This window comes from Pseudomonas sp. NFACC37-1 (genome assembly GCF_900101575.1).
In the GTDB taxonomy this organism is placed as follows: domain Bacteria; phylum Pseudomonadota; class Gammaproteobacteria; order Pseudomonadales; family Pseudomonadaceae; genus Aquipseudomonas; species Aquipseudomonas fluorescens_AA.
On sequence record NZ_FMUZ01000011.1, the window covers coordinates 1 to 57,519 of the forward strand.

The 57,519-nt window shown below is 60.5% G+C and carries 49 protein-coding genes and 2 pseudogenes (1 of these 51 only partly in view); 23 read left to right on the plus strand and 28 right to left on the minus strand.

Translation table 11 applies throughout. The annotated features are described in order from the left end of the window. The coding region (locus tag BLP82_RS14045; RefSeq protein WP_139197836.1) for an integrase core domain-containing protein at positions 1-320 on the plus strand (320 nt) is incomplete at its 5' end. Between the two features lie 145 nt (positions 321-465). On the opposite strand, the gene BLP82_RS14050 is transcribed toward BLP82_RS14045, so the two are convergent. From BLP82_RS14050 to BLP82_RS14060, 3 genes are read right to left on the minus strand one after another with little or no spacing between them, the layout of a single operon-like run. Then, complete coding sequence (locus BLP82_RS14050; RefSeq protein ID WP_092169077.1) at positions 466-1,407, minus strand: FecR family protein; 942 nt, start codon at positions 1,405-1,407, stop codon at positions 466-468. A 37-nt stretch (positions 1,408-1,444) separates the two neighbouring features. Beyond that, positions 1,445-1,990, minus strand: a complete 546-nt coding sequence (locus BLP82_RS14055) for a sigma-70 family RNA polymerase sigma factor (protein ID WP_092168759.1) — start codon at positions 1,988-1,990, stop codon at positions 1,445-1,447. Beyond that, positions 1,987-2,619, minus strand: a complete 633-nt coding sequence (locus BLP82_RS14060) for a secretin and TonB N-terminal domain-containing protein (RefSeq protein WP_092168762.1) — start codon at positions 2,617-2,619, stop codon at positions 1,987-1,989. The genes BLP82_RS14055 and BLP82_RS14060 overlap by 4 nt, the downstream gene beginning before the upstream one ends. 205 nt (positions 2,620-2,824) lie before the next feature. Here BLP82_RS14060 and BLP82_RS14065 point away from each other — a divergent pair, with 205 nt between their 5' ends. Next, positions 2,825-3,166 carry a hypothetical protein gene (locus BLP82_RS14065; protein ID WP_092168764.1) on the plus strand — a complete coding sequence of 114 codons (342 nt, stop codon included), beginning with the start codon at positions 2,825-2,827 and terminating at the stop codon, positions 3,164-3,166. A gap of 180 nt (positions 3,167-3,346) precedes the next feature. On the opposite strand, the gene BLP82_RS14070 is transcribed toward BLP82_RS14065, so the two are convergent. Then, positions 3,347-3,787 carry a carboxymuconolactone decarboxylase family protein gene (locus BLP82_RS14070; protein WP_092168767.1) on the minus strand — a complete coding sequence of 147 codons (441 nt, stop codon included), beginning with the start codon at positions 3,785-3,787 and terminating at the stop codon, positions 3,347-3,349. Positions 3,788-3,982: 195 nt separating this feature from the next. On the opposite strand from BLP82_RS14070, the gene BLP82_RS14075 reads away from it, so the two are divergent. The 3 genes from BLP82_RS14075 to BLP82_RS14085 all read left to right on the plus strand — a co-directional run bounded on the left by BLP82_RS14075 (position 3,983) and on the right by BLP82_RS14085 (position 6,583). Then, positions 3,983-5,416: a MocR-like pyridoxine biosynthesis transcription factor PdxR gene (locus tag BLP82_RS14075; RefSeq protein ID WP_092168770.1), complete on the plus strand. Its 1,434-nt coding sequence runs from the start codon at positions 3,983-3,985 to the stop codon at positions 5,414-5,416. 121 nt (positions 5,417-5,537) lie between these two features. Beyond that, entirely contained in the window at positions 5,538-5,831 is a 294-nt protein-coding gene (locus BLP82_RS14080) for a putative quinol monooxygenase (RefSeq protein ID WP_092168773.1), read from the plus strand. Positions 5,832-6,178: 347 nt separating this feature from the next. Next, the gene (locus BLP82_RS14085) at positions 6,179-6,583 is read left to right on the plus strand and encodes a cupin domain-containing protein (RefSeq protein WP_092168776.1); all 405 of its coding nucleotides are present in this window, start codon (positions 6,179-6,181) and stop codon (positions 6,581-6,583) included. Between the two features lie 183 nt (positions 6,584-6,766). Here the strand turns inward: BLP82_RS14085 and BLP82_RS14090 are convergent, their stop codons facing one another. Further along, positions 6,767-11,635 carry an NAD-glutamate dehydrogenase gene (locus tag BLP82_RS14090; protein WP_092168779.1) on the minus strand — a complete coding sequence of 1,623 codons (4,869 nt, stop codon included), beginning with the start codon at positions 11,633-11,635 and terminating at the stop codon, positions 6,767-6,769. Positions 11,636-12,065: 430 nt separating this feature from the next. Here BLP82_RS14090 and BLP82_RS14095 point away from each other — a divergent pair, with 430 nt between their 5' ends. Then, on the plus strand, positions 12,066-12,419 hold the full coding sequence (locus tag BLP82_RS14095; protein WP_092168782.1) for a hypothetical protein: 354 nt from the start codon (positions 12,066-12,068) through the stop codon (positions 12,417-12,419). Between the two features lie 49 nt (positions 12,420-12,468). Here BLP82_RS14095 and BLP82_RS14100 read toward each other — a convergent pair whose 3' ends face one another. Next, complete coding sequence (locus BLP82_RS14100) at positions 12,469-14,622, minus strand: WG repeat-containing protein (RefSeq protein WP_092168785.1); 2,154 nt, start codon at positions 14,620-14,622, stop codon at positions 12,469-12,471. A 243-nt stretch (positions 14,623-14,865) separates the two neighbouring features. On the opposite strand from BLP82_RS14100, the gene BLP82_RS14105 reads away from it, so the two are divergent. The 5 genes from BLP82_RS14105 to BLP82_RS14125 all read left to right on the plus strand — a co-directional run bounded on the left by BLP82_RS14105 (position 14,866) and on the right by BLP82_RS14125 (position 20,205). Next, on the plus strand, positions 14,866-15,891 hold the full coding sequence (locus BLP82_RS14105) for a LacI family DNA-binding transcriptional regulator (protein WP_092168787.1): 1,026 nt from the start codon (positions 14,866-14,868) through the stop codon (positions 15,889-15,891). Between the two features lie 180 nt (positions 15,892-16,071). Further along, positions 16,072-16,854 carry an apurinic/apyrimidinic endonuclease family protein gene (locus tag BLP82_RS14110; protein ID WP_092168790.1) on the plus strand — a complete coding sequence of 261 codons (783 nt, stop codon included), beginning with the start codon at positions 16,072-16,074 and terminating at the stop codon, positions 16,852-16,854. Then, positions 16,847-17,821 carry a sugar kinase gene (locus tag BLP82_RS14115; protein ID WP_092168793.1) on the plus strand — a complete coding sequence of 325 codons (975 nt, stop codon included), beginning with the start codon at positions 16,847-16,849 and terminating at the stop codon, positions 17,819-17,821. Before BLP82_RS14110 ends, BLP82_RS14115 begins: the two co-directional genes overlap by 8 nt. Before the next feature lie 92 nt (positions 17,822-17,913). After that, positions 17,914-19,212 (plus strand): MFS transporter, encoded by a 1,299-nt coding sequence (locus BLP82_RS14120; RefSeq protein WP_092168796.1) that lies wholly within the window; start codon positions 17,914-17,916, stop codon positions 19,210-19,212. A gap of 15 nt (positions 19,213-19,227) precedes the next feature. Next, positions 19,228-20,205 carry a 2-hydroxyacid dehydrogenase gene (locus BLP82_RS14125; RefSeq protein ID WP_092168799.1) on the plus strand — a complete coding sequence of 326 codons (978 nt, stop codon included), beginning with the start codon at positions 19,228-19,230 and terminating at the stop codon, positions 20,203-20,205. Between the two features lie 107 nt (positions 20,206-20,312). Here BLP82_RS14125 and mdeB read toward each other — a convergent pair whose 3' ends face one another. The 4 genes from mdeB to BLP82_RS14145 form a co-directional block, all read right to left on the minus strand. Further along, positions 20,313-23,009, minus strand: a complete 2,697-nt coding sequence (mdeB, locus tag BLP82_RS14130; protein ID WP_092168802.1) for an alpha-ketoglutarate dehydrogenase — start codon at positions 23,007-23,009, stop codon at positions 20,313-20,315. Further along, complete coding sequence (locus BLP82_RS14135; protein ID WP_256576599.1) at positions 23,006-23,386, minus strand: hypothetical protein; 381 nt, start codon at positions 23,384-23,386, stop codon at positions 23,006-23,008. The genes mdeB and BLP82_RS14135 overlap by 4 nt, the downstream gene beginning before the upstream one ends. 88 nt (positions 23,387-23,474) lie before the next feature. Further along, complete coding sequence (locus BLP82_RS14140; RefSeq protein ID WP_092168808.1) at positions 23,475-23,933, minus strand: transketolase; 459 nt, start codon at positions 23,931-23,933, stop codon at positions 23,475-23,477. 137 nt (positions 23,934-24,070) lie between these two features. Continuing rightward, a complete protein-coding gene (locus tag BLP82_RS14145; protein WP_072405082.1) occupies positions 24,071-25,087 on the minus strand; it encodes a 1-aminocyclopropane-1-carboxylate deaminase in 1,017 nt (338 codons plus the stop codon). Positions 25,088-25,286: 199 nt separating this feature from the next. Between BLP82_RS14145 and BLP82_RS14150 the strand changes: the two genes are divergently transcribed. After that, complete coding sequence (locus tag BLP82_RS14150) at positions 25,287-25,796, plus strand: Lrp/AsnC family transcriptional regulator (protein WP_092168811.1); 510 nt, start codon at positions 25,287-25,289, stop codon at positions 25,794-25,796. Between the two features lie 36 nt (positions 25,797-25,832). Here the strand turns inward: BLP82_RS14150 and BLP82_RS31995 are convergent, their stop codons facing one another. The 5 genes and pseudogenes from BLP82_RS31995 to BLP82_RS14165 all read right to left on the minus strand — a co-directional run bounded on the left by BLP82_RS31995 (position 25,833) and on the right by BLP82_RS14165 (position 31,671). Next, the gene (locus BLP82_RS31995) at positions 25,833-26,693 is read right to left on the minus strand and encodes a sensor histidine kinase (protein WP_371914135.1); all 861 of its coding nucleotides are present in this window, start codon (positions 26,691-26,693) and stop codon (positions 25,833-25,835) included. Continuing rightward, a pseudogene (locus BLP82_RS32000) lies at positions 26,693-27,191 on the minus strand (response regulator transcription factor); the annotation flags it as partial. The gene BLP82_RS31995 and the pseudogene BLP82_RS32000, both read right to left, overlap by 1 nt. Positions 27,192-27,239: 48 nt before the next feature. Then, a pseudogene (locus BLP82_RS32005) lies at positions 27,240-29,555 on the minus strand (sensor histidine kinase); the annotation flags it as partial. A 23-nt stretch (positions 29,556-29,578) separates the two neighbouring features. After that, positions 29,579-30,679 carry an ABC transporter substrate-binding protein gene (locus BLP82_RS14160; RefSeq protein WP_092168817.1) on the minus strand — a complete coding sequence of 367 codons (1,101 nt, stop codon included), beginning with the start codon at positions 30,677-30,679 and terminating at the stop codon, positions 29,579-29,581. A gap of 491 nt (positions 30,680-31,170) precedes the next feature. Further along, positions 31,171-31,671, minus strand: coding sequence for an Lrp/AsnC family transcriptional regulator (locus BLP82_RS14165; protein WP_092168820.1), 501 nt, complete (start codon positions 31,669-31,671; stop codon positions 31,171-31,173). A 119-nt stretch (positions 31,672-31,790) separates the two neighbouring features. On the opposite strand from BLP82_RS14165, the gene BLP82_RS14170 reads away from it, so the two are divergent. From BLP82_RS14170 to BLP82_RS14180, 3 genes are all read left to right on the plus strand, one after another. Continuing rightward, positions 31,791-32,825, plus strand: a complete 1,035-nt coding sequence (locus tag BLP82_RS14170) for a histone deacetylase family protein (protein WP_092168823.1) — start codon at positions 31,791-31,793, stop codon at positions 32,823-32,825. A gap of 50 nt (positions 32,826-32,875) precedes the next feature. Next, on the plus strand, positions 32,876-33,931 hold the full coding sequence (locus tag BLP82_RS14175; RefSeq protein WP_092168826.1) for an ornithine cyclodeaminase: 1,056 nt from the start codon (positions 32,876-32,878) through the stop codon (positions 33,929-33,931). Positions 33,932-34,107: 176 nt separating this feature from the next. After that, a complete protein-coding gene (locus tag BLP82_RS14180) occupies positions 34,108-35,562 on the plus strand; it encodes an amino acid permease (protein WP_092168829.1) in 1,455 nt (484 codons plus the stop codon). A 44-nt stretch (positions 35,563-35,606) separates the two neighbouring features. Here BLP82_RS14180 and BLP82_RS14185 read toward each other — a convergent pair whose 3' ends face one another. Together BLP82_RS14185 and BLP82_RS14190 are read right to left on the minus strand one after the other, a co-directional pair. Next, the gene (locus tag BLP82_RS14185; protein ID WP_092168832.1) at positions 35,607-36,137 is read right to left on the minus strand and encodes a DUF2867 domain-containing protein; all 531 of its coding nucleotides are present in this window, start codon (positions 36,135-36,137) and stop codon (positions 35,607-35,609) included. Positions 36,138-36,250: 113 nt separating this feature from the next. Continuing rightward, the gene (locus BLP82_RS14190; RefSeq protein ID WP_092169080.1) at positions 36,251-36,877 is read right to left on the minus strand and encodes a DJ-1/PfpI family protein; all 627 of its coding nucleotides are present in this window, start codon (positions 36,875-36,877) and stop codon (positions 36,251-36,253) included. 126 nt (positions 36,878-37,003) lie between these two features. Here BLP82_RS14190 and BLP82_RS14195 point away from each other — a divergent pair, with 126 nt between their 5' ends. After that, on the plus strand, positions 37,004-37,588 hold the full coding sequence (locus BLP82_RS14195) for a TetR/AcrR family transcriptional regulator (protein WP_092168835.1): 585 nt from the start codon (positions 37,004-37,006) through the stop codon (positions 37,586-37,588). Between the two features lie 31 nt (positions 37,589-37,619). On the opposite strand, the gene BLP82_RS14200 is transcribed toward BLP82_RS14195, so the two are convergent. Together BLP82_RS14200 and BLP82_RS14205 are read right to left on the minus strand one after the other, a co-directional pair. Next, a complete protein-coding gene (locus BLP82_RS14200; RefSeq protein WP_092168838.1) occupies positions 37,620-38,249 on the minus strand; it encodes a LysE family translocator in 630 nt (209 codons plus the stop codon). Between the two features lie 258 nt (positions 38,250-38,507). After that, positions 38,508-39,134, minus strand: coding sequence for a hydrolase (locus BLP82_RS14205; RefSeq protein ID WP_092168841.1), 627 nt, complete (start codon positions 39,132-39,134; stop codon positions 38,508-38,510). A 231-nt stretch (positions 39,135-39,365) separates the two neighbouring features. Here BLP82_RS14205 and BLP82_RS14210 point away from each other — a divergent pair, with 231 nt between their 5' ends. Next, the gene (locus BLP82_RS14210) at positions 39,366-40,262 is read left to right on the plus strand and encodes a LysR family transcriptional regulator (RefSeq protein ID WP_092168844.1); all 897 of its coding nucleotides are present in this window, start codon (positions 39,366-39,368) and stop codon (positions 40,260-40,262) included. A gap of 275 nt (positions 40,263-40,537) precedes the next feature. Here the strand turns inward: BLP82_RS14210 and BLP82_RS14215 are convergent, their stop codons facing one another. After that, on the minus strand, positions 40,538-41,320 hold the full coding sequence (locus tag BLP82_RS14215; protein WP_092168847.1) for an EAL domain-containing protein: 783 nt from the start codon (positions 41,318-41,320) through the stop codon (positions 40,538-40,540). Positions 41,321-41,647: 327 nt separating this feature from the next. On the opposite strand from BLP82_RS14215, the gene BLP82_RS14220 reads away from it, so the two are divergent. The 3 genes from BLP82_RS14220 (at position 41,648) to BLP82_RS14230 (ending at position 45,169) form a co-directional block, all read left to right on the plus strand. Next, positions 41,648-43,330 carry a GGDEF domain-containing protein gene (locus tag BLP82_RS14220; protein WP_256576600.1) on the plus strand — a complete coding sequence of 561 codons (1,683 nt, stop codon included), beginning with the start codon at positions 41,648-41,650 and terminating at the stop codon, positions 43,328-43,330. A gap of 418 nt (positions 43,331-43,748) precedes the next feature. Next, positions 43,749-44,519, plus strand: a complete 771-nt coding sequence (locus tag BLP82_RS14225; protein WP_092168850.1) for an alpha/beta fold hydrolase — start codon at positions 43,749-43,751, stop codon at positions 44,517-44,519. A gap of 257 nt (positions 44,520-44,776) precedes the next feature. Next, positions 44,777-45,169, plus strand: coding sequence for an ester cyclase (locus tag BLP82_RS14230; protein ID WP_092169086.1), 393 nt, complete (start codon positions 44,777-44,779; stop codon positions 45,167-45,169). 156 nt (positions 45,170-45,325) lie between these two features. Here the strand turns inward: BLP82_RS14230 and treS are convergent, their stop codons facing one another. Next, complete coding sequence (gene treS, locus BLP82_RS14235; protein WP_092169089.1) at positions 45,326-47,392, minus strand: maltose alpha-D-glucosyltransferase; 2,067 nt, start codon at positions 47,390-47,392, stop codon at positions 45,326-45,328. A 224-nt stretch (positions 47,393-47,616) separates the two neighbouring features. Next, a complete protein-coding gene (locus BLP82_RS14240; protein WP_371914136.1) occupies positions 47,617-48,630 on the minus strand; it encodes an AraC family transcriptional regulator in 1,014 nt (337 codons plus the stop codon). A gap of 64 nt (positions 48,631-48,694) precedes the next feature. On the opposite strand from BLP82_RS14240, the gene BLP82_RS14245 reads away from it, so the two are divergent. Beyond that, positions 48,695-49,942 carry an MFS transporter gene (locus tag BLP82_RS14245; RefSeq protein ID WP_092168856.1) on the plus strand — a complete coding sequence of 416 codons (1,248 nt, stop codon included), beginning with the start codon at positions 48,695-48,697 and terminating at the stop codon, positions 49,940-49,942. On the opposite strand, the gene BLP82_RS14250 is transcribed toward BLP82_RS14245, so the two are convergent. From BLP82_RS14250 to BLP82_RS14260, 3 genes are read right to left on the minus strand one after another with little or no spacing between them, the layout of a single operon-like run. After that, complete coding sequence (locus BLP82_RS14250; protein ID WP_092168859.1) at positions 49,916-51,949, minus strand: FUSC family protein; 2,034 nt, start codon at positions 51,947-51,949, stop codon at positions 49,916-49,918. The two genes, BLP82_RS14245 and BLP82_RS14250, sit on opposite strands and share 27 nt — an antisense overlap. Next, positions 51,949-52,857 carry an efflux RND transporter periplasmic adaptor subunit gene (locus BLP82_RS14255; protein ID WP_092168861.1) on the minus strand — a complete coding sequence of 303 codons (909 nt, stop codon included), beginning with the start codon at positions 52,855-52,857 and terminating at the stop codon, positions 51,949-51,951. The genes BLP82_RS14250 and BLP82_RS14255 overlap by 1 nt, the downstream gene beginning before the upstream one ends. A 12-nt stretch (positions 52,858-52,869) precedes the next feature. Continuing rightward, a complete protein-coding gene (locus BLP82_RS14260) occupies positions 52,870-53,058 on the minus strand; it encodes a DUF1656 domain-containing protein (protein ID WP_092168864.1) in 189 nt (62 codons plus the stop codon). A 145-nt stretch (positions 53,059-53,203) separates the two neighbouring features. On the opposite strand from BLP82_RS14260, the gene BLP82_RS14265 reads away from it, so the two are divergent. After that, positions 53,204-54,001 (plus strand): AraC family transcriptional regulator, encoded by a 798-nt coding sequence (locus tag BLP82_RS14265; RefSeq protein WP_092168867.1) that lies wholly within the window; start codon positions 53,204-53,206, stop codon positions 53,999-54,001. 29 nt (positions 54,002-54,030) lie between these two features. Here BLP82_RS14265 and BLP82_RS14270 read toward each other — a convergent pair whose 3' ends face one another. Next, positions 54,031-55,197 (minus strand): MFS transporter, encoded by a 1,167-nt coding sequence (locus BLP82_RS14270; protein ID WP_092168870.1) that lies wholly within the window; start codon positions 55,195-55,197, stop codon positions 54,031-54,033. A 94-nt stretch (positions 55,198-55,291) separates the two neighbouring features. Here BLP82_RS14270 and BLP82_RS14275 point away from each other — a divergent pair, with 94 nt between their 5' ends. Beyond that, entirely contained in the window at positions 55,292-56,185 is an 894-nt protein-coding gene (locus BLP82_RS14275) for a LysR family transcriptional regulator (RefSeq protein ID WP_092168873.1), read from the plus strand. Between the two features lie 76 nt (positions 56,186-56,261). On the opposite strand, the gene BLP82_RS14280 is transcribed toward BLP82_RS14275, so the two are convergent. Then, positions 56,262-56,624, minus strand: coding sequence for a response regulator (locus BLP82_RS14280; protein WP_092168876.1), 363 nt, complete (start codon positions 56,622-56,624; stop codon positions 56,262-56,264). A gap of 23 nt (positions 56,625-56,647) precedes the next feature. Continuing rightward, positions 56,648-57,519, minus strand: the 3' portion of a protein-coding gene (locus BLP82_RS14285; RefSeq protein ID WP_092168879.1) for an ATPase domain-containing protein. The gene runs 568 nt beyond the window's last position; 872 of the gene's 1,440 nt are visible here — the last part of the coding sequence; its start codon lies beyond the right edge, outside the window; the stop codon is at positions 56,648-56,650.

Sequence of the window (57,519 nt, forward strand, 5' to 3'; positions counted from 1 at the left end):
CAGCGGTACGAACGTGTCCCCCAGGGCTGATGTTTCACTCAGACCAAGGATGTCAGTACACCAGTCGCAAGTTTCAAGAAGAACTGACCCGCCACGGCATTGTGCAAAGCATGAGCCATCGGGGACAGTGCTGGGACAACGCTCCAACAGAGCGTTTTTTCGGCACGCTGAAGTCAGAGTGGGTACCTCGCAATGGCTACAGCCTGATCGAGGAGGCAAAAACGGACATGGTGCGTTTCTTCATGTACTACAACCGCACCAGGCTCCACAGCTACAACAACTACCTGTCGCCAATAGCCATGGAGCAAAAAGCGGCATAAACACCGTAATCGGTGTCCGGGATTACTTGACCAGTTCAAGCTCGCTCCCACAGGGTTAACGGGTGACCTCAAGTTTTGGGCACAACACAGGGCCCCTTGTGGGAGCGAGCTTGCTCGCGATGAGGCCCGCCAGGCATCGCCGGCCTCAGCTCAGCACCACCACTCCACCCGGCAATTCGGTACATTTGGCGCCGTAGGCATCGCGGATCAACAGCGCCACGCCCGCCAACTGGTCGAGGCGAAACCGTGCCTGGACCTTGCGCTGGCCCAGTTCGCGGTTGAGCAGCAGCAACATGCCGGGACGGTAGCGGTTGATTTCATCGATGACGCTGGCCAGGGTCGCATCGTTGAACACCAGCACCTGCTCACGCCAGGCAATGGCGGCCGACACATCGGCACGCTTGGGCGCGCCCACCTGGTGAGGGTCGTAAGTCAGTTGCATGCCCGGTTCCAGGCGAAACCGCTGGCCTTGCACCTCGACCTGCACCACGCCCTCCAGGCAGGTCGCGCAGACGCTCTGGCCGGTGTAGCGGATGTTGAAGCGTGCCCGGGCGGCGCTGATCCAACCGGTGCCGGCCTGGACGCTGACCAACTGGGCACTGCGCCCCTGCACTTCAATTTCGCCACTGAGCAATTCCAACCCCTGTCCGCCATCGGCCAGCGCGCGACGGCTGAGACGGGTCTGGGTGTTGAGCTCCAGGCTAACACCCTCGACCCATTCCACTCGGCGCTGTTCGCCAACCTCGGTGATGTAGTCGGCCCCCAGCCCGGAAACACCGCCGGGCACCGTGGCGCGGATCAACAGGAAGGCCGCCGATGCCGCGAGGGCGCCACCCAACAACGCCCGACGGCCGAAATGCCGAGGCGCCTGCAACGCTGCGGCGGCGGGTTGCAGCCCATGCCACAACGCCTTGACCTGTTCAAAGGCCTGCGCATGTTCGGGACTTTGCCCGCACCACAGGCGCAAGGCCCGGGCATCGGCCACGGTGGCGCGTCCCGAGGTCAGCAGGATCAGCCAATCTCGGGCCTCGCTGGCCAATCGGGCCTGGGGCGTGGCATCAGGGGAAGCGATGCTGAAGATGTTCAAGCGCACACACACTCATGAAAGGGTCGGGTCTCTACTCTCAAGACGGTTTTCCCGCGCCGGGACCGAACCGCTGAATGACTTTTCTTTCCAGGCGCAGGGCGCAATGCCCCAGCGCCGCCTTGATTTCCTTCTCCACCATGCGCGTGGAAATACCGAAGCGCTGGGAGATTTCCAGGTGCGGCGCTTCTTCCAGGCGGGCGGCGATGAAAATCCTGCGACGGCGCGCCGGCAGTTCGTACAAGGCCTTGAGCAAGGTCTGCAACTCCTTCTGCCCACCGACCACCCGCGCCGGGTCCTGCGCCTCATCCGAGACCTGCAGCAGTTCCTCGATTTCATCCCCCGTGAGCAAGCGCGCATCGGCCTGCCGACGGTCGGCGGCGATGTTCAGGGCCATGCGGTACAGATAGGCATTGGGCTGGGCGATGTCCGGCGTGTCGACCATGCGATCGACACGCAAGTAGGTTTCATGCAGCACGTCGTTGGCCAGCTCCTCGGAGCCCAGGCGCCTGCGCAGGCGCACCCTGAAATCCTCATAGGAGGTGAGGAACAACTTCACCAACGGGCTGCGACCGACGTCTTTCATCGCCCGGACACCCCTTCCCCTGTCATGCATTCCATGCTTTTTCCTGATGAGTCGGGTAACAAAAGCAGGGTCACCGGCTGGCGCAACGAACTGGGCGCCGGACGGTCGATCCTGAGGTTCTGCAAACTGTTGACCAGGGCCTTGTCCCGCATCAGGTCGCCCGTGGAACTGACCAGGCGGCTGTGCTGGACCACGCCGTCCCGGCCGATCCAGACTTGCAGCACCGCCCGAAAACTGCCCGGACGGGTCAACGGTGAACGACATAAATTGCGCTGGATGACCGTCTGGATGGCTGCCGCATAGTTGCTGTCACTCAAGCCCGGGGTGACACCGGCAGGCAGCGGCACCTCGCGGACCCGCACCGGCTGCAACGTGAACGCATCCGCCCGGGCATAATGCGCCGTCAGCCCGGTGCCGCCGAGCAACACCCGCAACCCTTCGGAGGGGGTGAACCGCCCCTGCACGCCCAGCGTCTGGCGTCGGCTCGATAGCTGGTGGTCCACCAGCACCGCCATGCCCGTCGCGCGACTGAACTGCTCCAGCGCCGTGGTCAGTTCCTGGGGCGCGATGTCCAGGTCCACCAAGCCCACCGCCTGGATCGGCCCGGCCAGCAGACACAGCAACACCATCAGCCACCCCAAGGGCGCCCTGGCCAATCCACGTCCGCGTCCGCCCCTGGCTCTGCCCTGCTGCACGACTGACGTATCCGTTGAAAATCGTCATCCTGAGGGGTGTTTATGAATGTCGTATGACAACTGATACAAATCCTCCAGGCCGCACTAGACTGATGCTCTGACAACGCACCGTCCGTAGCGGCGGGCCAGGAGGTCGGAGATGAAACAGTGGATGAACATGATGGCTGGCCTCGGGCTGTTCATGGCCCTGCCCTGGGCCCAGGGTGAAGAAGCCCCGGCCTGTATCGAGGTGACCGTGGGGGGTTACAAGACCCCCGACTACAACTGCCTGAGTCGGCAGATGGGCAACGACCCCCAGGCCGCGAAAACGGCGCAACAGGCCCAGGATGCCATGAACGTGCCGGTCAACGAACGCGCACCGAACAGCATCGGCCTGGCCACCCCGGCCGCCACGGGGGTGCGCATGGGCAATACATTCGGCACTTCGGTCAAGCCCCAACGGCCGCCGGCTACCTCGGGGACCTCGCCGCTGCTCAAGTAACGACGCCGCTTTTGTGGCGAGGGGATTTATCCCCGTTGGGGCGCGAGCGGCCCTAAAGCCTGACAGCTCGGTATGTCAGATAGATTGAGTTCTTTGTTTTTGGGGCTGCTACGCAGCCCAACGGGGATAAATCCCCTCGCCACAAAAGCAGCTCGCCACAGTCTCCTTCAGGATTGGCAATCAAGCGCTGGGACTCTGGCGAAAACTCACCGCCAGCCGATTCCAGCTATTGATGGTACTGATCGCCAGGGTCAGGTCCACCAGTTCCTCCTCGCTGAAGCTGGCCCGGGCCTGGGCATAGACGTCATCGGGCACCAGGCTTTCAGCCAACAGCGTCACCGCCTCGGTCCAAGCCAGGGCGGCGCGTTCGCGAGTCGTGAAGAAACCGCTGTCGCGCCATACCGCCACCGCGTAGAGCCGCCGCTCGGTCTCGCCCTGGCGTCGCGCCTCCACCGAATGCATGTCGGTGCAGAAGGCACAGCCATTGAGTTGCGAGGCGCGGATCTTGATCAGATGCAGCAGCGTCGCTTCGATACTCAGGCGACTGGTCAGGGCTTCCAGGCCGATCATGGCTCGCATCGCCCCGGGGGATGCGATGTAGTAATCCAGACGCGGGCTCATGGCGGGCTCCGTGGTGTTCGAGACCTTCACGGTAGGCCCTGGTGCCGGGCAATGACAGGTCCAATTCGGCGAAAAAACCGGGGACAAGTCCAATGGACGGGATTTTCCCCACGCAACTTCTATGCAGTCGCACAATGCGGGTAATCTTGCGCCTTTGACGCTGGCCACTGAACAATCGCCCAGGAGCTTGCGGGTATGGAACTTCATGTTGTCATCAACGGCCGCAAGGACCTGTCGGGCCAGTTGTATCAACAATTGCGCAGCGCCATCGAGAGTGGCCGCCTGGCCGCCGGCACCCAACTGCCGCCCAGTCGCCTGCTGGCCGAGCAACTGGGTGTCTCGCGCAAGACCGTCTCCGACACCTACGCCCAACTGACCTACGAGAACTTCCTCACCGGCATCATCGGCAAAGGCACCTACGTCAATGCGCGGCCGGCCAAAGTCGTGCGCAAGCAAAGCCACCGCGAGCTGGCCGGCGCCGACGTCGTCGAGGCCTGGCGCACCATGCCGGACCTGATGCGCCACCCCACCCTCGAAGGTGCGTTGCGCTACGACTTCATCGGCGGCGCCACCGGCAAGGGACAGTTTCCGCTGGACGACTGGCGGCGCTGCACCGCCCACGCGCTGCGCCAGATCGCCAGCGCCAAGGGTTTCTACAGCCAGCCCGAAGGCCTGCCGTCGCTGCGCAATGCCATTGCCCGGCACATCGCGTTTTCCCGCGGGGTCAATTGCCAGGACGAAGACGTCGTGGTGTGCAACGGCGCGCAACAGGCCCTGGACCTGATCTCGCGGGTGTTGACCCGTCCCGGCAGCCTGGTGGCCATGGAAGATCCGGGTTATCCGCCGGCACGCTTGCTGTTCGGCTCCCAGGGCGCCACGGTGGCCGGGGTGCCGGTGGACGAGCAAGGCATGCGGGTAGACCTGATCCCCGACGGCACGCGGCTGATTTATGTGACGCCCTCTCACCAGTTTCCCCTGGGCATGCCCATGAGCCAGGCCCGCCGCGAGGCCTTGCTGGCGCGGGCCTATGGGCTGGGGGCGATCATCATCGAAGACGACTACGACAGCGAATTCCGCTACGAAGGCCGGCCCGCCGATTCGTTGCAGAGCCTGGATGAGCGTGGGATCGTCGCGTACGTCGGCACCTTCTCCAAGACCCTGCTGCCGGAGCTGCGGCTTGGCTACGCGATCCTGCCGCCGTCGATCCTCGAAGCGGTGATCCTGGCCAAGCGTCTCACCGACCAGCACACCTCCACCCTGCCCCAATGGGCACTGGCCAAGTTCATCGCCGAGGGCTGCCTGCTCAAGCACATCCGCCGCTGCCACACCCTGTACGCCGGGCGTCGCGAGCGGATCCTGGCGCGCATGGCCGGGGACCTGTCGCCCTGGTTCGAAGCCGTGCCCACCACCGCCGGCTTTCATATGGCCGTGTTGTGCAAGGTCCCGGTGGACCTGGCGCTGGTGATCGAGCTGGCGAAAAAAGCTGAGGTCGGGCTCTACAGCCTCGACGGTTTTTTCAATGATGTGCCCGTACGGCCGGGCCTGTTTTTCGGTTTCGGTGCTATCGAAACCCTGGACATCGACATCGCCCTCGACCGTTTGCGCGACATTCTGCAGCAGGTGGCCTGAGGATTGGACTGGGCATTTATCCGCCCATTGGCTGTTTGAGCCTCGCGCCGCCAGGCCTATCCTGCACGGGTGTCATTACGAATGAACACCCCCGTCCGACTTGATTCAGGAGCCTGAAACAATGTCTCGCCAAGTGATCAATACCGTACAGGTGCAAGCCGCCGCCGGTCGCTCGGAAGAACTGGGCCGGCAATTGCAGCAAATCGTCGAGACCCTGCGCGCCCTGCCAGGCTGCGACGCCTACATGGTCGACCGTTGCCCGGACGATGGCGACCGCTGGAATGTCAGCGCCCGCTGGCACTCGGAAGCGGCCATGCAAGCCCACTTCAACTGCCCGGAAGTGCAAGGATTCATCAGCCTGATCGACAACCGCCTGGCTCGAAGCGTGGATTTCAATAGCTTTCCGGTTGTCTGAAAGGCGCCGCTTTATTCCTGCCCGGCCAGATTGTGGTGAGGGGATTTATCCCCGCTGGGCTGCGAAGCAGACCCAAAAAGCTGGATGCAGTTTGCCTGACACACCTGTGTGGCAAATTTTAGGGCTGCTTCGCAGCCCAACGGGGCGGTGCGACGTTTCGCTAAATCCCCTCGCCACAACGGTGCACGCCAGCTAATTGCACTGGCCAGCCCGCTGTAAATTCGTACTCACCCATTGGTCTACCCACCTTCCGAAAGATTGGACGTTTGCTTGCCCCACCCTGGGGCTTAGGGTGAACCCATCGCCGTGACGCGCGAATCACTCGAAACCACCAAGGTCCATGCCCCATGAAAACCCTCTATCTGTTCGCTGTCATCAGCCTGCTGCCCGTTACCCAAGCCTACGCCCACGAAGCCACACCTTCGGAAAAAGTCACGGTATTGCAGGAACAACTGTTGAAAAACGTTCCAGGCAAAAAAGCCATGATGCTGACCGTCAACTATGCCCCCGGCCAAGCGTCCATTGCCCACAAACACGAAGGCACGGCCATGGCCTATGTGCTGGAAGGCGCCATCACCTCCCAGGTCAAGGACGAGCCGGCGAAGACCTACAAGGCCGGGGAATTCTGGTATGAAGCGGCGGGTTCCGAGCACCAGGTGTCGAAAAACGCCAGCACGAGCCAACCGGCGAAATTGCTGGTGTTCATGGTGATGGGAGAGGATGAAGCGGTATTGATACCGCTGAGAAACTAACGGATCAACGCAATCCCCTGTGGGAGCGGGCTTGCTCGCGAAGACGGCGGCACATCCAACACTTGTGCAAGCTGACCCGACGCATTCGCGAGCAAGCCCGCTCCCACAAGGGGCCACAGTGAATCTTGAAAGCAAAAAAAGCCCCGCATCTCTCAATGCGGGGCTTTTTCATTCAACGCCGGATCAGTTGGCCGTCACGACCGCCTGACCACTCAACGCCAGGTCCAGCAGTTCGCGGTTGGCCACCGCGTACATGGCGTAGTCGGTACCGCTGGCGGCACGGATTTCCACCAGCATCGCACGCCAGCGCTCGACCATGCTGTGATGCTGCTCCAGCCACAGCGCCAGGCGGGTTTCCACGTCCTGGGTACCGTCACCCTCCTGCAGGACCGAGATGGTGATCGCCCGTTGCTGCCAGTCGATGTCGTCGCGGAACGCTTCACGGGCCAGTGCCTGCCAGTTGTTTTCCACCGGCAGTGCGCTGATCTGTTGCAGGTACCAGGTGATGTCCAGGGCACTGCCCACGGCGAAGTAAGCCTTGGCCACATCGGCGGCGTTCTGGCCGGTGACGTCGGACGCCTCGATGATCGGCAGCAAGGTGTACAGGTGCGTGGTGCCGGCAACCATGCGCGCCAGCAGCTCCGGCACGCCAGCGGCCACATAGGCCTGGTAACGGGTCTGCCAGCCTTCACGGGTCGGGCCTTCCAGCAGTTCGTCGAGCTTGAGGCCCAACGCCGCCAGGTGCGGACCGAAGTGCGCCACGTCACGAGCCGCGTTCTGCTCGTTGCGGCGGCTGCGCAGGAACCAGCGCGTGGCGCGACGCCCCAGGCGCATCAGCTCGTCCATCAGCTCCAGTTGCACGTCGGCCGAGACCTGGTGATCCAGGGCTTCGATCTGCCGGAACCAGTGCGGGAGGTGGAAGATATCGCGCACGATCACATAGGCACCGGCCACGTTCGCCGGGCTCATGCCCGTCGACTCCTTGAGCCGTTGAACGAAGGTGATACCCATGTGGTTGACCAGGTCGTTGGCGATCTGGGTGCTGACGATCTCGCGCTTCAGGCGATGGCGACGCATGGCCTCGGAGAACTTGCTCACCAGCGTCGGCGGGAACGCGGTTTCCATGTCACGGGTCAGGTAATCGTCGTCCGGTACCAGGGAGTTGAGCAACGCTTCCTTGAGGTCGATCTTGCTGTAGGAGATCAGTACCGACAGTTCGGCACGGGTCAGGCCATGGCCCGCCGCGACACGTTCGGCCAGTTGCTCTTCAGTCGGCAGGAACTCGATGGCGCGGTCCAGCTTGCCCCGGGCTTCCAGATCGTTCATCAGGCGCTTGTATTCGGCGATCCGCACGAAGGCGCGGCGTGCCGCCAGGGACAGGGCCTGGGTCTGCTTGTAGTTGTTGCCCAACACCAGGCCACCGACTTCGTCGGTCATGCTCGCCAGCAACTGGTTGCGCTGCTTGTCGGTCATGTCGCCGGCCTGCACCACTTCGTTGAGCAGGATCTTGATGTTCACTTCATGGTCGGAGCAGTCCACGCCGCCCGCGTTGTCGATGAAGTCGGTGTTGGAACCGCCACCATTGAGACCGAACTCGACGCGACCCAATTGGGTCATGCCCAGGTTACCGCCCTCGCCCACGACCTTGCAGCGCAGTTCGTTTCCGTTCACGCGCAGCGCATCGTTGGCCTTGTCGCCGACATCGGCGTGGCTTTCGGTGCTGGCCTTGACGTAGGTACCGATACCGCCGTTCCACAACAGGTCCACCGGCGCCTTGAGCAAGGCGTTGAGCAACTCGGTCGGGGTCAGCTTGTCGGCCGTGATGTCGAAGCGCTCTTTCATCTGCGGCGAGATGGCGATGCTCTTCGCGCTGCGCGAGAAGATACCGCCGCCTTCGGACATGATGCTGGTGTCGTAGTCGGTCCAGGCCGAACGCGGCAGATCGAACAGGCGCTGGCGCTCGGCGAAGCTGCTGGCAGGCTCAGGGTTCGGATCAATGAAAATGTGCAGGTGGTTGAAGGCCGCGACCAGCTGCAGCTTGTCGGACATCAACAAGCCGTTGCCGAACACGTCGCCGGCCATGTCGCCGACGCCCACCACGGTGATGCTGTCTTCCTGGACATTGATCCCGCGCTCGCGGAAGTGGCGCTGCACGCCGACCCACGCGCCCTTGGCGGTGATGCCCATTTTCTTGTGGTCGTAGCCGGCCGAACCGCCGGAGGCGAACGCATCGCCCAGCCAGAAGCCGTAGTCGATGGCGATGCCGTTGGCGATGTCGGAGAAGGTCGCCGTGCCCTTGTCCGCCGCGACCACCAGGTACGGGTCATCGTCGTCATGACGCACGACGTTGGCCGGCGGTACCAGCGCGCCGTCCTTCAGGTTGTCGGTGATGTCCAACAGGCCCGAGATGAAGATGCGGTAGCAGGCGATGCCTTCGGCCGCGATCTCGTCCCGGCTGCCGCCCAGCGGCAAGCGACGTGGCAGGAAACCGCCCTTGGCGCCCACGGGCACGATCACCGAGTTCTTCACTTGCTGGGCTTTTACCAGGCCCAGCACTTCGGTGCGGTAGTCTTCTTCACGGTCGGACCAGCGCAGGCCACCGCGGGCAACGTTGCCAAAGCGCAGGTGCACGCCTTCGACCCGTGGCGAGTAGACGAAGATCTCGAACTTCGGTACGGGCTTGGGCAGTTCCGGGATCAGGTGCGGGTTGAACTTGAAGCTGAAGTAGGACTTGTTCTGGCCGTTGGCGTCGGTCTGGTAGAAGTTGGTCCGCAGGGTGGCCTTGATCAGGTCCAGGTAGCGGCGCAGGATGCGGTCTTCGTTGAGCACCTGGACGTCGTCCAGGGCCGAGAGGATCGCCTGCTCCAGGCGCAGTTGCTTGTCTTCCAGGTCGTCGCCGCTGAGCTTGCGCGCCAGGTAGAAGCGGGTCTTGAACAACCGGGTCAGTTCGCGAGCGATGTCGGTGTGGTTGTTCAGGGTGCTGGCGATGTAACCCAGGTCGAAGCCCAGGCGGATCTGCTTCAGGTAACGGGCGTAGGCACGCAGCAGCGCCACGTCGCGCCATGGCAGGCCGGCGGTCAACACCAGGCGGTTGAACGCATCGTTCTCGGCATCGCCACGCACGATGTGGACGAAGGCATCCTGCAAGGTGTCGTTGAGTTGCTGGATGTCCAGGTCCAGGCCTTCGGCGGCGGTGAACGCGAAATCATGAATCCAGAACTCGCGGCCGTTGGTGTGGCGCAGGCGGTACGGGAATTCCCCCAGCACGCGCAGGCCGAGGTTTTCCAGGATCGGCAGCACGTCGGACAGCGCCAGCGGCGTGTCGGCGTGATACAGCTTGCAGTGCAGCTCGCGCTGGCCGGAGACCTGGCCCAGCGGCTGGTAGAAGCTCATGACCAGCGGGTTCTTTTCGCTCAGGTTCAGCAGGTGCTGCATGTCGACCACGGCCGAGTGCGCGGCAAAGCGCTCGCGGTAGCCGGCCGGGAAACCTTTCGGGAAATCCGACAGCACGTTGGTGCCCTGGGCTTCGCCGAAGCTTTCGATGACCAGGCTGGCGTAGTCGTCCTTCCAACTGCGGCAAGCCTGCACGACTTCTTTTTCCAGCAGCAGCGGGTCGATGTCCAGGCGATTCTTCGGATCCACCCGCAGGATCAACTGCACACGGGCCAGTACGGATTCGGAGAAGAAGGTCCAGAACTCGCAGTCCGAGGCCTTCAGGCGATCCATCAGCACTTGCTGGATCTTCTGGCGCACTTCGGTGGAATAGATGTCACGTGGCACGTAGGCCAGGCAGTAGCAGAAACGGCCATACGGGTCTTTGCGCAGGAACACGCGGATCTTGTTGCGTTCCTGGATCTGCACGATGGACATGACGGTGCTGAACAGCTCGTCCACCGGGGTCTGGAACAGGTCGTCACGGGGCAGTACTTCGACCACCTGGGCCAGTTCCTTGCCCAGGTGCGCCTTGGCCTGGAAGCCCGAGCGACGCTCGATTTCCGCGACCTTGCGACGGATGTACGGGATGACCCGCACGCTCTCGCCATACACCGAAGAGGTGTACAGGCCCATGAAACGGCATTCCTTGATGACCTTGCCGCTGGCGTCGATTTCGCGGATCGACACATAGTCCGGGTAGGCCGGACGGTGTACGCGGCTCGGGTGCGCGGCCTTGGCGAACGACAACAGCGTCGGCTCGCGCAGGTAGGCGACGGCGTAGTCTTCGATGCGCAGGTCTTCGGCGGTCAGGCCGGCGCGCAGCAATTTGGTCAGGCCGAGGAACGAATCGGGGTCGTACTCGATGTGACCGCCGTCGGCCTCATCGCGCACCACGAACTCTTCGTAGCCCAGGAAGGTGAAGTGGTTACCCACCAGCCATTCCAGGAAGCTCTTGATCTCGCTCTTTTCATCAGCGTCGATGGCGTAGGCGCTGCTGTCCAGGCTGTCGAGGATTTCCTGGACCTTGGCTTTCATCGGTTCGAAATCGGCCACAGCCACGCGCACTTCGCCCAGCACTTGCTCAAGTTCCTTGCTCAGGACGTTGAGTTCGGCGGCGTTGGCGCAACGGTCGATTTCCAGGTACATCAACGACTCTTGCAGGATGTCGTCGCCCTGGGTGCCTTTTGGCAGGATTTCCAGCAACTCGCCCTTGCTGCCGCGACGCACGCTCAGCACAGTGGTTTGCAGGGTATGGATGCTGTAGCCGCGACGGTTCAGCTCGGTGCGGACCGAGTCCACCAGGAACGGCAGGTCGTGGTGCAACACTTCCACGGCCGTGTGGGTCGACTGCCAGCCGTGGCGTTCGTAATCGGGGTTGTACACGCGCACCTGCGGTTGCGTGTGATCGAAGCGCTCAAGCAGGCGCCAGGCAGACAGTGTGCAGCCGGCGAGGTCGGACAACCGGCGCTGGGTAAGTTCATCGAGGGAAATGATGCCGAAGAATTGTTCAGCGAACAGCGCCACTTGTGGCAGTGCCTGTTCACTGATGTGCTGCGCCAGTGCCGCTTGCAGTTGGTGCTGGAAGTCGGCTTTGCTGGCTGCGGTGAAGAACGCCATCTGTGGTACTCCGCTTGGGCTTGTTATTGATTGAAGCGTCGCGTGCAACCCCTGCGGGGCTGTCGGCCACCCCGTTCCTGATTCTCGGGCAGAGGAAACAGGATGACAGGTGGGTGAAGCTGGACAGGACCCGCAGGTCACATCCTTTTCCATGTAATTTCATGTCATGGACACCTGCAAAAACCACCCTGAGGTGGCCTTGGCAGGTGCACATCCGTTGCGCAGCTTAACGAGTGCGACAACCTGCCTGCTTGCAGCGCTGCGACATATTCGGTCATCGGCTAGCTAAACAGCCGGTACGCACCGAACAACCCTAGCAGGCTGGGGGCCAAACGGCACCCCGAGGCGGTAAACCAGCAGAAAATCCTTCGGGCTGGCAGAATCCACTTTTTGCACCCCCGCAGGTGCACTCGATCCTGGAGCCATCACCATGCAAATGACCACCGCCCTTCTGATCGCCAACCCGTGTGATGAAGAAGAAGACAACATGGCCATGCTCTGCTGCCACAGCGCCCAGGGCGAAATGTTCCTGATGACGCGCTACCCCGACGAAGACGAACTGGAAATCGCCCTCGATGGAGAGCCTTCGACACTGGACGGCGTCAAGGTCACCCTCAGCCCGACCCGCTTGCTGATTGAAATTGCCCCGGCGGATGCCGATGCGCTCAACGGCGACGATGTGCTGGAGATCACCCACGACACCGATACGGCGGACCTGGCGGAAGTGGAATTGACGCTGCAGAACATCCTCAAGGGGACGGGGACCTATATAAGCCAGCTCTGAGATCCGGACACGAACACGCTCCCGTGGCGAGGAATCAGTGCATCCGCCTTTATCCGTCTTTCTTCACGAGATTGCCATCGGCGTCATAAACCAGGTACTCGTCACTGTTATTCGGGTCCCTCACGTAATAACGAGCCTCATTGCCGTTATCCGGCACGTCCAGGCTGGTGTAGGACCCCAGTTCCTTGATCACCTTGTTGTCCCGACTGATCAAGACCAGGCCGGAACCACCATCGGCCCGGATGGCCGCGGCGTAGTGGGTCTGGAACGCGCTGATCTGGTTGTAATCCAGCGGGACCTGCAACCTGCCCGCCAGGTCGATGGCACCGTAGCTGCCATCGCGTCCGACCACCGCCATGCCGTTGGAAAACGGCGTCACTTCGTCATACGGCAACTTGATGGGTAGCCGCGCGCCCTGGCGATCGATAAAAGCGAATTTCCGGCTTTTAGTGTCTTGCACCAATAGCGGTTGTTGCCCGACAAACCGACCTATCACGTTGTCCCCCTGAAGGTTGATCCGTTTACCTTGCAGGTCGAACACGTCTTGACGACTCCGATCAGCGGAGCTGGCGTAGAGCAACCCCTCGCGGTACTCGATGCCCGAGAACTGCGTCGGCAAGATCTCTTTGCCGTCCAGGGTATAGGCGCCGTACAGGCCTTCCATGACATCGGTTCGCTTGCCGAGACGGGCGATGAACACGTTGTCGGTCACGGTAGGGTTGACGAATTTCATCGGCAACACGAAACGATGACGCTTGGCATCATAGAGCCCGTAAGGGCCGTTGGTTTCGCGCTCGACCAACAGCAGGCCATTGCTCAACGCCTCGGTGATGTATTCGAACGGCAGGTCTACGAGTTTGTTGCTACCGGCGGGGAAGTAGGCGAGCTGGCTGCGCAACGCCTGCCACTCCGACTCCGGGTCGCTGGACTTCTCCGGGGAAAACAATGTGTAGGTATCGGCCATCTGGCTATCTTGCACCTGCACCCAACGGGGCTTGATCAACCACTGGCCAGCCTGATCGATGAAGCCGTAGCGCTCGGCGTTCCGGTCCAGGGCAATGTAACGCGCTTGTGCTGCAAGGACGTTGTCGACCTGGGCGAACTCAACGGTGTTGTCTTCCATCGGATCGAGCACATGGATGACGATACGTTGCGGGGTGGCCTCGAATCGATAGTCGACCTCGGTGTTTTTCAACGGACCCGCCTGAGCGGCCAGCGCCTCGGTCAAGCGCTGCAATTGCTGTTGCACCGCCTGGCCGGTCTTGAGCTGCTTGAGATCGTCCTTGGTCTGCAACAGCGCGTTGTAATACTCATGCAACGCCGCGATATCGCCATCGGAGGGGAACGCCCGGGAGTTGTTACCGTTGCTGTAGAGCGCCCTGCCCGCGTCATCCAGCCCCTGCACCACGAAGGTCGACAATTTCGGTGTACTCAACCGCACGGACGCGCTGTCATCACCCAGGGCAGTGAGCTGGAAGGACTGACCGCCGTCCAGGGTCACTTTCGGATGATCCTTGTCCAGTACCACTTTCTTGAAGGCCGGGTAGCTGCGGTAAGCGACCGTCAGGCCGAGACTCGCCAGGGATTTGTTCACCGACAGGGCGAAGGCGTCATGGGACGAGATCGTGTCGTCGGACTCGACCTGGGGCGACACCTTGAGCTCGGCGAAGGTTGTTTCGCTGCCATCGCGAAAACGCAGGCGCTGCGGCAGGTACTGCTCGGCCGCCGGCTCCTCCGGCGTGGCGGCGCGCCTCCAGAGTGAATCGAGGCGGCTGGTATCGAGCCGCACCTCGGAACCCTCGGCAAACAGCCGCTGGGTAAAACGCAAGCCTTGAATCGACGCCAGCTCAGCTTTCAGTTGCGCGCTGGTGAACGGGACAAACAGCGGCTCGTATTGCAATGGCTGCTCGTCGTCGGGCTCGCTCGTCGAAAGGGTCAGGCTCAATTGCGCGTCGCTGATCAGCTCCAGGGACCTGAGGGTTTCACCAGTGTCCTGAATCAAGTAATTGAGGCGTTTTTCCACCTCGGGCGCTGCCAGCGTACCGATGTCTTCCATGCCCCCTTCGTTCAGTTGCTCGGCGGCGAAACCTTCATCTACCGGCGCGCCGCTGTGGCGAAACAGGTAATAGGACGCACAGCCCACCACCAACAAGGTCACACTCAGTATCGACAGCAATCTCAAACGAGGCTGGGTAAAATTCATGGTGGTTTCGGCAGTCAAAGGGCTGGGGAGACAGGCAGCTAAGCACACGGCCTTGCGCGCTGCAAATCCCCTGGGTGGCCCGGCGCTGATGAAAACATGCCTGGATCGTCGCCACTGTCCGACGCAAGCGAAGCACCACCGGTCGTGCCTGCCACACGCAGCCCTTGACGACCGATTGGGTTCTGGTGTTTCCTGAAACCGGTTTCAGAGCCACTAATAAATCCAATAAGCAGGTTTCAATCCGTGACTTCTTTCTCCGCCGCCCAGCGCAACCGCGTGACCATGCTCGACGTCGCCGAACGCGCCGGGGTCTCCAAGGCCAGTGTCTCGCGTTTCATTGGCGAAGACCGAGCCCTGCTCTCCGAGGCCATCGCCCGGCGCATCGAGCAGGCCATCAGCGAGCTGGGCTACCGGCCGAACCAGATGGCCCGCGGCCTCAAGCGCGGGCGCACACGGCTGATCGGCATGCTGGTGGCCGATATCCGCAACCCATATTCGATTGCCGTGATGCATGGCGTGGAAACCGCCTGTCGTCGCCATGGCTATAGCCTGGTGGTGTGCAACACCGACCGCGACGACGAGCAGGAACGCCAGCACCTGGCGTTGCTGCGCGCCTACAACATCGAAGGGTTGATCGTGAACACCTTGGGTCACCACCGTGACGAACTGTTCGAACTGCGCAGCGAAATGCCCCTGGTGCTGGTGGATCGCAAGGTCGATCGCCTCGACAGCGACCTGGTCGGGCTGGACAACCCGGCGGCCATCGAAATGGCCCTCGATCACCTCGAACAACGGGACTACCGCGATCTGTTGCTGGTGACCGAACCGTTCGACGGCACCAGTTCGCGAATCGAGCGGGTCGAGAGTTTCAAGGCTGGTATCCAACGGCGGCCTGCCCTGGCCGGCACCGTGGTGGAAACCTCTGATCAGTTGACCACGCGTATCAAGACTTTTCTTGCCCAGCCTGGCCATGGCCCCAAGGCGTTGTTCTGCGCCAATGGCATTGCCGCCCTGGCCGCCACGACGGTGCTGCGCGAGCTGGGTTGTCACTTGTTCGACGACGTGGGCCTGATCGCCCTCGATGACCTGGATTGGTACCCCTTGGTGGGCAGCGGCATCACGGCCCTGGCCCAACCGACAGCGCAGATCGGCGCCAGCGCGTTCGAATGCCTGCTCAAGCGCTTGCGCGGTGACAACGGGCCGGTGCGGACCCTGGATTTTGCGGCGCGGTTGATTGAGCGTGGGTCGACGCTTGGGAATGGTCGGTGATGGTGAGGGCCCTATCGCGAGCAAGCTCGCTCCCACACGGGATCTGTGGCGCACTGAAGATCCCTGTGGGAGCGAGCTTGCTCGCGATGAGGCCCTAAAGCACACCCCCTTTTTTTGAACGCTTTTTTTTGAACCCTTTTTTTGAATAGAACTGAAACCGGTTTCAGAGGTATAACAACAATGCACAACCCACCCGTCTCCATCAGTCTTTCCAGCTACGGCGCCGACCTGGTGCGGCAGCATGGCCAAGGCCGTTTCATCGATCTGTTGGCCGCCGCCGGTGCCTCGCGCATCGAATGGCGCGAAGAATTGCTCACCACCGAACAGCCCGCTGAACTGGCCGCCGCTGCCCGGGCCCAGGGGCTGCAGAGTATTTTTTCGTCACCTCTGGAACTGTGGCTCGCCGGCCAGTCCAGGCCCAACCCCGCCCTGGCGCTGGCCCTGCAACGCGGCGAGGCGTTCGGTTCGACCTGGCTGAAAGTCTCCCTCGGGCATTTCACCGACTCCAATGACCTGTCGGCACTGGCCCAGGTGCTCGCCGTCAGCCCGGTGCAGTTGCTGGTGGAAAACGACCAGACCTTGCAAGGCGGGCGAATCGAGCCGCTGCAACGATTCTTCACCGCAGTGGAGCACCAGGCGCTGCCCATCGCCATGACCTTCGACATTGGCAACTGGCAATGGCAGGACCAATCGGCCGCCGTGGCCGCCCGCCAGCTCGGACGCTATGTGGCGTATGTGCACTGCAAGGCCGTGGCCCGGCGCGCCGACGGCAAACTCGTCGCCGTGCCTCCGGCCGTGACCGACCTGCACATGTGGGAACAACTGCTCAAACACATGCCCGCCGGCGTGATGCGCGCCGCCGAATACCCACTGCAGGACGATGACCTGCTGCAATTGACCGCCCACCATGTCGCCACCTTGTCCCGCCTCGGGCAATCGCGCCAGGAGCCTGCCCATGTCTGAGTTCGATGTGTTGTCGTTCGGCGAAACCATGGCAATGCTGGTGGCGGATCAGCGCGGTGACCTGGCCTGCGTCGACCAGTTCCACAAGCGCATTGCGGGGGCCGACAGCAACGTGGCCATCGGTCTGTCGCGGCTGGGCTTCAAGGTGGCGTGGCTGAGTCGGGTCGGCGCCGATTCCCTGGGGCGGTTCGTGACGCAGACCTTGGAAAACGAGGGCCTGGATTGTCGCCACGTGGCGGTCGACCCGGAGCACCCCACCGGCTTCCAGTTCAAGTCCCTTACCGTCGATGGCAGCGACCCGCAAGTCGAGTATTTCCGGCGCAGCTCGGCGGCCAGTCATCTGTCGATCGGCTCCATCGCGCCAGCGCTGCTTGACGCCCGTCATGTGCACGCCACCGGCATCGTCCCGGCGCTGTCGGGCACGGCCCGCGAGATGTCCTTTGAATTGATGAGCCGTATGCGCGCGGCCGGCCGCAGCCTGTCGTTCGACCCCAACCTGAGGCCAAGCCTATGGAGCAGCGAGTCGACGATGATCACTGAAATCAATCGCCTCGCCGCCCTCGCCCACTGGGTCTTGCCGGGGCTCGGCGAAGGCCGGCTGCTGACCGGTTTCGACGACCCGGCCGACATCGCCGCGTTCTACCTGGACCAAGGTGCCGAAATCGTCGTGATCAAGCTCGGCGCGGAAGGCGCTTATTACCGCACGGCGTTGGACCAGGGCGTCATCCCTGGCGTGCCGGTGAGCCAAGTGGTGGACACCGTGGGCGCCGGTGATGGCTTCGCCGTGGGCCTGATCAGCGCATTGCTCGAAGGCCGGGCCATCACCGAGGCCGTGCAACGCGCCAACTGGATTGGCAGCCGCGCGGTGCAGAGCCGCGGAGACATGGAGGGATTGCCGACTCGCATTGAGTTATTGGCTGAATTTGAAACCGCCAATCGCGAGCAAGCTCGCTCCCACAGGGGTTAACTCGATCCCATGTGGGAGCGAGCTTGCTCGCGATAGAGCCACCACAAAACACACCTGCTGCAACAAAAACAACAAGCTCAGGAGTCAACGACATGCAAACGCTCAACCTCGCCACCCGCCGCTGGTGGTACATCATGCCCATCGTCTTCATCACCTACAGCCTGGCCTACCTCGACCGGGCCAACTATGGATTTGCCGCCGCCTCGGGCATGGCCGAGGACCTGATGATCACCCCGGGGCTCTCGTCGCTGCTGGGCGCCCTGTTTTTCCTCGGCTACTTTTTCTTCCAGGTCCCGGGGGCGATCTACGCGCAAAAGCACAGCGTGAAGAAGCTGATCTTCGTCAGCCTGATCCTCTGGGGTTCGCTGGCGACCCTGACGGGTGTGGTCGCCAATGCCTACTGGCTGATCGTGATCCGCTTCATGCTCGGAGTGGTCGAGGCCGCGGTGATGCCGGCGATGCTGGTGTACCTGTGCCACTGGTTCACCCGGGCCGAACGCTCGCGCGCCAATACCTTCCTGATCCTCGGCAACCCTGTGACCATGCTGTGGATGTCCGTGGTCTCGGGTTACCTGGTGCAGCAATTCGACTGGCGCTGGATGTTCATCATCGAGGGCCTGCCGGCGGTGCTCTGGGCCTTTGTCTGGTGGCGCCTGGCCGATGATCGCCCGGCCCAGGCCAAGTGGCTCAGCGACCAGGAAAAACATGATCTGGAAAGTGCCTTGGCGGCCGAACAGGTCGGCATCAAGGCGGTGAAAAACTACGCCGAAGCCTTCCGCTCTCCCAAGGTGATCATCCTGGCGTTGCAGTTTTTCTGCTGGAGCATCGGCGTCTACGGGTTTGTGCTGTGGTTGCCGTCGATCCTCAAGGCCGGCCTGCAGATGAACATGGTCGAGGCCGGGTGGCTGTCGTCCTTGCCGTACCTGGCGGCGGTGATCGGCATGCTGGTGGTGTCCTGGGCGTCGGACAAGGCGCAGAAGCGCAAGCGTTTTGTCTGGCCGCCGCTGCTGATCGCCTCCATCGCGTTCTACGCCTCCTACCTGCTGGGGGCCGAGCACTTCTGGTGGTCCTATGGCTTGCTGGTGGTCGCCGGCGCTTGCATGTACGCACCATACGGTCCGTTCTTCGCCATCGTTCCGGAAATCCTCCCGGCCAATGTCGCCGGCGGCGCCATGGCCTTGATCAACAGCATGGGCGCGCTGGGTTCGTTTGGCGGCTCGTACCTGGTGGGCTACCTCAACGGCACCACCGGCTCCCCTGGCATGTCCTTCCTGCTGATGAGCGGCGCCTTGCTGCTGTCGGTCGTGCTGACCCTCGCCCTCAAGCCCGGCGCCAGCGACCGGACCGTCTCCCACTCCGCGACGCCAAACCCGGCGCCCGCCCGCTCCTGAATCGAGACCCCTCCCATGAAAAAACACGTGGTGTTGTACAAAGCGCTGTCACCTCAATTGATGGCTCGCCTGCAAGCCCAGGCCCAAGTCACACTCATCGAACGCCTCGATACCCAGGGCCTGGCACAACTGCGCGACGCCCTGCCCACGGCCCACGGCCTGCTGGGCGCCAGCCTCAAGCTGGATGCGGCGCTGCTGGACCTGGCGCCGAACCTGCAAGCCATCGCCAGTGTCTCGGTGGGCGTCGATAACTACGACATCGACTACCTGACCGAACGCCGGATCCTGCTGACCAATACCCCGGACGTGCTCACCGAAACCACCGCGGACACCGGTTTCGCCCTGATCCTGGCAACCGCCCGGCGCGTGGTGGAACTGGTCAACCTGGTCCGCGAAGGCGGCTGGCAACAGAGCATCGGCCCCCGGCATTTCGGCACCGACGTCCATGGCAAGACCCTGGGCATCATCGGCATGGGACGCATCGGCGAAGCCTTGGCCCAGCGCGGGCACTTCGGCTTCGGCATGCCGGTGCTCTACCACAGCCACTCACCCAAGCCCGCGGTCGAGCAGCGTTTCAACGCACGCTATTGCAGCCTCGAAACATTGTTGCAGCAGGCGGACTTCGTTTGCCTGACCTTGCCTTTGACGGCTGAAACCCAAGGGCTGATCGATGCTCAGGCGTTTGCCCGAATGCGTCCCGAGACCCTCTTCATCAATATCTCCCGGGGAAAAGTGGTGGATGAAGCGGCGCTGATCGACGCCCTGCGCAACGGCCAGATCCGTGGCGCGGGACTGGACGTCTTCGAGCGCGAACCCTTGAATACCGATTCGCCGCTGTTGCAGATGGACAACGTGGTAGCGACACCGCACATGGGCTCGGCCACCCACGAAACCCGGGAAGCGATGGCGCGCTGTGCCGTGGACAACCTGCTGGCGGCATTGGCGGGTGAGCGGCCGGTGAACCTGGTGAATTTGGAGGTATGGAAAGGCTGAGCTATTCACCGCCAATCCCTGTGGGGGCTGAGCTGCTCGCGATGGGGCCAGCAAGCCCGACATCCCTGTGACGGAAGCACCGCCTTCGCGAGCAGGATGAAGCGGCCTCAAGCGTCCCAAGGGGCCACGGCGTCAACGTCAATGGCGTAGCGTTCAATGGCCTCGGCACAGACACTGGCGTCCAGACATCCCTCATGCACCAGCGAGGTCAGCGCACTCACGACGATCTGGTGGCGGTCCACTTCGAAGAACCTGCGCAGTTGGCTGCGGGTATCGCTGCGGCCAAATCCGTCGGTGCCGAGCACGGTGTAATGGCCATCGAGATAGCTGGCGATCAACTGGGGCAAGGCCCGTACGTAGTCGGTACAGGCAATGATGGGTGTCGAGTCGTGGAGACATTCCTGAACATGACTGCATTTGGCAGGTTGCCCGGGATGCAGTCGATTCCAGCGCTCCACTTCACGCGCATCACGTGCCAACTCGGTGAAACTGGTAACGCTCCAGACCTGACTGTCGATTCCCCAATCGCTGGCCAGCAACTGGGCGGCGGCAATCACTTCGCCCAGGATGGCGCCGGAACCCAACAACTGGACACGTCCACGTGCATCCTCGACTTCATGCCGGGCAAACAGATACATGCCCTGGATAATGGCCTGTTCGACACCTTCAGGAAGGGTGGGCTGCGGGTAGTTCTCGTTCATCAAGGTGACGTAATAAAACTCGTCCACCTGACGCTCCAGCATCTGGCGCATGCCGTGATCCAGGATCACCGCGAACTCGCCGGCGAATGCCGGATCGTAAGCCCGACAATTGGGGACCATCGCCGCCATCAGATGACTGTTGCCGTCCTGGTGCTGCAAACCTTCGCCACCCAATGTGGTGCGGCCTGCGGTGGCACCGAGCAGAAAACCACGAGCCCGTTGATCCGCCGCCGCCCAGATCAGGTCGCCAATGCGCTGGAAGCCGAACATCGAGTAATAGATGTAGAACGGTAGCATCGGCAAGCCATGCACCGAGTAGCTGGTCGCCGCTGCCACCCAGGAACTGATCGCCCCCGCCTCGCTGATGCCCTCTTCGAGAATCTGCCCATCCAGGGCTTCTCGATAACTGAGGATCGAACCGATGTCCTCCGGCTCGTAACGCTGCCCCACGCTGGAGTAGATGCCAATCTGCTTGAACAGGCTGGCCATGCCGAACGTACGTGCTTCATCCGCCACGATCGGCACGATGCGCGGCCCCAGTTGCTTGTCCCGGAGCAAGCCACTGAGCATCCGCACGAAGGCCATGGTGGTGGACATTTCCTTGCCTTGGGCGGCGATGGCGAACCCGGCGTAGCTGCTTACGTCGGGTACGGCCAATGATTCGCTGGCCGAAGGTCGCGCCGGCATGTAGCCGCCCAGCGCCCGGCGGCGTGCATGCAGGTAGCGCATTTCCGCGCTGTCGTCGCTCGGCTTGAAGAAGCTCAGGGAGACAGCCTGCTCATCGGTCAACGGCAGGTTGAAACGGTTGCGGAACGCGATCAACGCCTCACTGTCGAGTTTCTTCTGCTGGTGCACGGTCATCTTGCCTTGCCCGGCGTCGCCCATGCCGAAGCCCTTCTTGGTCTGGGCCAGGATGACCGTAGGTTTCTTGCCCTCGAGCATCGCGCTTTGATAAGCGGCAAAGATTTTCACCAGGTCATGACCACCGCGCTTGAGGCGGTCGATCTGCTCGTCGGTCAGGCCTTGGGCCAAATGCGCCAGGGCTTCGTCCTGGCCGAAGAAATGCTCACGGTTGAAGCGCCCATCCTTGGCCGCGAACGTCTGGAACTGGCCATCGACCGTGGCCGACAAGGCCCGGACCAACGCGCCGTCTTTATCCTGGGCAAACAATCTGTCCCAGTCGGAACCCCAGGCCAGTTTGATCACGTTCCAGCCCGCACCGCCGAACAACGCCTCGAGCTCGTCGATGATGCGACCGTTGCCGCGCACCGGGCCGTCCAGGCGCTGGAGGTTGCAGTTGACCACCCAGACCAGGTTATCCAGCCCTTCGCGCGCCGCCAGGGTCAGCGCCGACATGCTTTCCGGCTCATCCATTTCACCGTCGCCAAACACGCCCCAGACGGTTCGCCCCGAGGTTTTTTGCAGGCCGCGGTGCTCCAGGTACCGCATGAAACGCGCCTGGTAGATCGAGCTGATCGGACCGATCCCCATGGAGCCCGTCGGGAACTGCCAGAAGTCCGGCATCAACCAGGGATGCGGATAACTCGACAACCCCCGGGCGCCATTGGCGCGCGCGCCGATCTCTTGTCGATAGTGCTGCAGATCCTTTTCTTCCAGGCGTCCCTCGAGGAACGCCCGGGCATAGACGCCTGGCGCCGAGTGGGGTTGGTAGAACACCAGATCACCGCCGCCGGTTGGGGTGCGCGCCTTGAAGAAGTGATTGAAGCCCACTTCAAACAAATCCGCCGCACTGGCATAACTGGCAATGTGTCCGCCCAATTCGCCATAGGCATGATTGGCCCGGGCAACCATCGCCAGGGCATTCCAGCGCATGATCGATGCCAGACGCTCCTCCATGGCCAGATCCCCGGGAAACACCGGTTGCTGCTCAACGCTGATGGTATTGATGTAAGGGGTGCCATGCCTGGGCCGCCAGCCGATGCCCGAAGTGCTTGCCACGGCCAGCAGCATGTCGAGGATCTGTTTGGCCCGGTCCGTGCCACCGTGGGCTGCGACCGACAGCAAGGCCTCGCGCCACTCGGCCATTTCTTCATCCTCAACAACCTGGACCGGCCATTGGGCATGGGGATTGGACAGGTTCATAGGCAACTCCTGCAGGTGTTGGGTATCACTTCAAGGTGGCGCGAGTGACTCACTCGGGCGAGGCGTTTTACCTGCTCTACTGCCGCAATGACGGAGCGTTCTGCCGCCTCGTCTGGTGCGACCGGGTAGAGGCAGGGCTGACCAATGGAAAGGTCCTGCAAGAAGCGCTCATCCAGTTCACCGAGCACCACAAAACAGTAGTCATTCTTGGCCATTTTTACGCCAACCAGCTTGCCAGTCGCGGTATTCACCGTATCGACATGGATCAGCGCCACATTGTCAAAACAGCTGAACCCCTGATGGATCAAATCGATATGGTCGCTATCGAGTCCGCTCACGATGACCACGATACGCGTACAACTGGAAGGCTCGCGCATCCACCTCATTGCGTGGACACGCCCCTCGGCGGTTCGGCTCATAAGCGTTGCCTTTCTGGTTTCAACAGGCGAATTGACGAGGACTGGGTTAAATGACGCCGCGCGCCTGCAGCACGCTTTTGGCCAGACTCCGGGTCGCCGATAACACGTCTTCCACCTGTCGATCCATCGCCGCAGTGGATGAAGCTATTGTTCCCAGTTCGACGACGCGCAGCGGGTGGCCGCAGACGGATCCCAGCCAGGTCAGGCCAGGCACCGTGCCGACCTCCAGCAGAAAGCTGTCGTGGGGGACGCAGCGCAGCAGTTGGCTGGCATAACACGCGCCGCCCCCGGCAGACGGCTGCGGGCTGGACCCGACCCGCAACCAGTCGACCAGCAACGCCTCGGATTGCGTGACGGCCAGATAAGCCACCTGGTCCCAGTCATCTATCGTCACGTGCAGCTTGTCGATCATGTACTTGGGCAATGCGGCGCTGGTCACGATGACCACCCCGGCATCCGCCGAAGGTTCCTTGATCCAGACTGCGGATTGCGATATCCCATGCATGGCGGTACTCCCGGCGTTTGGGTTGCAGCGGCTCGCTCCGAGCGGCGATCCGACGATGAGGCGATGACATTCAACATGCATGCCGACTGCCCCACCGCCTCGTGAGCAAGCCCTCGCCTACAGGTCACTGGCGTGAGTCAGCCGTTGCGAAACAGGAAGCTGTAGGCATTCAGCGCCGGCGCCCCGCCCAAGTGCGCGTAAAGCACTTTCGAGCCTTCGGGGAACTCGCCACGGCGGACCATTTCAATCATCCCGTGCATGGATTTTCCTTCGTACACCGGATCGGTCAGCACACCTTCCAGGCTGCCGCACAGGCGAATCGCTTCCAGCGTGCCGTCGTTAGGCAAACCGTACTCCGGATAGGCAAACCGCGTATCGAGCACCACATCCTCTTCGGTAATTTCGCGGCCCAACTCCACCAACTCTGCGGTATGCCGGGCGATACGCAGGATCTGTGCCTTGGTTTTCTCTGGCTTGGCCGAGGCATCAATGCCGATCACCTTCTTCGAACGGCCGTCCGCGGCGAAACCGACGACCATGCCGGCCTGGGTACTGCCGGTCACGGAACAGACCACGATGTAGTCGAACTTGAACCCCAGTTGTTTTTCCTGCTCCCGCACTTCCTCGGCAAAGCCGACGAACCCGAGACCGCCGTAGGGATGCTCGGAACAACCCGCCGGGATCGGGAACGGCTTGCCACCCTGCTCCACGACATCGCTCATGGCCTTCTCCCAACTTGGCCGGATACCAATATCGAAACCTGCTGCGTCCAATCGCACGTCAGCCCCCATGATGCGCGACATCTCGATGTTGCCCACCCGGTCATACACCGCGTCGGAATAATTCACCCAGTTTTCCTGCACCAGCACGCACTTCATGCCCAAGTGGGCAGCGACTGCAGCGACCTGCCGGGTCTGGTTCGACTGAATGCCACCGATAGACACCAGCGTATCGCAGCCTTGCTCGATCGCTTCGGGAATCAGGTACTCGAGCTTGCGGGTCTTGTTCCCGCCGAAGGCCAGGCCGCTGTTGCAATCCTCACGCTTGGCGTACAGCTCGACCTTGCCCCCCAGGTGTTCACTGAGACGCTTCAAGGGCGTAATGGGAGATGGACCGAAGGTCAACGGATAACGTTTAAAACGATTCAGGTTCATGACTCTGCTCCTCGATTATTGAATATCCAAGCGCCAGGCCGAGAAGCAAAGGGCTGCATTCCAGGCTCATCCACGGGGGCTTCGATGAGTTCAATACTAAGAAGAAATCGAAAAATATGTATTGCAAATTATTAGCAATTAAAGAAACATAATTTTCGGCAAAAACCATCAAACATACTTTTACTGCGTATAAACCATCATGAGTGCAATAAATACTCGCAAGAAGCCAACCGAAACAGCCCCAACGCCGCAGCCGCTGGATCGAACCGACCGCGCCATTCTCAAGGCCCTGCAGCGAGATGCCTCCATCTCCAACGTGGCGCTGGCAGAGAAGGTCAAACTGAGCGCGCCAGCCTGCCTGCGACGGGTCGAACGGCTCAAGCAGGCCGGCCTGATCAAGCACATCGTCGCACTGCTGGACAATGAAGCGCTGGATGCGGGGATGGTGGTCTTGATCGGCGTGGTGCTGGACCGTTCCACACCGGAATCCTTCGCCGCATTCGAGGCGGCGGCACAAAAAGTGTCCGGCTGCATGGAATGCCATGTGGTGACGGGAGAGTTCGACTACTTCATGTTGATACGAACCAAGGACAGCAACAGCTTCAACCGGCTCCACGCGGAGCAACTGCTTTACCTGCCCGGGGTTCGCCAGATTCGCTCGTTCATGGGGTTGCGCCAGGTCTTGTCGACCACCCACATTCCCCTTTGAGGCTCCAATCAGACTGGGTAGGCATCGGTTCGGTATTCATCGCTTACTCAGCGAAGCATCGAGCGGAATATCAAGGGTAAAGGTTGCGCCCTGTCCAACCCCGTCGCTGTGCACGGACAAGCTGCCACCCATTTCCTGCGCAGCCAGCGCGCAGCTGTGCAGGCCAAAACCGTGACCGTCTTTGCGCGTCGTGAAGCCATGGGTAAAAATGCGCTTCAGGTGCTCAGGCGCAATCCCATTGCCGTTGTCAGCCACCGTGATGCGCAACACGGCCCCGTCAACGAGGGACGCGCTGAACGTGACGCATGGGCTGCGATCGATCACGCCGTCCAACGCCTGCTTGGCATTGCCGATCAGGTTCACCAGAATCAGCAGCACCCGGTGCCGGTCCAACGGCAGCAGGGGCAAGTCGGCAATGTCCTTGACCATCGTCACCTCCTGGCGCGCCAGTAATCCAGCACTCATGCGCAAGGCATCGTCGATCAACTCTGCAACCGGCACGGTCTCGACAATACTGACGGCAACGGCATAGGACTGCTGGGCAGCGACAATGGTTTTGATGTGGTCAATGCCTTTAGTGAGTTGCCCGAGCTCTTCGATGATGCTCCGTTGCTCTACCGCCACCACCTCCGCCAGCTTGAGCAGGTAGTCAGGCAGCATCTTTCCCTTGTGGTCTTTGGTGAGAAAATCGCTCAGGTCATGGACGTGCTCGTTCATCAGTTGAGCCACCTTGCCCAGCCCCTGGGCCTTGGAGGTGCGCATCTGGCTGCTGACCAGTTCTGCCGATACGTTCACGCTGTTGAGGACGTTGCCGACGTTGTGCAGCACAGTCGTAGCGATTTCGGCCATGCCCGCCTGACGGGATTTTGCGTGCAGTTCGGTTTGTACCTGGCTCATGCGCAGCGCCGCGCGTACGCGAGCCTTGAGTTCCAGCGGCGAAAAGGGTTTGGCGATGTAGTCATCGGCGCCACTCTCCAGCCCGGAGACGCAAGCCTCGCTACCGCCGCGGGCGGTCACCAGGATCACGGGTAAATGAGCAAAACCGGCGCTGGCTTTGATTCTGGCTGTCAGGCCGAAACCGTCGAGCTCCGGCATCATCACATCCGAAACCACGACATCGATGGGTCGAAGCTGCAGCAGCGCCCAAGCCTGCTCTCCATCGGTTGCGGTGGCGACGATATAATCGTCTTGCAAAAGCTCGCTGAGATAGCCCAGCATCTCCGGGCTGTCGTCGACCACCAGCACTCTGGATCGCGAGGCATGTTCCGGGGATTGCTCGTCGTCTACGCCTTGGATCAAAGCCCGGTCATTGCGACTGCCAAGGCGACCGTCATCGAAACGCAGGTGACGCTGCTCGGTTTTGCTTGTCGTGCTCGATGACGATCGCTCGTGCATCGTGCCGGCTTCGGTCGGTACGGTATTGGGTTCGGTCCCCAGCGGAAGTCGGACAAAGAAGCACGAACCCTGTCCAGGCTCGCTGTTGACACCGACTTCCCCCCCCATCAATTCGACCAGATCCTTGACCAGCGCGAGACCGATGCCTGTGCCGCTGTAGTGACGCGTGGCGGAATTGTCGATCTGGGAAAAACGCTGGAACAGCAGCGGGAGTTTGTCAGGCGCAATGCCAATCCCCGAATCCTGCACCGCGAGTTCAAATCGCTCGCCATCGAGCGGAGTGACGGCCAGGTGCACGGTGCCGCCAGCCGGTGTGAACTTGATGGCATTGCTCACCAGGTTGAGAAGAATCTTCTCGAAGTGTTGGGGGTCCAGGAACACCGTGCCGAGCGCGGGATCGATGCTGCAGGTCAAGGTGCAGCCTTTGCCCTCGGCCACCATGGCGGCGTCCTCGGCCAGCACACCCACCACCTTGTTCAAGTCAATGGGCGTTGAGCACAACTCGAACTTGCCCGCTTCGGCCTTGGAGAAATCGAGGATGTCGTTCACCCGGTTCATCAAGCGCAACGCGTTGCGTTGGGCGCGGTCGATTTGCACATGCCAGTCCACTGGCGGGGTGGTCGCCGCCGAGAGTTGTTCCAAGGGGGCGAGAATGAGGGTCAAGGGGGTGCGCAGTTCGTGACTGACGGTGGCCACGAAATCGCTCTTTGCCTGGTTAGCCGTCTCGGCCTGGTTGCGCGCCTGAATCAGTTCGATGGCCTGCGCCTCCAGCACCTCGGTCTGGTGGTGCAGCGCGTCGGTCCGTTCGGCGACCATTCTCTCCAAAGACGCCTGGACTTGCTGTCGCTCGGCCTCGGCCTCGGCCTCCAACACCCGGATGCGCAGGGCATTCTCCTGGAACACCCGTACGGCGCGGGTCATGATTCCAATCTCGTCGCCGCGTCCGGCACTGGCGATCTCGGCGTTCAGGTCGCCAGCCGCCAGCCGGCGCATGACCGAGGCCAGGGCCACGATGGGCTGCGCGACAAATCGCGATGTGCTCCAGGCGATGGCGCCGGCCAGCAGGATGGCGACGGTCCCTGCGACGATCGTCGCAAGCATGCCGCGATCATTGTGGACCAGGGCGTCGGAGCGCGCTTGACCAGCGAAGCGCGCCACCAACAGGCCGGCGCTCCGGGCCTCGTTGCGAACCTGGTCGCGCGCGTCGCTCAAGGCGTCGCTCGCTTGACGGAACCTGGCGAATGCCGCCCGGTAGCCGGCGATCTGATCGCTGACCGTCAGGGGCATAGCCTTGGCCCGCAGCCCCACGGACGCCGGGAGAACCCGAGAGAGTCGGGAGAGTTCGTCCAGGATGTGGCCGACAGAGCCGGCGACCTCGGCCGACGGTGACAGGCGAAACGACAAGGTCTGCGCCTCCAGGGTGGCAACACGCTCGGCGAAACGCTTGGACAACGCGGCGGCATTTTGCAGCAAACCGGTTGCTGCCTGAATGTCGCTGGCGTCATGGACAACGTGCCCTTCCACTTCACCCAACATGGCCTCGAGGCGCTCGACCGTATCCCCGACGGCGGCGAGATACCGCAAAGCCTCGCCTCCCCGGAGCTTGGGCGCCTCGCCAAGATGCTCGACCGCCACGCTGGCAGCGTCGAGCGCCGCGGCCAACTGGTCAAGGGCCTCTCTCTCCTGCGGTGTCCCCATCAACTCGCGCAACTGTTCGACCACGGGCCGCAGTGCCGCGCTGGCGTTCCGTGCCGCAGTGCCTGCCGTCCCGTCACCGGTCACCAGCATCCTGGCCACGTTGGCGGTGACGATCCGTTCGCCGTTGCGCAGGATATCCAGGATGCGATGGGCGCTTTCGATGTCGCTCACCCGCGCCTGGTGCTCAGCGGTGCGGGACTCAAGCCCCTTCAACCCATCGGCGATGCCCTGTTCGACGAGGATCGTCGCCTCTCGCATCCGCCTATAGTGGGCTGTCATGTTCTCCGTTTCGCCATCCATGGTCAGGCTCGCCGCCCGCAAGGCGGCGATCGCCGTCGCGAGCCTTTCCAGACTGCCCTTGAGCGATTGCGCCTCCGCCACCGCAATGGCGGAGAGGCCGGCGATAGCCGTCGCCACCATGCTTTCGGCCTGGGACAGGCTTTCCTGGTCACGGGTGGCAATGAAGTTTTCCACCCGTCCGGTAGCCCCGTTGACCGAGGCCAGAATTTCCGCGGAATGGCTGGCGGAATCCACCGCACGTACCATGCCGCGCAGACCGTAGAGGTTCACCAGCGACACCGCCAGCATCAGGAACACCAGCGCGGCGACCGCCAGGCCAATCCTGACGGCAATGGGCCTGTCAGTGGCGGGTTTGAATGTCGACATGGCGCCTCGCCCCCGGTCCGCCACTACGGCTTCGTCACCTCCGGCAACGGCGTCGGCGCCGCCGTATTGTTGATGGCCGCGTCGATCATCGCCACCACGGAAGCCTGGTCATAGGAAGGATTCGCGGCGCCGCCCACCGGCATGGTGGCGAGCCAGGCGTCCAGGTCTTTCCCATCGATACGCACCAACGGCACTTCGACGAACTTCGGCACCTGCTTGCCCGCCAGAATCTGCTGGGCCACCCAGAACCCCACCTGGGAGACGCTTGGGGAGGCGGAGACCGAGACGGTCTCGTAGCCATTGGCATCGCGCTCCTGTTTCCACAGGGCAAGTTCGTCCTGACGATTTCCCATCACGATGATCGGCAAAGGGCGCCCTGCCGCCTTGAACGCCATGGCCGCGCCATAACCGTCGCCCCCTTGAGTCGCGACGGCATCGATGCTGGGCAGCGACGGCAGCGCCAGCGCCACCTCCTTGCGTGCCACGGAAGCGGTCCAGTTGCCGTAGACGGTCTTGGCGAATTTCAGGCCCGGATAATCACTGGCGGCCTTGCGAATGCCGTCGCTGATGTTTTTATCGGTGGCATCGCCGGCAATGCCGCGGATCTCCAGCAGCGTTCCGTTCCCCTTGAGGCGCTCGGCGATGTAATCCATTTCCACGCGTCCCATGGCGGACCAGTTGTAATCCACGGTATAGACGCAGCTTTCGGTGACGAGGCTGGCCATGACCACCACCACGATGCCGGCGTTGCAGGCGTCGCGGATCACCCCGTTAAGGGCCGTGTCGGACGCGGCCAGGATGACGATGGCGTTCACGCCGTTGACGACCATGTCCTGGATATGGGCCGCTTGTTCCGACGCCGAGTTGTTCGCGCTGACCACCGGAGCCTCGCGGATCAAGCCATCCTTTTGCGCCTGGGCCGCAATCTCCTGCCAGTTGCGCACCATCACCTTGCGAAAATCGCTGCCCGCGTAGGAATTGCTGAAAGCAATGCTATAGCTTGCGGTAGGGGCGCGGGCGACGCCGCCGTCGGCTGCGTGGACTGGACTGGCGGCAACCATCGCCAGCCCGGTCACATAGCCAGCGAAGCGCCACAAGCTTTTGTGGATCGGTTTGGTGTTCATGTTGTTCTCCATCGTGCTTGGGATTTACCAAAAGTAATCCACCTGCACCTGCCGACAGCCTGGATCGACTGTTTGATCTGGTTTGGAGAAGTCGGCCTGCAGATTGGAGATCGTCGTCCCTGTGAAATTGGAGCAGGTATTCAACTTGAGCTCGTAGTCGAGCGGCCTTTAGCGGCCAGACCAAAAGTCTCACGCAAATGCTCACGAACTGACGATGGGTCGCCCAGGGATCAAAATGCGCCGATGGACACCTGTTACCAGATTGCTCATTCGGTCATTCCAACAATGGAACCGGACATGTAGAACCAGACACATACAGACTCCTTCCCTTGGCGGCCGATCACTGAAACCCATACATTGCCTGCAGTGGCAATGAGCATAGTCGCAACGAGCCCGCTTCGCTCGCGGCCGTGGAGGATTTCAGCCAACTGAGCGCCCCCACACGGTCACGCCGGCTACAACATCTGGATGGGCGAGCGCGGCATCAAGCTTTAGTCCCTGCTGGATTTGGGTATTGCTATGCGGTTGCTGGTCTTGACCTCGCGCAAGGCCAGACTGGACTGGATAGAGGCAATACCCACCTGGCGCCGTAGTACCTGCTCGATAAAGTCACTGTAGCTATCAAGATCCTCTGCCAGCACTTGCAGCACGTAATCGGCATCCCCGGTGATCTTGTGACAAGACAACACTTCAGGCAATTGCGCAATCACCGCTTCGAAGGCGTCAGGCGCGTGATCGGCGTGGGTGGAAAAACGGATGTGCACGAACGCCATGATATCCAACCCCAGCATTCGGCGATCAAGGTTGGCCTGATAGCCCTTGATCACGCCCGCTTCCTCCATCCTCTTACGCCGTCGCCAGCAAGGCGTAAGGCTTAACGACAGGCGCTCACTGAGCTCGGCGTTGGAAATGCTCGCATCATCTTGCAGCAACTTGAGTATCGCCAAGTCAGTCTCGTCGAGACTGATACGCTTGGATGATTTTTTCTGCATTTCGCAATTCCTGAGCAAAAACATCCGAAAAATCTAGCAGACCACGAATATAAAGCAAAGAAAGCGCCCCCGTAGCGGAACAGAATATTTGCACTGATTCAAATTGACGGATGCGCAGAATGTTTACAGTTTTCAGTGATTCCCATCGTTTGCACCATGGCACCGAATTGAAAGACGGCGTACTCAAGCCGTCATTCGAACAACCCAGCCGGGCCGATACTGTCCGTGATCGGGTCAAGCAGGTAGGTCTTGGCCTGATCGTCGAACCACGAGCATTTGACCGGGCGTGTTACGTCAATGCGCACAGCGAGCGCTACGTCAGTTTCCTTGAAAGCGCATGGTCACAATGGTGTGCGACTGGGCGTACTCACGATGCCTTGCCGCTGGTATGGCCAGTGCGCGATTTGTCCAACGATCAAGTCCCGACTTTCATCGACGGAAAACTCGGTTTCTTCGCCATGGATGCCGGGTCCCCGATTACTGCGACCACATGGCAAGCGGTAAAGACCAGCGCAGACATCGCCCTCACCGGCCTGGCGCTGATCGATGAAGGCCACGACAGTGCCTTCGCCCTGTGCCGCCCGCCCGGGCATCACGCAGCACGTGAATACATGGGCGGCTATTGCTATCTCAACAACGCTGCCATTGCCGCACAACAGGCCATCACTCAAGGCGCGAAACGTGTCGCGGTACTGGACGTCGACTTCCATCATGGCAACGGCACTCAAAACATCTTCTACGGGCGCAGCGACGTCATGTTCGTGTCGCTGCATGGCGAACCCACGGTGTCTTATCCGTACTACTCAGGTTTCAGTCACGAAGTCGGCGCCGGCCACGGCGAAGGTTACAACCTCAACTACCCGTTGCCGAAAAACACCACCTGGGAAAGCTATCGCAATGCCCTGCTCCACGCCTGCAAGAAACTCCAGCAATTCGCCCCTGAAGTGCTGGTCATTTCACTCGGCGTCGACACGTTCAAGGACGACCCCATCAGCCACTTCCTGCTGGAAAGCGAAGATTTCATCGGCATCGGCGAGCTGATAGCGGGTGTGGGCTGCCCCACTCTGTTCGTGATGGAGGGCGGCTATATGGTCGATGAAATTGGAATCAATGCGGTCAATGTGCTGCATGGTTTCGAGAGCAAGCGCACCTGAACCGTCCCCTGCCCCGCAATGTTTCTACTACTGAACCGGAGAATAAAAACATGACTCTTTTTATAGACGTCGATCATGCCGCACGCCTGTTCGCCACGGTGGGCATCCGCCGGGCAATCCGCGAAATGGCCGATTACATCGAAGCTGACTACTCACGCTGGGCGCAGTTTGATAAATCGCCCCGCACCGCCAATCATTCGGCCAACGGTGTGATCGAGTTGATGCCGACCGACGATGGCCAGCAGTACTCGTTCAAATACGTCAATGGTCATCCGGACAACGGTCGAAGCAACCTGCTGACAGTCATGGCCTTCGGTGTCCTGGCCGATGTCCACAGTGGTTATCCAACCCTGCTCAGCGAACTGACGCTGACCACCGCGGTACGCACCGCAGCGACCTCGGCCCTGGTCGCGAAGTCCCTGGCGCGTCCAGATGCAAGCAGCATGGCAATCATCGGCAATGGCGCCCAGAGCGAATTCCAGGCCCTCGCCTTCCATGAAATGCTCTCTATCAAGGAACTGCGGATATTCGATATCGATCGTGACGCCTCGCTCAAGCTCAAGCGCAACCTGTCCGCATTCCCGGATCTCGAGGTGATTCTGGCCAGCTCTGCACAGGAAGCGGTCAAGGGCGCAGACATCGTCACCACGGTCACCGCCGATAAAGCCTATGCAACGATTCTGACGCCCGAGATGATCGAACCCGGCATGCATATCAATGCCGTAGGTGGGGACTGTCCGGGGAAAACCGAACTGCACGCCGAGATCTTGCGCAATGCCCGGGTCATCGTTGAGTTTGAACCTCAGACCCGGATCGAGGGTGATATCCAGCAATTGGGAGCCGACTTCCCTGTCGTCGAGTTTTTCCGGATTGTTCAGGGCGCAATCCAGGGCCGCGAGAACGACGCACAGGTCACCGTGTTCGATTCGGTGGGTTTTGCCCTCGAAGACTTTTCGTCGCTGCGCTACGTGCTGGACCTGGCGCAGGAGCATGCAATCGGTGAGCGCATCCATCTGGTGCCGACACCCGCCAACATAAAAGACCTCTACCAAATTCTCGACCGGCAACCAGCGATCGCCCCTTCACGCCCGCGCGCAGTGAGTTGAAAGCCATAGGTGATGCCCCTGAGCAGAGTGCCAAGGGGCAACTCCCCCCTGCGAGTACGCGGCAAATCTCGCCGTCCGCAAGCCACCACCGTCAATAGCCGCTGCATCCCTAACAAGTACGCAAGACATCCACCTTTCTGCCAAAACTCAAAAACATAAAATCAAGAGGTTTTGTAATGAAATCAATCCCATCAGGGCTGACTGAACAGCCGGCGCTGCAGCGCACGCTCAGCAACCGTCACATTCAATTAATGGCCATGGGAGGTGCCATCGGTACGGGCCTGTTCATGGGTTCCGGGAAGATCATCGCCCTCTCTGGCACGTCGATCATCCTCATCTATATGATCATCGGTCTGTTTGTTTATTTCGTCATGCGTGCCATGGGCGAAATGCTGCTCTCCAATTTGAACTTCAAAACCTTCGCAGATTTTGCCGGTGCCTACCTTGGCCCACGCGCGGCATTCTTTCTTGGCTGGTCGTATTGGCTGAGCTGGAGCGTTGCGGTGATAGGCGACGCCGTCGTTGTCGGCGGATTTTTCCAGTATTGGTTCCCCGATGTACCTGCCTGGATACCGGCCATCGGTATGCTGATGACACTGTTCGCATTGAATGTACTGACGGTCAGGCTTTTTGGTGAGGTAGAGTTCTGGTTCGCGATCATCAAGATCATTGCCGTCGTCACCCTGATTGGCGTCAGCCTGGTGCTGATTGCCAGCTCCTTTGTCTCACCCAGCGGTGTCACTGCCTCTCTGAACCATTTGCTGGATAAACAAGCCGCCTTTCCCAACGGTCTGTTCGGTTTCTTTGCCGGTTTCCAGATGGCAATCTTCTCCTTTGCCGGCACCGAACTGATTGGTACCGCAGCCGCCGAAACCCGTAACCCTGAGAAGACCCTGCCGAAAGCCATCAACTCGATTCCGCTGAGAATCATCCTGTTTTATGTGCTGGCACTGGCCTGCATTATTGCAGTGACTTCCTGGCAACAGGTTTCGCCCAGCAAAAGCCCTTTCGTCGAGCTGTTCCTGGTTGCCGGGTTTCCCGCAGCAGCAGGCATCGTCAACTTTGTGGTGCTGACGTCTGCCGCTTCCTCGGCCAACAGTGGCGTATTTTCGTCTAGCCGCATGCTGTTTGGCCTGGCCAATCAGGACAACGCCCCAGGGATTTTCCGACGTCTGTCGGGCAATAGCGTGCCTCTGCTGAGCCTGGCGTTCACCACATTGCTAATGCTGGTGGGCGTGTTGCTGCTTTTCATCGTTCCTGAAGTGATGACCGCATTCACCATTGTTTCTACTGTATCGGCCATCCTGGTGATTTTTACCTGGTCGACCATCCTTGCCTCGTATATCGCCTACCGCAAAAAGCGACCTGAGCTGCACGCCAAATCGGCTTACAAAATGCCCGGCGGCGTGCCAATGGCGTGGTTTTCCCTGGCGTTTCTGGGCTTTGTTCTTTGTCTGCTGGCATTGAGACCTGACACTCGTATTGCCTTGCTGGTCATGCCAGGGTGGTTCATTTGGTTGGCAATTGCTTATCAGGTGACCGATGCCAGGAAGACAAAATCCGCGCCTGGCAACAGCGAAGGTAACGCGCCTCCCCCGCGCAACATCACGCAGAGCGCGAACATCTCGTAAGCTGATTGCGGATAGATACCGAGAGAAGTACGGGTTGATCCGCCTCAGGGGCAGGTAGCCAGGGGCCAACCGACGCGCGCTGCACGCAGCAGGCTGGCCCTGACAACCAAGCGGTGAAATGGGGCAATAACGAAGATGTAGGCCCGGCCTAGTCGGTTGTGGCACTGGACCACGGTTGAAAAAACGAGTTGGCGACTGCCTTCTGGCTCTGTCTCCCCAGCACATAGGATCGATAGCCGGAAGTCGAGGTGCTTGTCGTCCTCTCCCAACACGATTTCAGTCTGGTTGGTGCTGTAGACCTTGAAGGGTCCAATCCGATGAGCAAGTGATGCCAGATGTCTGGCTGTCTTGAGACCAAAACAAGCAACGGCAATGTCTCGGACTTTCATCAGCCAGCCGATCCAGGATGGCTGGTGAGAGAGGATGAAGCGAGCCAGCAAATCCGGATCGCTGGATGTGCCCGCCGGGAGCCGAATCGCAAAAGCGTCCGCCAGGTCCATCGACTTGTAAAGGTGGGTGATGCCGGACCTCGAAGGGACTGGCACGGACATTATGAGCTCAAATTCTCGGGGCATCGGGGATCTCTCCTGAGTGCTGACGACTGATTGGACGACATGCCATGTCGCGTTTCTGGTTGCGATGGTTTGTCGTGAAACGTTCCTTGTCGCCCTGTGGGTGCGTGCCTGGTTTAGAAGTGGCTGGATGTTGTTGAGGCGCCCACTTTTCCTTGTCGGATACTGAGCCCGATCAAGGCATCATAGTGCGCTTGCTGTCCAGCGGGCAGAACAGGGCACAATGTCGCACGGCGCTTATCGATATCGAACCAGGATTCAACCAACCATCCCACCAGATAGAGCGCCGAAAGGCATCCGCCCGCGGTTGCAATGTTTCCCTGGCATACAAGAGGCTGATCCACGGGCTCGAGCCCCAGTGCTTGCAAGCTCGATCGTGCATCCGGGTGTGTAGTTGCCTGGCCGCTGAGCAGCCCGAGCCGTTCGAGAATGAAAGCGCCGGCACATATGGAGCCGATCCGCTGGCGCCTGGCGTCAAGTTCAAACGACGGCAGGAAATCCGGGGCGGCAAGTGCAGCGGGTACCCCTTCCTTGCCGCTGACGAACAATACCGCGTCGGCACTATTGGCCTCGGAAAGCGGACCGTGCACCGAAACAGGCAGACCGTGCGCCGACCGCACGACAGCACTGGAACCCAATATTCGGACGTGCCAGTCCTCAGTGTTGCGGCCTAGAATGTCCCACATCAGGAACAGGTCGATATCCGTGAATTGGTCGAAAGCAACCAGAACGATTTTCTTCAAGGCCAACTCCATGAAAAGTGCTGGCGTGCTAAACGCAACGGCCATCTTTGCGGGTGTTCGCAGCGTATCAACCGGTTGTGCACCATACACAGTCTGTATGGCACTCACTCTGGAGCGAAATAACGGGTGAAAAAACTAACTCGTCACCATTGGATCGCGGCTGGTTTTGAGGCCCTCGACCAAATAGGGCATGTTGGCGTTTCGGCCGAGAGTCTATCGCGCCGATTGGGTGTGACCCGCGGATCGTTCTATCACCATTTCCGCAATCGCGAAGACTTTGTCCGCACCTTGCTGACCGCTTGGGAAGAAGACTACACGGAGCGCATGCTCGCTTATGCGGCCCAGGGTCGCAGCGCGGGCGAAATCTTGAAACGCTATTTGAGTATTGCCGCGGAGAAACAACCGGGGCGGGAAGTTTCCATCCGAGCCTGGTCGCTGCACGACCCGTTGGTAAGCGAGTTTCAGCAGCGTGTTGACACAAGACGACTGGACTTCGCGATACGGTCGTGCCGCCGCTTGGTGCCTATGCCAGGTGAAGCAGAAGTGATTGGTCAGCTAGCCCATCTGTGCCTGATTGGTGGTCAACAGGCAGGGCTGCGGCGTGATGCCGCTCGCTTCAACGGTTTCCTGCATCGAGCCTTTTCACTTTTCGAAGGAGCTCTTGCACCGTGGCGGGCCGATTCCCGCTCCCAAGCCGTCGATGACATTTAAGAACCCATCGACATGCAGTGCGGCATTCGGCTCAAGCCGGATTGGAAACAGCCAACTTGAGCCCAAACGCGACAAAAACACCGCCCGTGAGTCGGTCAAGCGCCTTCAGGGCCGCCGGGCGCTTCAGGAAATTGCTCAGCGGCACCGTAGCCGCTACCAGAATGCCGAACCAGGCCAGCGTCAACAGCACGTGTAACACCGCAAGGAAGAAGGAGTAACTGGCCACGCTCGCGCCACTCGGGACAAACTGGGGGAGAAACGTGATGTAGAAGACACCTATCTTGGGGTTCAGCAGGTTCGTCAATAAACCGCGAATAAAGGCGCCACGGGCAGGGGCCGCCATGTTCTCGTTCCCCTGCCCTTGCAGCGTCGTCCTGGGTCGCATCAGCAGTTTTACACCCAGCCAGACGAGATACGCGGCACCGACAATTTTCAGCGCCAGGTAAGCCCACTCCGAAGCTTGCAACAGGGCACCGAGGCCCAGTGACACCGCGGCTCCCCACACCAGACACCCGAGCACGATACCGATAGCAGCCATCGCCGCCGAACGTCGACCGCCGGTCGCTGTAGCACGAAGCACCATGGCGGTGTCCACGCCGGGGGTCACCGTGAGCACTGACGCGGCAGCGATGAAGGCAAGCAGCAGGGATAGGTCGTTCATTTGGATGTCCAGGGCAGTCGGCAGCCGTATGGTTAGCCACTCTAGTTAGCCACTTGGCGTTCGGTCAAACGTTCTGTAGTCCGTTGGCCGAGGACATGTACACCAGAAACATCTGAGCTACGATCCCCAGATCAAAAGACACCACATCGAATCCGATAGTCAGGTTGGCTCACGGCCGCGTCAAGAATGAAGGTGGCGGCTTTCGCAAGCGCCACCCCCATTCTGTTTGCAGCCTCTAGCGTTGCGCCGGGGCGCCTTCTAGAGCGCCTTCTCGGCGTTAAAACCGTCGAAGTTTTCGAAGACCCCCATAAAGCCCGGGACAGTCGACTCCCGTGCCCAGTCGCGCTGGAGCTCGCAGTACATCTGCACACGGCTGATAAGTTTCGCGCCCGCCTGTTCGATTCGACGAAGGGCGGCCTCGTGCGCGGCGACTGACGTACCACCGACCGCATCGACCGGCACATACACTTCATAGCCTTCCTGGATCGCGTCCAGTACAGGGAAAGTCAGGCAGGCTTCGGTCCAGAGCGCGGTCATGATGAGCTTGCGGCGGCCGATGCCCTTGACCGCCTGCTTGAACTCAGTGTCCTCCCAGCTATTGATCGAGGTACGGTCATAAGTCGGCAGATGGCCGAGCACGTCCTGCAACGCTTGAATCGGCGGTTTGTTGCGACCGGTCGCGACGTTGACCGTCGAATGAATGATAGGAAGGTTGTAGTTGACGGCCGCCTTGGCAACGCTCGTGATGTTGAACACGAGCTCGTCACGGGGCATCGAGCGAATCGAGGAGACCTGGATCGGCTGATAATCGATGATGATCAGCGCGCAATTCTCAGGCGACAACAGGTGGTCGGTATGGGGGTTGCGGATAGTCTCGCTTGTCATTGTCTGGTCCTGTTCTCAGTTGTCATACACGGTGCCAGAGAGCCAGCGCGCACTCGGATAGACGGGCATGGCCCTGACGAAGTGTCTACTGATGTTGTCAGTGGATGGGGTGTTTCCAGGCAGCATTCGCAACTGGCGACATTGCCCGGAAGCGAGGATTATGCTGTTGCCATTTTCGCCGCAGTAGTCGCAACACGAGGCTAGCTGTGTCGCACAAAGAGGAACGCTGACTTGGATATGGAAGAACTGCAAACATTCGTGGAAGTGGCTGACGCAGGGGGCGTTTCGCCTGCGGCGCTCCGGCTTGGCGTATCCAAGTCGATCGTCAGCCGCAGGCTCGCCCGGCTTGAAGCGGAACTTGGCATCCAGTTGCTTGCACGAACCACGCGCGGGGCCGCCCTCACTGAAGCCGGGGCCACGTTCCGAGATTACGCGGCCAGGGTCTGCGCCGAAATCGAGGCAGCCAGAGAAACGATCCTGCCGACAGGCGCCCTTCGTGGTCGCTTACGCGTCGCGGCGCCGCTGTCTTTTGGCCCTACCCATTTCGCGCCCATGCTCGCGCAAATGGCACACCGCCATCCCGAACTTCATATCCAGACCTGCTACAGCGATCGCTTCGTCGATCTCATTGCCGAGGGATTCGATTGTGCGATACGCGTCGGGTATCTCCCCGATTCCAATTTGATCGCGAGGAAAATCGGCCCGATCTACACGAAGCTCGTCGCGAGCCCAGGCTACATAAAAGTGCACGGCGCACCAGAGACACCGGACGAGCTCATTGCCCATGAGGCTCTCCTGCAGGGTACCGAAGCGTGGCAATTCATGGAGGGTGACAAGATCATCACGGTTCGTCCGCAGGGCCGCTTCAAGGCGGACAACGGCATAGCGCTCGTGGCGGCCGCAACCGCGGGACTCGGCATCGCGTACCTACCGGATTGCCTGACTTATGAACATGTGAACTCAGGGGCGCTCGTGCCGATCATGACCCGCTATCCACCACCCCCGGCAGGTGTATACGTGGTCCGTCCGCCAGGCCAGCATCCGGCACGGAAGATACGAATGCTCACAGAGCTGCTGATTGAATCATTCGGACAGTCTCCGCACTTCGCGGGGCCCGCTCGTATTTGATTGCCGCAACGATCACCACTGGCCGCCCATGGCCACGGCGTGACTCAAGCGATTGAGGGCTACCTGTCGCCTGCTTCCGCTGACCCCCTGAACTCAATGGCCTACGGCGGGAGGTGATGCCAACCTGCCTGTACATTTTTTGAGCGCACGTTGAAACCCTTTGCCTACCTGGCATCAGCGCGGTTATCCACAGACATACTCACGGATTTCTTGGATAACTGAATGGGATCGTGAAGCACTCCTGTCGTAGCGAACCTATGGATTCGAGCCCGCCGTTACCGCACACCGTCATCAAAGCATCCAGCCGGGAGATGACCGACCGCGGGCCTTGCATACAAATATCCCTGCATCAGTTCGATACCCATGCCTAGCAGCGTCGAGCTTTCTTCACGAGTCTCGACACCTTCGGCGATGACCAGGATATCCAAGCGCCTGGCGACCAGGATGATGCCTTCGACGATCGCTTGTTTGACCGAGTCTCGATCGATGTCTCGGGTCAGTGCCATGTCAATCTTCAGCACCTGCGGCTGGAACATGGCCAGCAGGTTAAGGCCCGAATAGCCCGCGCCAAAATCGTCGACGGCGGTAATGAAACCCTGACGCTCGTACTCGACGAAAATCGATTTGAGGTGATCAGGGTCTACCACCTTCTCGCCTTCGGTCACTTCGAACATGAGCCTTTCTGGCGGGAAATGGGTCAGGCGCGCCGCTTCCAGGGTGGCCCGGATACACGTCTCTGGCCGGTACACGGCGTTGGGCAGGAAATTAATGCTCAGCAAGCAGTCGGGAATACCCAGCAGCCCCAGCCTTGCGGCTTCTTCGATGGCCTTCACCCGGCAAGCCTGGTCGAATCGGTAGCGGTTGCTGTCGTTCACGAGCCCCAGGATGTAGCCAGCCGATTCGCCATTGATGCCCCTGACCAACGCCTCATAAGCAAACGCAGTGCGTGTCCGGACGTTGAAAATAGGCTGGAAGGCCATGGTGAAATCAAACCCCAACGCCTCATGGTTGCGGCATTCGGCGCAGCCGAGCGATTGGAACGGAGGGCGTTTCGTCATCATAATATTCCGTGGCGGTCTTGATACATCCCTGCGGGTACAAGGAACTGTAGCCGACACCACTTGAATCGGCGCGGGCCGAAGTTTCTGAAGCGCTGTCGGCCGCCCCCGGACGCTCACGTTGATCGGTACGACATGCATACCTGGCCTTTACGGCTAAAATGCGTAGATTCCGCCACCCGCCGGGGGCGCTTCGTGAGGCCGCGTAGAACCGCGCAACCTCTCAGCGGATATGCAATCTTTTGACCGCCTAACGGTTTTAGCGTGATACACCTACGCCGTTAACCTTACTCGCCGATAAAGATGTGAATCCCATTGGAGCTGACGATGCCCCATCGCACACCCAGACTTCTCCTCGCAGCAGCTACTGCCACGCTGGTTATGTCCGTCACGGCCGCAGTAGGTCCGTTTACCCTGTTCTGGACGAACGAAACGCGTAACGACCGCAACGTGGTAGAAAAGCAGCTGGACGGCATTCGCACAGTACAAGGTTTGCTCGTGGATGCGGAGACAGGCGAACGCGGGTATGCATTAACGGGGATGGAGACATTTCTTCGCCCGTATTACGTCGCCACGTCGCAGCTTCCCAGCGCGATCAAGCTGCTTCGTGAAAACTATCGAAACGATTCGTCCGCTGAAATTGCCAAGGTGGAGGACTTCATAGAGAAGTCCGCACTAAAGCTGGACCACCTGGACATGGTGATCAATTTGCGCAGCACCCAAGGTGCTGCTGCGACGGTGGCCGAAATCGCTTCGGGTAACGGCAAGCACCTCATGGATCAGGTCCGCGACCTGGGAGGCGAGCTGATTCAAGCAGAAGTCGAGGAAGTGGCTGTTCTGGACAACCAGCTTAACGCCAACCTGCGTTGGGCCGTCGCCGTTTCCATCGCAAGCTTCCTGCTGACGCTTGTGCTGGGCCGTTTCATCTACGTGTCCATGCGTCAGACCATAAAACGCCAAGCCGAATCGACGGCTAGCGCACTGTCTTCAAGCACCCAACTGAGCAAAAGCCTGAAAAACCTTGAGCGGCGCAATGCAGAAATAGGCTTGCTCGCAGAAATGGCCCGTCTACTCCAGACCGAGATGAGCCAAGAGGAAACGCTCCAGTTGGTCAGCACTTACTGCCAACAGTTGCTGGACGGCAGTAGTGGAACGCTGTACCTGTACCGCAATTCGGCTGATGCTTTGCAACCGGCCGCAAGCTGGGGCCACGTCGAGCCTCAATCAGATGTCCTGATCGGTCCCAAAGACTGTTGGGCCATACGTCGAGGCCATGCCCATGTGGTTGAACATCGTCATGAGCTGCGCTGCGCCCACTACTCAGAAACATCAGAGTTCGACGATGGCGACATTCACTGGTGCCTGCCGCTGATAGCCTACGGAGAAACATTGGGACTCTTGCATATCCAGCATGCTGGCGGAAATGACGATAAGGAAGTCAACCGCCAGTTTGCGGAAGCTGCCGCGGAGCAAACCGCGCTAGCGTTGGCGAATGGCAGGATGCGCCAGGTCCTGCAAGTCCAGTCGATCAAAGACCCGCTGACGGGTCTGTACAACCGTCGCTTCATGGAGGAAACACTCAAGCGCGAACTCTCCAAAGCCACTCGAGACGCAGTGGACCTGAGCGTCATCATGCTCGACCTGGACAACTTCAAGAAGCTGAACGACATCCATGGTCATGCTGCGGGTGACGCGGTGTTGCGAAGCACGGCATCCTTGATCACGAAGTCAATCAGAGCCACCGATGTCGCCTGCCGCTTTGGTGGAGAAGAGCTGATCATCATATTGCCCGATTGCTCCATTGAAGACGCTCTCCTGCGAGCCGAATCCATCCGGGATTCGCTGGAAAACTTGAGCCCTACGGATGGAATGCAGACGTTCAGCGTTACCGCATCCTTTGGCGTGGCCTCGACGACGCGTAACGGGACCGATCAAACCTTATTGCTGCAAGCAGCGGACGCCGCGCTGTATAAGGCCAAGCGCGAGGGGAAAAACCGCGTAGCCTCGTAGCCGGTCATAGAGAAGGCAGAACGTAAGCATCCTCGGAACATCAGGCAGCCAAGGGCGCCCCCTCTTCGCAACGCCTGTATGACCTTGGACAAAGCGCCCCTGACACCCCCCAGCTCATCCGCGAGCAACGTCAGCACCCAAATACCCGATGAAGTCACCGCAACGGTGTGTTCCAGAGGGTGAAACACCTTCCCTTTCCCTCGGAGTTCGAGGGGTTCGATCTGAACCCAACGTCCACCGACAATTAATCCTTTTAAATACAATCACTTACATGATCATTGAGTTTATTCTATAAAAATATATTGCGCGCAAACATTTTAGACGATAACTTTGTCGCAGTTGATTAGCGCGCAAGCATTTACCGCGCATCACAATCACTGGGTAACCCGCCCTTTTCTTCTCTTACAGGTAGTCACTCATGAAAAAGATTCTTTCTGGTCTGGCCCTCGCCACCGCTTTCGCAGCCACTGGTTTTGCAAACGCGGCTGACGTCAAACCTACAGTGGTCTTGGTCCATGGCGCTTTCGCCGACTCATCGAGCTGGAACGGCGTAGTCAAAATTCTGGAAAAAGACGGCTATCCGGTCATTGCGGCGGCGAACCCGCTGCGCGGCGTCAGCAGTGATGCACAATCGGTGGCAAGCATCGTCAAGAGCATCAAGACACCGGTGGTTCTGGTCGGCCACTCCTATGGCGGTGCGGTGATCAGCGAGGCGGCGTATGGCAATCAGAACGTGAAGGGCCTGGTGTACGTAGCGGCGTTCACCCCGGAAACTGGCGAAACCGCGGCAGAACTGTCTGGACGATTCCCGGGGGGCACCCTGGCCTCGGCCTTGTCGGCCCCGGTCGAACTGGCCGATGGCGGCAAGGATCTCTATATCCAGCAGGATAAATTCCACGACCAGTTCGCAGCCGATGTGCCTGAGGCTGAGGCTCGCCTGATGGCGGCCGGCCAACGCCCCATCACCGTCGCCGCGCTGAACGAAGCCGCCACGGATCCTGCCTGGAAAACCATTCCGTCCTGGTTCGTATACGGCGACAAGGATAAGAACATTCCCCCTCAGGCCATGGCGTTCATGGCCGAGCGTGCGCACTCCAAACAGACCGTCGTGGTTAAAGGTGCCTCCCATGTGGTGATGGTTTCCAACCCGAAGGTGGTGGCAAACCTGATCGAGAAAGCTGCGCAATAAATGTAATTGGCAACACGAGGCCCGCGCATGCGGGCTTTTTGCCGTTGTCCGTGAAGTCGAGTTTTTCGCCAGCCTGGTGGCAACGCTCATCGCTCGGAGAAAAAGGCCTCCCGTGCCGACGGCTCCTCAGCGACGTGATGACCGCTGTCAATGCCTGCGCCAGTGACTTTCCGTTCTGCCCACTGCCTTGATGAGACGTGACAATAGGGCCTAGGATCGCAAAGACGGGAACAGACATGCAGAGGAGAATCAGCCCCATGCCCCCGCACCTTGCCGATCTTTATAGCGACTACATCGCCTGCCTGAATGCACAGGACTGGGAAAACCTAGGCCATTTTGTGCACCCAGATGTGGTTCACAACGCGAGACCATTGGGGTTGCACGGCTATCGAAGCATGCTGGAAGCGGATTATCGGGCTATCCCCGACTTGCGCTTCGCCATTGAATTCCTGGTGATCGACCCACCTAAGTTGGCAGCTCGCCTGGCCTTCAATTGCACGCCGGTTGGGGAATTCCTGGGCCTGGCGGTGAATGGGACACCCATCTCCTTCGCCGAAAACGTTTTCTACGGGTTCGAGGACGGCAGGATCCGCGAGGTCTGGTCGGTCATCGACAAGGCAGTGATCGAAGCTCAGCTCCGATCAGGGTAGCGGATGCCTCAAGGCTGCAGGTTATCCAGGGCCTCCATGCTGGTGTGAAGCCTGCTCCGTTCCCATGGGTGACGGAGCAGAGCATAGACAAAGCCTGACCAGAACTTATGCCATGGGTGGGTGGCTGAGCAATCAACCACCTCGCTTTCCCAAGCTCTAGATCATCGGTGAACTGCTCACCACCCGCAGCGCCAACCCCTCGAACGCATCCAGCGTAATGGTGAATTCGCCCTCCAGCGTGAGATCACCTTCAACCCGTTCATTGATGATGTCGACTACCGGCCCGGGCGCGATATTGGGCAGGTGCAGGGTTTCAGTGATCGGGGTCGAACCGAAGTTCAGCGCGGTGATTTGCGTACCTTTGCCTGCCGGCAGTTCGTGAACCATGATCAACAGTCCCGGATGCTCGACGTCCGGAATCAGTATCTGGCGACTGGCGGCGATGTCATAGGCACGGCGCGCAGCGAGAATCTTGCGCAGCTGCGAGACGAACGAATCCGGATCTTTCAACTGGCTTGGCAAGCTGCCATACAGGGTCTTCGGACGCGGCATCTGGCCGGCCGAAAATGCCGCATCAGGGTTGAGGTCAACCAGATCGTAGGCACCGCGATGAATCCAACGCGTGTCGCCGTCGCCCATCAAATGCTCGACCTGTTCGGCCGGCAACGGCAACGCGCCGACCAGGTCCCAGCCAGACAATGCGAAGACGCCGGGTTGCATCGCGTTGTACATCACCAACAGCAGATGAACCTGGCGAATCTGCTGGATATCTGCCGTCGTAATGGTTTCGAGATCGCGAATCCCCAACGCCGCCGTGATGATGCTCGCGGTGGTGCAGGACACGCCGTTGGTGACGAATTTCAGATTGTAAGGCGCATGCTCGCCAGTGAGGCGCTCGTACATCTGCTCGCGGATGTGCTCGCGCAGGATGCTGCCGGGAAAGGTCTGGCCTTGATAGAGGTAAGTATCGTGGGCGTGCAGGGTCCAGAAGTGCACCAACTCCAGGGTCAACTCATCATGATTCTGCAGCGCATGAATCAGCGAGCCCGGATCGATGCCGAGGGTGTGCATCTGCCGCAGCATCAAGCGCAGGAATTCGGCATCGCCCATCAGCAAAGCATGCTGGTAGGCGGGTCGGGTGATGAAGTCGTAAGAGAGATCCGCCCCTCCATGGGACATGGCGGCGATATCGTCTACGGTCAGGTTCAGTTCCTGGAAACTGAAGCCGCCGGCCTTGCGAATCGCTCCAGCGAGCAACTGGTTCCCGGTGATCGATAGCGGATGGCTTTCGGACCAGGCGGTACCCTCGAGCTTGCGCTCCACGCCAAGAAATCCGTTGGCGTCCAGACGGAGGATTTTCGCCCCCGAGACATCGATGGCATGCAGCGCGTCCCCAATGACCATCTGCTGAGCGGCAAAGGTCGGGTCCAGCCAGTTCAGCGAAGGTTGCCCTTCCTTGAAGTAATGCAGATAGACCCAACGGCGCGGCTTGCCGTCAACGCCCATCACCACCGGTGTCGCACTCCAGTCGGTTTCCTTGACGCCTGGTTCGAAGAAGATCACCCGTTGCAACTGCCCGACGATGTAATGCTTGTCCCGCAGAATGTCGACCTGCTGCGGGGTGAGGTTCTGCGCATCGCGCCCCTCGGCAATGTCGGGCAGCAGCGGCCAATCGTCCTCGCGGATTTCCACCATGTGGTAGAGCCCCGGATAATCTTCATACGCCATCTCGGCCAAACGAAAATCCGCGCCTTTGCCGGTATGGGACGGGATGACATCCTCGATGACGACCGCATTGTGCGCGGCGGCCATTCGGGTCAATGCTTGCAACTGCGCCTCGGTGCCCAATTGCGGGTCGAGTTCGAAACTGATGCGGTCAAAATTGCCGTCAATCGTAGGTGTGTAGTCAGTGCCCGAAAGACCACCGGACCTTTTCAAAGGGCCATTGTGGATGCCCTGGATACCGATTCTCGACAGCGCATGCCATAAGGTTTCATCCCCCAGCGCTTCGAGCACAGTGCCATTTTCGCCGGTAACGATGGAGGCCGGATACGCGGTGAACCACACCGAAGCCAATGCCGAGGCGTCGCGAGGCCGAGTATGGGCATAGGGCTGCTGCCACATTCGGCCCTGGCCCGAGTAGAGCTTGGCGCGCTTCCTCGCAGCATTGAGCATCGATTGTTCGACCAGCCAGTCGACATGATTTTTCTCGGCTGCCGTCATGGACACAATCACCTCCGTCATGGAAAAACCGCAGTCGCCCCTCTCCAATCGAAGCGCCGCTCGTTTTCATATGAGGCCACCACACGACATTCGTTGCATCGAATCAGGAGAAAGCCTGCGAGGTGCAATCGGCCAGGTCAGAGCGAAGCTCGATCGGCTGCAAACAAGCTGCGGGGGCTCATCGTCAATGCCGCCGCAGTTCGGCCGGCCCTACCTGGCGCCATTCATTCCACAGGCTCACTGCTTCGACGTGCCTGTCGACTGGCCCCTGGCGGCTGGCCATTGATGCGCTTGAATGCACGGCTGAATGCCGCTTGTGAGGTATAGCCCAAGCGTTGTGCGACAGCATCGATCGACAGGTTGTCCTGCGTCAGCCACTGGCTGGCGATCCGCATCCGCAGTTCGGTGGCGTATCGCAATGGAGGTACGCCAATGGTGGCTTGGAACCGTTGGGCGAACACGGAGCGCGAAACGTGGGATTCGGCCGCCAGCTCGGCCACCGTCCACTCGCGCCCGGGTTGGCGATGCAACGCAAGGATAGAGCGTGCCAGGCGCGGATCGCGCAGCGCAGCCATGAGCCCTTGCGCACTTTCCGAGCCATGCTCGACCCATCCCCGTACGAACAAGGAGGCAGCGACTTCCGCAAGCCGAGCCATGATCCCGGCATACCCGATGCGTCCGGCGCAGATCTCACGCTTGATTGAATCGAGTATCGCTCCCAGCCCTGGATAACGTTGACCACTGGTGTCCGCCACCATGACATTCGGCATCAGCTTGCCTAACGCCCGCATGCCCCCCAGGTCGAACTCCATGCAGCCATAGAACAGGATCGTACTGGGCGTGGAAAGTGTGCTCGGACAAGTGTTCACACCGCTGACAGCCTCGCCCAAGGGAGCGGCATCAAGTTGGTCGATATTCTGGACCGTGACATCCAGGGCGGATAGCAGTTCGTGCCCATGGCCTTGCGGCACCAACACCGCGTCACCTGTCGAGAGGTGATGCATCGCGCCATCGCCCGTACGCAGGATAGCCGTACCCACCGCCAGATAATGAAAGTAGGCATGGCCCGATTTGTGTTCGAAACCCAAGCCAAAGCTCGGGCCCGTTTGAATACGGCGGTACTGAACACCGCGCAGCCGCATCCCCGTGAGCAGTTCGCTAATCAGCTCAGAAGACAGAGCGAATGGTCCTGATTCCGTCATGTTAGGTGTTTCGATCAAAAGACTAAGACTTAGCATCATAGATCATCCTGACGCTCAGCCCTAGAGTGTGTCTCACAATCACTTTCCAAGGATTCTTGAGATGAGTAGCGATGTTCTTGACGCTGCACCTGGCAGCGTTGCTGGAGTAGAGCCGGCCACCCCGGCATGGACGGCGGTTTTCTCCCTGACCATGGGGGTCTTCGGCCTGCTGACGGCCGAATACCTTCCTGCCAGTTTGCTAACCCCCATGGCCTCTGATTTGAACGTGTCCGAAGCGCTGGCCGGACAGGCCGTGACCGTCACCGCCGTGGTTGCGTTGTTTGCCGGGCTCCTGGTACCCGGCCTGACCCGCCAGCTCGACCGCCGTACCGTCTTGCTCGGTTTCTCCGCGCTGATGATCGCCTCCAACCTGCTCGTTGCCCTGTCATCGAGCCTGGCGGTCCTGCTGTTGATGCGGGTGCTGCTTGGCATCGCGTTGGGCGGGTTCTGGAGCATGGCGGCAGCCGTGGCCATGCGGCTGGTACCGGCCAAGTTCGTACCTCGTGCGTTGTCCATCATCTTCAGCGGCATCGCCGTGGGAACAGTGGTTTCCGTGCCGCTGGGCAGCTATCTGGGCGGCCTGCTCGGCTGGCGCAGTGCCTTTTACGCAGCCGCGGCGGTCGGCGTTCTGACGTTGATCTTCCAGTGGTTCACCCTACCCCGCATGGCGCCTGGGAAAATGGCACGCGCCGCCTCCGTGCTGGAATTGCTCCGCCGTCCTGGCATTGCCATAGGCATGGTCGGATGCGTGCTGGCACACACAGGTCAATACGCACTGTTCACCTACATACGTCCCGCACTTGAAAGCGTTGTACCCATCGACACCGACGGCCTGGCTTTAATGCTATTGGGCTTCGGCGCCGCCAATTTCGTTGGCACGCTCGTGGCGGGTTGGCTGCTGGAGCGTAGCTTGCGCCTGACATTGATCCTCATGCCTGCCTTGGTAGCCGTGGCCGCGTTTGCCATGATCTCGCTTCCTCTCCAGGCGCCGGGACTGGCACTCGCAGTCGCCCTCTGGGGCCTGGCTTTCGGCGGGGTGCCGGTTGCCTGGTCAAACTGGGTGGCACGCGCGGTTCCGGATCAAGCCGAAACCGCAGGTGGGATGGTCGTCGCTGCGGTGCAGTCGTCAATCGCCGCGGGCGCTGCACTCGGCGGGTTGGTCTTCGGCTTTGGCGGCGTAATGGGCGTCTTCATCATCGCAGGCGCAGTGATGTTGCTGGCCGCTCTGCTGATTGCGCTTCGTGTTCGAGTGGCATTGCCAAAGCATGCTGGAGACGAACGATCAGAACATTCCCGACTTGCGCTTTGAAATCGAATGTCTGCGGGTGCGGCAATTCGGGGCCAGATGCGGCAAACCAGAGGAACGCGCAACGTTCGCGTATTGCTCCAACAGCCAAGCCAAGTCCTGGTAACAGATCGCTAGATGATGTGCTCCCAGTCTCCTCATCGACCTCGATGTACGCCGGGCCTGGGCGGCGCTGATCGCCGGATGATGAGCATATCGAGCGATCCGCCGGGCTCCGGTTTGTGCGCATTGGGCGACGGGCGATTCAGGATCGATACCACTCGCGTTACGCTGTAGCCGGCTCAATTGTTTACTCAGCTGCAGCGACAAATAACCCGCGTGGTAATCCTGCGTGTTATCAACGCCAAGCAAACTTTTCAACGCGACGAGCCGGGATAGTTGTTTCGCTTGCCATTTTGGGTGATCGATATGGCTTCCACGGCGAAGTAGCCGGCGTGTGTCCTTGTGGAGCGAATGTTTCAATGCCCGAACATGTTTAGCTGGATCCTTCGGCAAGACCTGGAACGCTAATAGACAGACGAGCATTGCAACGATCCAGGCCAGCGCTTGGTTGGCGAAATCGACGAAATTGTAGAAGGCGGTATCGCCGGTGCTCACCAAGGTATTGAACCCGATCAGGTAGGCAATTCCTTGCAGTGCGTAGCGCGGTTGGCTCGTCGCATGGATCCCGAAGGACCAGAACGCAGCCAGTAACAGGAATAACAAAGGGAAGCCGTTGATCTGCGGCATCAACAGGAATTTGCACAGCGCTGCCGCCAAAATGGCGTAGAGCGTGCCCCGAATAAAGCTGGCGATACCTTGGGCGGGCGCGGAGGCCGGCGCCAGCAGTGTGCAGCAAGGACCCAGAACCGCCAGTAGCGCGGGCCCTTGATCCCAACCGCTGAGATACCAGACCGCACCCGCGGCCAAGGTGGCGAGCAGTGCCCTGATGCCGTTTCGCGCCGCATCAGCATAATTGCGCGGATACACCACTGCACGTACCTGCTCGCGGCGAGCATGGTCGAGGCTGGAGAAGTTCAGCAAGGCCTCGCCCAGATCCGTCAGTTGTTCGTCCAAGCGTTCGCTGAGCAACCGCGAGTGGTGGTTTGAGTCAGCGAAATCATTCACCAGGCTACGCAGTTGCCCCACCGTATCGGCAGCGGCGAGAAAGTCGCAGTGGGTGTCGTTCATCCGCTCACCCAGTTGCCGCAATGCCGCGCTTATCCGCGCGAGCAACGTGGGGTCGATCCCGGGGTATGGATCGTCGCTGTGCACATCGAGTACAGCGGATTGCAAATGCGCCAGGCCCGCCTGAATCGCCAACTGCCGGGAGCGAATCCGCGACGATTCGCCCCGCCCTATTCCCAATTGGTCGTCCACCTTGCCGATGTCCATGGCGAGCGGGTGGCGTTGCGTCACCAACTCCGCGGACTGCTCGCCTGCAAGCCTCGCGGCAAGTAGCTGAGCACTGCGGACACAGACATCGACCAGCGAGTTGCGAAGCTTCTTCTCCATCGTCCTGGAACTGCACAGCGTTACCACCAGGCTCAAGCTCAGCACCCCGAGCGCCACCGCCGTGCCGCGAGTGAGGATGTGATCGAAGCCCTGTTCAGGTACGACGATGGCAGGCCCCAACGCCAGGCAGACCGTATAACCCGCCACCACTGCCGCCGTAGCTTGGTAATGGCGCAAGACGCTCATTGCACTGACGCACAGGCCCAGCCACATACCGATGGCGAGTATGAACAGCAGCATCTGTTGAGCGAACAGCCCTGTCAGCACGAAAGCCGCCACCAGGCCTACCAGGGTTCCCAACATCCGGTAGAAGCCCTTTCCCAGCACCGCTCCTTGGATGGGCTGTACCAGCAGCAACACGGTGGATGCCCCCGAGAACGGCGACTCCAGATGCAGTTGGAAGCCGAGCCACAGCGCCAGCCCCGCCGCCAAGACACTACGCAACACGTAGAAGAAACTGGCGGGCGTCCAGGGCAAGGGGATGGTCGCGAGCAAGCGTGTCGCCAGGCGAGTCATCACATGAACGCCTGCAGCCATTGGGTGAGTCGCCAGCGTGGCGCGGCGTTCGGCTGCGTCACTTCGACACTGGCGGTCATGCCCGCCGCCAACTCCACGCCGTCCGGGACCCTGACCAACTCGATGCGCACGGGTACGCGCTGTGCCAACCGAATCCAGCTGAAGGTCGGGCTCACCTGAGGCAAACCGCTGTCGTTGCGCAATTCATTCGCATCGGCGATGCCCCTGCCCATGCTTGCCACATGCCCTTCCAGCAGTTGGGCAAACCCCATCAGCTTGATCGACACCGGCGCGCCGATGCGCACACCCGGCAGCTTGGTCTCTTCAAAATAACCCGTGATCCAGAAACTATGGCCATCGACCACGAATAGGTTGGTGTGGCCAGCCTCCGCGTAGTCACCGGGCTGTAGCCGCAGTTGAGTGACGTAGCCGTCCACCGGCGAACGAATCATCGTGCGGTCCAGGTCGAGCTGCGCCTGGGCTAACTGGCTGCGTGCCGCGTCCAGGCGCGCTTGGGCCACAGCCAAGTCACGCGCCGCGTTGTCAATTTCTTCCCGGGCGATGGCGTCGGCCAATTGGGATCGCCGCTTCAATTGTGCACTGCGCTGATCGAACACACTGCGCGCTTCAGCGTACTCCGCCGCACGCTGTTGCAGCGCCAATCGATAAGCACGCGCATCGATGTGATACAGCAAATCGCCCCTGGCGACCCATTGGTTGTCGCTGACCGACAACTGATCGATTTGGCCGCTAACCTCTGGCGCAATGCGGACGACCTGCGCGCTCACCCGTCCGTCCCGCGTCCAGGGCGCCAAGACATAAGCCCGCCAAAGTTGCAGGCAGAACACCAGGGCCAGCACGCCAAGTCCCAGGGTGGTGGCAGGTTTGAGGATTTTGACGATAGACATGGCCGGCCTCACTCAGCAATTGACGACCATCGCCGACACGACGATAAGCGAGACAAAAAAACGCGCCAGCGCCGGGTGCCACGCCTCGTCCAGCCAACGTCGGGCAAGGCGCTCAATGAGTTTGTAGGCCAAGACCGATGCCCCCAGGTAGATCAACAAGGGGGGGACATAGAGGTTGGCAATGGAGATTTCGCTGAGCATGGCAAGCACCGGGATTCGGAGGGGTCTAGGGTTCGCCCGCGTACTGAAGGGGGCTTGGTGATGATGCTAAGGGACGACCATCATTGCCGATATTGAGTACACTGCCAAAAAATAATCAAATTCAGACAGACGCCGACGACACGCCATGGCCGAAATCCACCGTTTCCACGTCGATCAATTCGAGTACGACAACCTGTCGCAACCTGCCGTGGCACTGATGCTGGAGACCCGGCGCAACGACAGTGAGTCCGCCGAACACAAGCATCGCAAGGGGCAACTGGTCGTGGCTTATTGCGGGGGTATTGTGTGTACGGTGGAAGATGGCGTGTGGATGGTCCCGTCAGGGTTCGGCGTCTGGATTCCGGGAGGGGTCGCCCATAGCAACCGCGTCACGGCCAACGGGCAGGTCTGTTTTTTATTCGTGGAACCCGGCGCCGCGTCGCTTCCCGATCGCTGCTGTACGCTGGCGCTGTCGCCACTGATCCTGGAACTCATCCTCCACCTGAGCGGCCAGGTCCAGGATTACCCCGCCAATTCGCGCATTGCACGGTTGGCCAACGTGCTGCTGGAAGAACTCGAACTGGCGCCCACGGAACAGCTTTACCTGCCTTTGCCCGCCTCAACCCAACTTCGCACAATTGCCCGGGCGCTGGCGCAAGAGCCGTCCAACCGCGCCACCATGGCCAGTTGGGCACGGCATGTGGCCATGAGCGAACGCTCCCTGGCCCGCCTGATAAAAAGCGAGACCGGGCTTACCTTCGGTCAATGGCGCAAGCAATGGCAGATCATCGTCGCGTTGCAAAGCCTGGCCGAGGGGCAGTCGGTGCAGAGAACCGCTGAAGCGCTCGGCTACGAGTCAGTCAGCTCGTTCATCACCATGTTTCGCAAGACCTTGGGCACCTCACCGGCACGCTACCTGCGCAATACCACGCTACGGCAATGAGCCGGGGGCGAGAGATATCCGCATCATGGTCACGCAACCGCCGCTGCAGCCGCTCTGGAGCGCCAGACAAACGCCAACACCATCAACAGCCCCAGCCCCGCCATCGCCGCGCCGGCCAGGGAAATCGCCGGATAACCCAGCCCGGCATTGATCACTGCGCCGCCCAGCGCCGCCCCTATCGCGTTGCCAAGGTTGAAGGCACCGATGTTCACCGCCGAGGCCAGATTGGGCGCGTCCTTGGCGGCTTCCATGACGCGCATCTGTAGTGGCGGCACCAGGGCGAAGCTGGCGATGCCCCATATCAGGATGGCCACGGCGGCCGGCAGAGGCCAACGCATCAGGACGGTGAACGCCAGCAAGACGAGAATCAGTACGCTCAGCGAAACGATCAGGGTGCGGTCTATCGAGCGGTCGGCGGCCTTGCCACCCCACATGTTGCCCAGCGTCAACCCCACACCGAACAGCACCAGCATGGCGGTGATGTAAGCGGTGGACCCGTGGGTCTCGTTGCTGAGGATCGGCGCGATGTAAGTGAAGACGGTAAACATTGCACCCGAGCCGACGACGGTCAGGGCCAACGCCCCCAGCACCGGGCCACGGCCCAGTACTCGAATTTCAGCCAGCACACCGACGCCTTGCGACATTTGCAGGTTGGGCAAGGCGAACCACAGCGCGGCCATGGTCAGCCCGCCGAGGCCGGTGATACCCCAGAATGCCGTGCGCCAGCCAAACAGTTCGCCAAACCAGGTGGCCAGCGGCACACCGCCGATGGTCGCCAGGGTCAGGCCCATGAACATGGCCGCAACCGCCCCGGCACGTTTGTCCGGGGCGACCACGCTGGCGGCGACGATGGAGCCAACGCCGAAGAACGCACCGTGGTTCAGCGAGGTCACCACCCTGGCGATCATGAGACTGTAGTAATCGGTCGCCAGGGCTGACATCAGATTACCCAGGGTGAAAATCGCCATGAGCCCGATCAGCAGATAGCGCCGGGGGATCCTGCCGGTGGTCAGGGTCATCAGCGGCGCGCCGAGCAGTACGCCCAGGGCGTAGGCACTGACCAACAGTCCGGCGGCAGGAATGGAAACACCGAGATCCGCAGCGATGCCCGGCAACATGCCCATGGGGGCGAACTCGGTAACGCCGATGCCAAAGGCACCGATGGCGAGTGCAACAAGTGGTGGATTGATACGCATGGAAGGCTCCTCATCTATGCTGCGAATGCTACGATCCCGTCTTTTCAGGCGGTAGATAGCATTTTTGGCAATCACCTTTGCGTAAGAGGCACAAATGGACTTCAACGGCAGGTCAGGTGAAATGAGCGTGTTCGCCACCGTGGCGCAGGAAGGCAGCCTGTCAGCCGCCGCGCGTGCATTGGGGCTGACACCCTCGGCGGTCAGCCGGATCATCGCGCGTGCCGAACAACGCCTGGGTACCCGCTTGCTGTTGCGCACCACCCGAGCGATCACCTTCACCGCCGAGGGCGAGGCTTTCCTGCGCGGCGCCCGGCGTATCCTGGCCGACATGGATGAGGTCGAAGAAGCGATCGCCGACCAGGGCGTACCCAGGGGCCGTTTGCGGGTCAGTGCCGCCCTTGGCCATGGGCGGCTGGCCATCGTTCCTTTGGTGGCGGCATTCAGCGCCCGCTACCCGAACATCGTCGTCGACCTCACCCTCGGCGACGAAGTCGTCGACATTCTCGGCGGCCAGGCCGACGTGGCGGTACGCTTCGGCCATCTGCCGGACAGCCCGCTGACCGCGCGCAGGATCGGCGACACCGGCCAGGTCGTGGTGGCATCGCCCGAGTACCTGCAGCGCCACGGCATCCCCCAGGAGCCGGAAGACCTGCTACGACACAATTGCCTACGCTTCAACTTCCGGCGTGCCGAACCCAACTGGCCGTTCATTCGCGACGCCAGGGAGTTTTCCCTGAAGGTCAGCGGCAACATCGAATGCAGCAGTGGTGAAGCGCTGGCACAACTCGCGCGAGTGGGTGCCGGCATTGCCCGTATCGGCGAATTCACCGTGAGCGAAGATCTGCAGCGCGGTGACCTGATACCGCTATTGGAAGCCTGGAACCCAGGCGACCGGGAACCGATTCACGTGGTGTTCGTAGGGGGCTCGGCAATGCCGGCACGGGTTCGGGTGTTCGTGGATTTCTTGCTGGAACATCACCGGATGTAAGCGGTGGCATCACGGAAAGCGACCGTGATCACACGCGCACCTTTCCATCTGGCAAGCTGCGCCGCTAGATGCCGTATCACTCTGCAGCCAGGAGCCTCTTCACCTCGGCGACAATCGAGTCGATGTCGAATGGCTTGGGCAGCACTGCATCAAACAAATCCGATCTCTTCATCCCCACGTGAGCCTGGGCGCCGCTCATCAAGATGATCGGCAAACCCTTGACGGACGGTAGGGCTCGCACGGCCGTGGCGAATTCAAGACCATCCATGACCGGCATCATGAAGTCAGTGATGATCAAGGCTGGACGTTCTCTTTCCAGCACTTCGAGTCCTTTTTGACCATTGCTGGCTTTTACGACCATGAAGCCCTCGTCCTCTAGCGCAAAACCGAGGATGTCAGCGATCAAATACTCGTCGTCGACGACCAGGATGGTGGTCATGTTAATTCAACCCGCTCAAAGACTTATGAAATTGAACCAGGCAATGACTCAGCTGCGACTGAAGGTTCATTTTTCAAAGCCTTTTCAAGGAAAACATCTTGATCCCGGATGACCACCTCGAATCGCGAGGGGTCATAAGCGCTGTCTCGTACCTTAAGAATGGAGAGCGTCCTTCTTAGTTCAGAGCGATCTTCAAGGAAGCGCATGAGCATCAGGTTGTCGACGATGCTGGACAGGTCCGAGTTCGGTGAACTGACCTCGGACCCGAATAGGTCTCGCATCTCCCAGGAGGCGAACACCGTAACGCCCCGGGATCGCAGCTCGTTCATCAGCGCGCTGTAGAAATCGGTAATCCGCGCGGGATTTGTCGAAGTCCGTGTCATGCCGCTCAGGCTATCGATGAACAGGCGCTTGATACCCTTTTCCTTGACGATGTTCAGCAGTCGTGCGCCGAGTCCATCCAGCAAGCCTTCGGTGGTGGGCTGCCAGGCAATGCTCAACGCACCGCTTTTTTCCATGTCTTCGATATCGATGCCCAGGGAGAGGCCTTTGAGGCGCAGTCGCTGCGGGCTTTCATAGAATCCGAAATGCAAGCCAGGGGCATCCGCCGTCGACTTGGCGAGGAATTTGAGACCCAGCGTCGTTTTACCAATCCCGGAAGGACCGATGACCAGGGACACGCTGGAGCTGTGCAAGCCTCCACCCAATATGTCATCCAGTGAATCAATCCCGCTGGCTATACGCGTCATGTCAGCACTGTCGGGCGCGGAAGGACGGCTGTAGAGGCTTTCCAGGCGCGGATAGACAACCAAACCGTCGTCGTTGATTTCACATTCGTGAAGACCGGTCAACGCACCGCTGCCGCGGGTCTTGCGCAGTTGAATGCGCCGAACCG

Excerpts from the sequence above, each read along its gene's own strand:
- BLP82_RS14055 (WP_092168759.1), bottom strand. The coding sequence starts at position 1,990 with ATGAAAGACGTCGGTCGCAGCCCGTTGGTGAAGTTGTTCCTCACCTCC.
- BLP82_RS14060 (WP_092168762.1), bottom strand. The coding sequence starts at position 2,619 with ATGGTGTTGCTGTGTCTGCTGGCCGGGCCGATCCAGGCGGTGGGCTTG.
- BLP82_RS14065 (WP_092168764.1), top strand. The coding sequence starts at position 2,825 with ATGAAACAGTGGATGAACATGATGGCTGGCCTCGGGCTGTTCATGGCC.
- BLP82_RS14070 (WP_092168767.1), bottom strand. The coding sequence starts at position 3,787 with ATGAGCCCGCGTCTGGATTACTACATCGCATCCCCCGGGGCGATGCGA.
- BLP82_RS14075 (WP_092168770.1), top strand. The coding sequence starts at position 3,983 with ATGGAACTTCATGTTGTCATCAACGGCCGCAAGGACCTGTCGGGCCAG.
- BLP82_RS14080 (WP_092168773.1), top strand. The coding sequence starts at position 5,538 with ATGTCTCGCCAAGTGATCAATACCGTACAGGTGCAAGCCGCCGCCGGT.
- BLP82_RS14085 (WP_092168776.1), top strand. The coding sequence starts at position 6,179 with ATGAAAACCCTCTATCTGTTCGCTGTCATCAGCCTGCTGCCCGTTACC.
- BLP82_RS14090 (WP_092168779.1), bottom strand. The coding sequence starts at position 11,635 with ATGGCGTTCTTCACCGCAGCCAGCAAAGCCGACTTCCAGCACCAACTG.
- BLP82_RS14095 (WP_092168782.1), top strand. The coding sequence starts at position 12,066 with ATGCAAATGACCACCGCCCTTCTGATCGCCAACCCGTGTGATGAAGAA.
- BLP82_RS14100 (WP_092168785.1), bottom strand. The coding sequence starts at position 14,622 with ATGAATTTTACCCAGCCTCGTTTGAGATTGCTGTCGATACTGAGTGTG.
- BLP82_RS14110 (WP_092168790.1), top strand. The coding sequence starts at position 16,072 with ATGCACAACCCACCCGTCTCCATCAGTCTTTCCAGCTACGGCGCCGAC.
- BLP82_RS14115 (WP_092168793.1), top strand. The coding sequence starts at position 16,847 with ATGTCTGAGTTCGATGTGTTGTCGTTCGGCGAAACCATGGCAATGCTG.
- BLP82_RS14120 (WP_092168796.1), top strand. The coding sequence starts at position 17,914 with ATGCAAACGCTCAACCTCGCCACCCGCCGCTGGTGGTACATCATGCCC.
- BLP82_RS14125 (WP_092168799.1), top strand. The coding sequence starts at position 19,228 with ATGAAAAAACACGTGGTGTTGTACAAAGCGCTGTCACCTCAATTGATG.
- mdeB (WP_092168802.1), bottom strand. The coding sequence starts at position 23,009 with ATGAACCTGTCCAATCCCCATGCCCAATGGCCGGTCCAGGTTGTTGAG.
- BLP82_RS14135 (WP_256576599.1), bottom strand. The coding sequence starts at position 23,386 with ATGCGCGAGCCTTCCAGTTGTACGCGTATCGTGGTCATCGTGAGCGGA.
- BLP82_RS14140 (WP_092168808.1), bottom strand. The coding sequence starts at position 23,933 with ATGCATGGGATATCGCAATCCGCAGTCTGGATCAAGGAACCTTCGGCG.
- BLP82_RS14145 (WP_072405082.1), bottom strand. The coding sequence starts at position 25,087 with ATGAACCTGAATCGTTTTAAACGTTATCCGTTGACCTTCGGTCCATCT.
- BLP82_RS14150 (WP_092168811.1), top strand. The coding sequence starts at position 25,287 with ATGAGTGCAATAAATACTCGCAAGAAGCCAACCGAAACAGCCCCAACG.
- BLP82_RS31995 (WP_371914135.1), bottom strand. The coding sequence starts at position 26,693 with ATGAGCCAGGTACAAACCGAACTGCACGCAAAATCCCGTCAGGCGGGC.
- BLP82_RS14160 (WP_092168817.1), bottom strand. The coding sequence starts at position 30,679 with ATGAACACCAAACCGATCCACAAAAGCTTGTGGCGCTTCGCTGGCTAT.
- BLP82_RS14165 (WP_092168820.1), bottom strand. The coding sequence starts at position 31,671 with ATGCAGAAAAAATCATCCAAGCGTATCAGTCTCGACGAGACTGACTTG.
- BLP82_RS14170 (WP_092168823.1), top strand. The coding sequence starts at position 31,791 with ATGTTTACAGTTTTCAGTGATTCCCATCGTTTGCACCATGGCACCGAA.
- BLP82_RS14175 (WP_092168826.1), top strand. The coding sequence starts at position 32,876 with ATGACTCTTTTTATAGACGTCGATCATGCCGCACGCCTGTTCGCCACG.
- BLP82_RS14180 (WP_092168829.1), top strand. The coding sequence starts at position 34,108 with ATGAAATCAATCCCATCAGGGCTGACTGAACAGCCGGCGCTGCAGCGC.
- BLP82_RS14185 (WP_092168832.1), bottom strand. The coding sequence starts at position 36,137 with ATGCCCCGAGAATTTGAGCTCATAATGTCCGTGCCAGTCCCTTCGAGG.
- BLP82_RS14200 (WP_092168838.1), bottom strand. The coding sequence starts at position 38,249 with ATGAACGACCTATCCCTGCTGCTTGCCTTCATCGCTGCCGCGTCAGTG.
- BLP82_RS14205 (WP_092168841.1), bottom strand. The coding sequence starts at position 39,134 with ATGACAAGCGAGACTATCCGCAACCCCCATACCGACCACCTGTTGTCG.
- BLP82_RS14215 (WP_092168847.1), bottom strand. The coding sequence starts at position 41,320 with ATGACGAAACGCCCTCCGTTCCAATCGCTCGGCTGCGCCGAATGCCGC.
- BLP82_RS14220 (WP_256576600.1), top strand. The coding sequence starts at position 41,648 with ATGCCCCATCGCACACCCAGACTTCTCCTCGCAGCAGCTACTGCCACG.
- BLP82_RS14225 (WP_092168850.1), top strand. The coding sequence starts at position 43,749 with ATGAAAAAGATTCTTTCTGGTCTGGCCCTCGCCACCGCTTTCGCAGCC.
- BLP82_RS14230 (WP_092169086.1), top strand. The coding sequence starts at position 44,777 with ATGCCCCCGCACCTTGCCGATCTTTATAGCGACTACATCGCCTGCCTG.
- treS (WP_092169089.1), bottom strand. The coding sequence starts at position 47,392 with ATGACGGCAGCCGAGAAAAATCATGTCGACTGGCTGGTCGAACAATCG.
- BLP82_RS14240 (WP_371914136.1), bottom strand. The coding sequence starts at position 48,630 with ATGCTAAGTCTTAGTCTTTTGATCGAAACACCTAACATGACGGAATCA.
- BLP82_RS14245 (WP_092168856.1), top strand. The coding sequence starts at position 48,695 with ATGAGTAGCGATGTTCTTGACGCTGCACCTGGCAGCGTTGCTGGAGTA.
- BLP82_RS14250 (WP_092168859.1), bottom strand. The coding sequence starts at position 51,949 with ATGACTCGCCTGGCGACACGCTTGCTCGCGACCATCCCCTTGCCCTGG.
- BLP82_RS14255 (WP_092168861.1), bottom strand. The coding sequence starts at position 52,857 with ATGTCTATCGTCAAAATCCTCAAACCTGCCACCACCCTGGGACTTGGC.
- BLP82_RS14260 (WP_092168864.1), bottom strand. The coding sequence starts at position 53,058 with ATGCTCAGCGAAATCTCCATTGCCAACCTCTATGTCCCCCCCTTGTTG.
- BLP82_RS14265 (WP_092168867.1), top strand. The coding sequence starts at position 53,204 with ATGGCCGAAATCCACCGTTTCCACGTCGATCAATTCGAGTACGACAAC.
- BLP82_RS14270 (WP_092168870.1), bottom strand. The coding sequence starts at position 55,197 with ATGCGTATCAATCCACCACTTGTTGCACTCGCCATCGGTGCCTTTGGC.
- BLP82_RS14275 (WP_092168873.1), top strand. The coding sequence starts at position 55,292 with ATGGACTTCAACGGCAGGTCAGGTGAAATGAGCGTGTTCGCCACCGTG.
- BLP82_RS14280 (WP_092168876.1), bottom strand. The coding sequence starts at position 56,624 with ATGACCACCATCCTGGTCGTCGACGACGAGTATTTGATCGCTGACATC.